General features: G+C 40.2%; 52 protein-coding genes (1 of these 52 running past the window's edge). 46 read left to right on the forward strand and 6 right to left on the reverse strand.

Features of this window, described 5'->3' with window-relative positions:
- Positions 1 to 5,829 (forward strand): Ig-like domain-containing protein (locus tag H5089_RS16035; RefSeq protein ID WP_182712642.1); only part of this gene is annotated, 5,829 nt, incomplete at its 5' end.
- 147 nt (positions 5,830 to 5,976) lie between these two features.
- Here H5089_RS16035 and flgN read toward each other — a convergent pair.
- The 3 genes from flgN to flgA all read right to left on the reverse strand — a co-directional run bounded on the left by flgN (position 5,977) and on the right by flgA (position 7,505).
- On the reverse strand, positions 5,977 to 6,408 hold the full coding sequence (flgN, locus tag H5089_RS16040) for a flagellar protein FlgN (RefSeq protein ID WP_182672290.1): 432 nt from the start codon (positions 6,406 to 6,408) through the stop codon (positions 5,977 to 5,979).
- The gene (flgM, locus tag H5089_RS16045) at positions 6,401 to 6,721 is read right to left on the reverse strand and encodes a flagellar biosynthesis anti-sigma factor FlgM (protein WP_002959436.1); all 321 of its coding nucleotides are present in this window, start codon (positions 6,719 to 6,721) and stop codon (positions 6,401 to 6,403) included. The genes flgN and flgM overlap by 8 nt, the downstream gene beginning before the upstream one ends.
- Before the next feature lie 76 nt (positions 6,722 to 6,797).
- Entirely contained in the window at positions 6,798 to 7,505 is a 708-nt protein-coding gene (gene flgA / locus H5089_RS16050; protein WP_007581857.1) for a flagellar basal body P-ring formation chaperone FlgA, read from the reverse strand.
- Positions 7,506 to 7,645: 140 nt separating this feature from the next.
- On the opposite strand from flgA, the gene H5089_RS16055 reads away from it, so the two are divergent.
- From H5089_RS16055 to fliD, 18 genes are all read left to right on the forward strand, one after another.
- Positions 7,646 to 8,578, forward strand: a complete 933-nt coding sequence (locus tag H5089_RS16055; protein ID WP_002959434.1) for a chemotaxis protein CheV — start codon at positions 7,646 to 7,648, stop codon at positions 8,576 to 8,578.
- 20 nt (positions 8,579 to 8,598) lie between these two features.
- Positions 8,599 to 9,429 (forward strand): protein-glutamate O-methyltransferase CheR, encoded by an 831-nt coding sequence (locus tag H5089_RS16060; RefSeq protein ID WP_138488696.1) that lies wholly within the window; start codon positions 8,599 to 8,601, stop codon positions 9,427 to 9,429.
- A gap of 145 nt (positions 9,430 to 9,574) precedes the next feature.
- Positions 9,575 to 9,982 carry a flagellar basal body rod protein FlgB gene (gene flgB / locus H5089_RS16065; RefSeq protein ID WP_002959431.1) on the forward strand — a complete coding sequence of 136 codons (408 nt, stop codon included), beginning with the start codon at positions 9,575 to 9,577 and terminating at the stop codon, positions 9,980 to 9,982.
- A gap of 5 nt (positions 9,983 to 9,987) precedes the next feature.
- Entirely contained in the window at positions 9,988 to 10,419 is a 432-nt protein-coding gene (gene flgC / locus H5089_RS16070; RefSeq protein WP_002959429.1) for a flagellar basal body rod protein FlgC, read from the forward strand.
- A gap of 13 nt (positions 10,420 to 10,432) precedes the next feature.
- Positions 10,433 to 11,113 carry a flagellar hook assembly protein FlgD gene (locus H5089_RS16075; RefSeq protein ID WP_002959427.1) on the forward strand — a complete coding sequence of 227 codons (681 nt, stop codon included), beginning with the start codon at positions 10,433 to 10,435 and terminating at the stop codon, positions 11,111 to 11,113.
- A gap of 60 nt (positions 11,114 to 11,173) precedes the next feature.
- On the forward strand, positions 11,174 to 12,544 hold the full coding sequence (gene flgE, locus H5089_RS16080) for a flagellar hook protein FlgE (protein WP_182695488.1): 1,371 nt from the start codon (positions 11,174 to 11,176) through the stop codon (positions 12,542 to 12,544).
- A gap of 157 nt (positions 12,545 to 12,701) precedes the next feature.
- The gene (locus H5089_RS16085) at positions 12,702 to 13,445 is read left to right on the forward strand and encodes a flagellar basal body rod protein FlgF (RefSeq protein WP_024589964.1); all 744 of its coding nucleotides are present in this window, start codon (positions 12,702 to 12,704) and stop codon (positions 13,443 to 13,445) included.
- Positions 13,446 to 13,466: 21 nt separating this feature from the next.
- Positions 13,467 to 14,255 (forward strand): flagellar basal-body rod protein FlgG, encoded by a 789-nt coding sequence (gene flgG / locus H5089_RS16090; RefSeq protein ID WP_002959420.1) that lies wholly within the window; start codon positions 13,467 to 13,469, stop codon positions 14,253 to 14,255.
- A gap of 16 nt (positions 14,256 to 14,271) precedes the next feature.
- Positions 14,272 to 14,955 (forward strand): flagellar basal body L-ring protein FlgH, encoded by a 684-nt coding sequence (gene flgH, locus H5089_RS16095; protein WP_002959418.1) that lies wholly within the window; start codon positions 14,272 to 14,274, stop codon positions 14,953 to 14,955.
- Between the two features lie 11 nt (positions 14,956 to 14,966).
- Positions 14,967 to 16,061, forward strand: coding sequence for a flagellar basal body P-ring protein FlgI (locus H5089_RS16100; RefSeq protein WP_182712643.1), 1,095 nt, complete (start codon positions 14,967 to 14,969; stop codon positions 16,059 to 16,061).
- Positions 16,062 to 16,227: 166 nt separating this feature from the next.
- Positions 16,228 to 17,244: a flagellar assembly peptidoglycan hydrolase FlgJ gene (gene flgJ, locus H5089_RS16105; RefSeq protein WP_182712644.1), complete on the forward strand. Its 1,017-nt coding sequence runs from the start codon at positions 16,228 to 16,230 to the stop codon at positions 17,242 to 17,244.
- Between the two features lies 1 nt (position 17,245).
- Entirely contained in the window at positions 17,246 to 19,249 is a 2,004-nt protein-coding gene (gene flgK, locus H5089_RS16110; RefSeq protein WP_182712645.1) for a flagellar hook-associated protein FlgK, read from the forward strand.
- Positions 19,250 to 19,251: 2 nt separating this feature from the next.
- Complete coding sequence (flgL, locus tag H5089_RS16115; protein ID WP_182712646.1) at positions 19,252 to 20,505, forward strand: flagellar hook-associated protein FlgL; 1,254 nt, start codon at positions 19,252 to 19,254, stop codon at positions 20,503 to 20,505.
- A 276-nt stretch (positions 20,506 to 20,781) separates the two neighbouring features.
- The gene (locus H5089_RS16120) at positions 20,782 to 22,269 is read left to right on the forward strand and encodes a flagellin (RefSeq protein WP_182712647.1); all 1,488 of its coding nucleotides are present in this window, start codon (positions 20,782 to 20,784) and stop codon (positions 22,267 to 22,269) included.
- A 67-nt stretch (positions 22,270 to 22,336) separates the two neighbouring features.
- Complete coding sequence (locus H5089_RS16125) at positions 22,337 to 23,773, forward strand: tetratricopeptide repeat protein (protein ID WP_182712648.1); 1,437 nt, start codon at positions 22,337 to 22,339, stop codon at positions 23,771 to 23,773.
- A gap of 133 nt (positions 23,774 to 23,906) precedes the next feature.
- Positions 23,907 to 25,391: a flagellin gene (locus H5089_RS20440; protein ID WP_182712670.1), complete on the forward strand. Its 1,485-nt coding sequence runs from the start codon at positions 23,907 to 23,909 to the stop codon at positions 25,389 to 25,391.
- Positions 25,392 to 25,546: 155 nt separating this feature from the next.
- Positions 25,547 to 25,972 (forward strand): flagellar protein FlaG, encoded by a 426-nt coding sequence (locus H5089_RS16135; RefSeq protein WP_182712649.1) that lies wholly within the window; start codon positions 25,547 to 25,549, stop codon positions 25,970 to 25,972.
- Positions 25,973 to 26,033: 61 nt separating this feature from the next.
- Complete coding sequence (gene fliD, locus H5089_RS16140; protein ID WP_182712650.1) at positions 26,034 to 27,434, forward strand: flagellar filament capping protein FliD; 1,401 nt, start codon at positions 26,034 to 26,036, stop codon at positions 27,432 to 27,434.
- Between the two features lie 95 nt (positions 27,435 to 27,529).
- Here the strand turns inward: fliD and H5089_RS16145 are convergent, their stop codons facing one another.
- The gene (locus H5089_RS16145; protein ID WP_182712651.1) at positions 27,530 to 27,844 is read right to left on the reverse strand and encodes a hypothetical protein; all 315 of its coding nucleotides are present in this window, start codon (positions 27,842 to 27,844) and stop codon (positions 27,530 to 27,532) included.
- 8 nt (positions 27,845 to 27,852) lie between these two features.
- Positions 27,853 to 28,254 (reverse strand): flagellar export chaperone FliS, encoded by a 402-nt coding sequence (gene fliS / locus H5089_RS16150; RefSeq protein WP_182712652.1) that lies wholly within the window; start codon positions 28,252 to 28,254, stop codon positions 27,853 to 27,855.
- Positions 28,255 to 28,686: 432 nt separating this feature from the next.
- Between fliS and H5089_RS16155 the strand changes: the two genes are divergently transcribed.
- Complete coding sequence (locus H5089_RS16155; RefSeq protein WP_182712653.1) at positions 28,687 to 30,123, forward strand: sigma-54-dependent Fis family transcriptional regulator; 1,437 nt, start codon at positions 28,687 to 28,689, stop codon at positions 30,121 to 30,123.
- A gap of 287 nt (positions 30,124 to 30,410) precedes the next feature.
- On the opposite strand, the gene H5089_RS16160 is transcribed toward H5089_RS16155, so the two are convergent.
- The gene (locus tag H5089_RS16160; RefSeq protein WP_182712654.1) at positions 30,411 to 31,004 is read right to left on the reverse strand and encodes a DNA-3-methyladenine glycosylase I; all 594 of its coding nucleotides are present in this window, start codon (positions 31,002 to 31,004) and stop codon (positions 30,411 to 30,413) included.
- A gap of 132 nt (positions 31,005 to 31,136) precedes the next feature.
- Here H5089_RS16160 and H5089_RS16165 point away from each other — a divergent pair, with 132 nt between their 5' ends.
- From H5089_RS16165 to H5089_RS16290, 26 genes are all read left to right on the forward strand, one after another.
- Complete coding sequence (locus tag H5089_RS16165) at positions 31,137 to 32,249, forward strand: PAS domain-containing sensor histidine kinase (RefSeq protein ID WP_008168789.1); 1,113 nt, start codon at positions 31,137 to 31,139, stop codon at positions 32,247 to 32,249.
- The gene (locus tag H5089_RS16170; protein ID WP_182695477.1) at positions 32,246 to 33,712 is read left to right on the forward strand and encodes a sigma-54 dependent transcriptional regulator; all 1,467 of its coding nucleotides are present in this window, start codon (positions 32,246 to 32,248) and stop codon (positions 33,710 to 33,712) included. Before H5089_RS16165 ends, H5089_RS16170 begins: the two co-directional genes overlap by 4 nt.
- 156 nt (positions 33,713 to 33,868) lie before the next feature.
- On the forward strand, positions 33,869 to 34,201 hold the full coding sequence (gene fliE, locus H5089_RS16175) for a flagellar hook-basal body complex protein FliE (protein WP_039484631.1): 333 nt from the start codon (positions 33,869 to 33,871) through the stop codon (positions 34,199 to 34,201).
- Between the two features lie 20 nt (positions 34,202 to 34,221).
- The gene (gene fliF, locus H5089_RS16180; protein WP_039484629.1) at positions 34,222 to 35,937 is read left to right on the forward strand and encodes a flagellar basal-body MS-ring/collar protein FliF; all 1,716 of its coding nucleotides are present in this window, start codon (positions 34,222 to 34,224) and stop codon (positions 35,935 to 35,937) included.
- Entirely contained in the window at positions 35,930 to 36,970 is a 1,041-nt protein-coding gene (fliG, locus tag H5089_RS16185) for a flagellar motor switch protein FliG (RefSeq protein WP_007581881.1), read from the forward strand. The genes fliF and fliG overlap by 8 nt, the downstream gene beginning before the upstream one ends.
- A gap of 3 nt (positions 36,971 to 36,973) precedes the next feature.
- Positions 36,974 to 37,780 carry a flagellar assembly protein FliH gene (fliH, locus tag H5089_RS16190; protein WP_002959339.1) on the forward strand — a complete coding sequence of 269 codons (807 nt, stop codon included), beginning with the start codon at positions 36,974 to 36,976 and terminating at the stop codon, positions 37,778 to 37,780.
- An 18-nt stretch (positions 37,781 to 37,798) separates the two neighbouring features.
- Positions 37,799 to 39,133 carry a flagellar protein export ATPase FliI gene (fliI, locus tag H5089_RS16195; RefSeq protein WP_002959338.1) on the forward strand — a complete coding sequence of 445 codons (1,335 nt, stop codon included), beginning with the start codon at positions 37,799 to 37,801 and terminating at the stop codon, positions 39,131 to 39,133.
- On the forward strand, positions 39,133 to 39,579 hold the full coding sequence (fliJ, locus tag H5089_RS16200) for a flagellar export protein FliJ (protein ID WP_002959337.1): 447 nt from the start codon (positions 39,133 to 39,135) through the stop codon (positions 39,577 to 39,579). The genes fliI and fliJ overlap by 1 nt, the downstream gene beginning before the upstream one ends.
- A gap of 89 nt (positions 39,580 to 39,668) precedes the next feature.
- On the forward strand, positions 39,669 to 41,690 hold the full coding sequence (locus H5089_RS16205) for a flagellar hook-length control protein FliK (protein WP_182712655.1): 2,022 nt from the start codon (positions 39,669 to 39,671) through the stop codon (positions 41,688 to 41,690).
- 57 nt (positions 41,691 to 41,747) lie between these two features.
- Positions 41,748 to 42,278 carry a flagellar basal body-associated protein FliL gene (fliL, locus tag H5089_RS16210; protein ID WP_002959335.1) on the forward strand — a complete coding sequence of 177 codons (531 nt, stop codon included), beginning with the start codon at positions 41,748 to 41,750 and terminating at the stop codon, positions 42,276 to 42,278.
- Between the two features lie 9 nt (positions 42,279 to 42,287).
- Entirely contained in the window at positions 42,288 to 43,379 is a 1,092-nt protein-coding gene (fliM, locus tag H5089_RS16215; RefSeq protein WP_002959334.1) for a flagellar motor switch protein FliM, read from the forward strand.
- 20 nt (positions 43,380 to 43,399) lie between these two features.
- Positions 43,400 to 43,798 carry a flagellar motor switch protein FliN gene (fliN, locus tag H5089_RS16220; protein WP_002959332.1) on the forward strand — a complete coding sequence of 133 codons (399 nt, stop codon included), beginning with the start codon at positions 43,400 to 43,402 and terminating at the stop codon, positions 43,796 to 43,798.
- The gene (gene fliO / locus H5089_RS16225) at positions 43,795 to 44,178 is read left to right on the forward strand and encodes a flagellar biosynthetic protein FliO (protein WP_002959331.1); all 384 of its coding nucleotides are present in this window, start codon (positions 43,795 to 43,797) and stop codon (positions 44,176 to 44,178) included. Before fliN ends, fliO begins: the two co-directional genes overlap by 4 nt.
- Positions 44,179 to 44,182: 4 nt before the next feature.
- Positions 44,183 to 44,923: a flagellar type III secretion system pore protein FliP gene (gene fliP, locus H5089_RS16230; protein WP_002959327.1), complete on the forward strand. Its 741-nt coding sequence runs from the start codon at positions 44,183 to 44,185 to the stop codon at positions 44,921 to 44,923.
- A 40-nt stretch (positions 44,924 to 44,963) separates the two neighbouring features.
- A complete protein-coding gene (gene fliQ / locus H5089_RS16235; RefSeq protein WP_002959325.1) occupies positions 44,964 to 45,233 on the forward strand; it encodes a flagellar biosynthesis protein FliQ in 270 nt (89 codons plus the stop codon).
- A 2-nt stretch (positions 45,234 to 45,235) separates the two neighbouring features.
- Positions 45,236 to 46,015 carry a flagellar biosynthetic protein FliR gene (gene fliR / locus H5089_RS16240; protein WP_024596364.1) on the forward strand — a complete coding sequence of 260 codons (780 nt, stop codon included), beginning with the start codon at positions 45,236 to 45,238 and terminating at the stop codon, positions 46,013 to 46,015.
- Between the two features lie 9 nt (positions 46,016 to 46,024).
- On the forward strand, positions 46,025 to 47,155 hold the full coding sequence (gene flhB, locus H5089_RS16245; protein ID WP_024596365.1) for a flagellar biosynthesis protein FlhB: 1,131 nt from the start codon (positions 46,025 to 46,027) through the stop codon (positions 47,153 to 47,155).
- Positions 47,156 to 47,227: 72 nt separating this feature from the next.
- Complete coding sequence (gene flhA, locus H5089_RS16250) at positions 47,228 to 49,339, forward strand: flagellar biosynthesis protein FlhA (protein WP_182712656.1); 2,112 nt, start codon at positions 47,228 to 47,230, stop codon at positions 49,337 to 49,339.
- Positions 49,340 to 49,360: 21 nt separating this feature from the next.
- On the forward strand, positions 49,361 to 50,842 hold the full coding sequence (gene flhF, locus H5089_RS16255; protein ID WP_182712657.1) for a flagellar biosynthesis protein FlhF: 1,482 nt from the start codon (positions 49,361 to 49,363) through the stop codon (positions 50,840 to 50,842).
- Positions 50,835 to 51,695, forward strand: a complete 861-nt coding sequence (locus H5089_RS16260; RefSeq protein WP_002959312.1) for a MinD/ParA family protein — start codon at positions 50,835 to 50,837, stop codon at positions 51,693 to 51,695. Before flhF ends, H5089_RS16260 begins: the two co-directional genes overlap by 8 nt.
- A gap of 26 nt (positions 51,696 to 51,721) precedes the next feature.
- Complete coding sequence (locus H5089_RS16265; RefSeq protein WP_002959310.1) at positions 51,722 to 52,432, forward strand: RNA polymerase sigma factor FliA; 711 nt, start codon at positions 51,722 to 51,724, stop codon at positions 52,430 to 52,432.
- 40 nt (positions 52,433 to 52,472) lie between these two features.
- On the forward strand, positions 52,473 to 52,856 hold the full coding sequence (gene cheY, locus H5089_RS16270) for a chemotaxis response regulator CheY (RefSeq protein WP_004588308.1): 384 nt from the start codon (positions 52,473 to 52,475) through the stop codon (positions 52,854 to 52,856).
- Positions 52,857 to 52,873: 17 nt separating this feature from the next.
- Positions 52,874 to 53,647 carry a protein phosphatase CheZ gene (locus tag H5089_RS16275; RefSeq protein ID WP_165742705.1) on the forward strand — a complete coding sequence of 258 codons (774 nt, stop codon included), beginning with the start codon at positions 52,874 to 52,876 and terminating at the stop codon, positions 53,645 to 53,647.
- Between the two features lie 15 nt (positions 53,648 to 53,662).
- Positions 53,663 to 55,882, forward strand: coding sequence for a chemotaxis protein CheA (locus H5089_RS16280; protein ID WP_182712658.1), 2,220 nt, complete (start codon positions 53,663 to 53,665; stop codon positions 55,880 to 55,882).
- A 58-nt stretch (positions 55,883 to 55,940) separates the two neighbouring features.
- Complete coding sequence (locus H5089_RS16285; protein ID WP_182712659.1) at positions 55,941 to 57,104, forward strand: chemotaxis response regulator protein-glutamate methylesterase; 1,164 nt, start codon at positions 55,941 to 55,943, stop codon at positions 57,102 to 57,104.
- Positions 57,097 to 57,671, forward strand: partial view of a flagellar motor protein gene (locus tag H5089_RS16290; RefSeq protein WP_182712660.1) — the 5' portion only. Its footprint extends 190 nt past the window's final position; the window shows 575 of its 765 coding nt (coding positions 1-575); its start codon is at positions 57,097 to 57,099; its stop codon lies off the right edge, out of view. Before H5089_RS16285 ends, H5089_RS16290 begins: the two co-directional genes overlap by 8 nt.

Genomic DNA, 57,671 nt, shown 5'->3' on the forward strand with positions numbered 1-57,671 from the left:
ACCGATGCCAATGGTAACTGGAGTGCGACACCAACAGGCACATTAGCTGAAGGGAATTATAGCGTTAGCGCCAGCATCACTGATGCAGCGGGCAACACAGGTACAGGTACAGACAGTGGCGAAGTAGACGTAACTGCTCCTGAACTTGAAATTATTCCATCGTTTTTATTAGGTAATTTAGTTTCTCTTTCGGGGGATTCTGATTTACCAGGAGGCTCTGTAATCACTATTACAGAGTACCTAGTTGGTGGGTTAGTTGGCGCAACTTATACAGCAACGACAAATCCTGATGGTACCTGGGGGCTTGCAAACATAACAGTACCTTTACTAAACCTTGCCTATGTGACTGCCAGTGCAACGGATGCCGCTGGTAATGTCAGAACAATCAATACACTTGATTTTGATAACGTAGCACCAGAACTAACCGTTAGTGTTGATGCTTTATCTAATGACAGTACGCCAGTAATTAGCGGCACCACCGATATGGGGCAAGGCACGGTAATTAATATAACCGTGACTGATAGTGAAGGAGAAAGCCAAGCGTTTACTGCGACAGTTCAAGCCGATGGCGACTGGTCTGTTGCTGTACCAGCAGAGCTAGCGCAAGGTCAATACACTGTTGTTGCAGAGGTTAGAGACAGTGTTGGTAATTTAACAACGCAGCAGGCTCAAGGTGAAATAGATAGCGTTGCTCCTACATTAATTGTGAACGAAGTTAACGCGACAATAGATACAACCCCTACAATTTCAGGCACGAGTAATGAGATTGGTGCTGATGTAACCATTCTTATCGGCGGTCAAACACTAACAGCAACAGTGGGTACTGATGGCAATTGGCAAGTAGATGTCCCCGTAGCACTTGTTGATGGTGATTATACGGCTCAAGTAAGTGTTACCGATGACGCTAATAATATCAGCAACACGACAATTGATTTAACAATTGATACCCAAGTACCTGTTATTGTACTTAATGATATAACTGTATTTAACACTGAGACACCAGTTATAAATGGTACTTCAACTGAACCACAGGATACGGTGGTCGATATTGTTATTACAGATAGCAACGGTGATATACATACTTTAACCGCAATAGTTGATGATAACGGCGATTGGCAAGTTACGGCGCCAAGCTTGCCTGATGGTAATTATGATGTAGAGGTAAGTATTACCGATGATGCTGGCAATCAAGGTGTGGATACAGGCTCGAGCTTTATTGATACTCAAGCACCAAGTATTACTATAAACGCATTAGGTACAATTAATGACAGCACGCCAACTATTTCAGGCACATCCAATGAACCTGAAAACACGAGTATTACAGTAACTATGACCGATGCAGATAGTACCGAGACTTACACAACTGTTGTTGGTGCAGGTGGTGCTTGGACTGTAGATATTACAGATGCACTGACTGATGGTGAAGTTACAGTTTCTGCAAGTGTTACTGATGCCGCAGGGAATGAATCAGTTGCAAATAGTACCGCAACGTTAAATACCAATGCGCCTACAATTAATATTAATACAATTGTTGATACAAACGATCAAACACCAGCAATATCAGGCACAAGTAGTGCGGCAGATAACACAGAAATCACGGTTGTCATAACTGACGTTAATAACGTTTCACATACTGTAACTACAACTGTGGTAGGTGGGATCTGGAGTGTTGATGCGACAGATATTCTACCTGAAGGTGAATTTACTGTTTCGGCAAGTGTAACTGAAGGAGGCTTAACGAGTAATACAACAGGTAGCGGTGTTATCGATTTAACTCCACCAGCACTTAATATTACACCGCTTACAATTTCAAATGATACAACGCCAACAATTTCAGGCACAACTACAGCTCCACAAGGCGCCATAGTCGCTATTTTAATTACAGATAGCTTAGGTGCAGAGCAAACGGTTAATGCTACTGTTGGTGCAAATGGCACATGGTCAGTCGCTGCAAGTACAGAGTTGAGCGAGGGCACTTACACGGTTTTAGCTTCAACAACAGATACTGCCGGTAATCCTGTAAACACAAGTATTACAGGGGAAGTTGACATAACAGCGCCAGTTGTGACCATTAACGATATTGCTGGAAGTACCGATCTAACTCCAGGTATTTCAGGAAGTGTGACAGGTGCTAATGTGGGTGATGCTGTTGCAGTGGTATTCACTGATGCACAAGGTAATGAGCACACTGTAAATACAACGGTTCAAACTGGAGGTGTATGGTCTGTAGAGGCAAGTAGCTCTCTTTCACAAGGAGATTATTCAGTTGAAGCATTTGTTACTGACAGCGCTGGTAATACCGGGGACGCAACAAATACAGCAACCATTGATACAATTGCTCCTGAAATTAGTATTAATCAAAGTTCATTAATACTAACTCAAGATAGCACTCCATTAATTAGTGGCACGTCTAACGAGGCAAATACAAACGTTATTGTTACCTTTACTGATTCTGCTGGAGTTTCTCATCAAATGACCGTTCAAACCGATGGCAATGGAGACTGGCAAGCGGCTGCTAATAATATTTTAGCTGACGGTGTTTACAGTGTTAGTGCAACTATTAGCGATGCTGCGGGCAATACTTCGGTCGACAATAAAACCGGTGGTGAGGTTGATACTGTGGGACCAGAGCTAACAATTGTGCCTTCCTTCCTATTAGGTCAGTTGGTTTCTTTATCTGGTACATCTGATTTGGGCGAAGGTAAAACCGTTACGGTTACTCTAGAGCTTGCAGGTGATTTACTCGATTTAACATACGATGTAACCACAGATGCCAATGGTGATTGGGAGCTATTAGGCCTAGCAGTTAATGTTATTGGCTTATCGGTTGTTGAAGCTTCTGCAACTGATGATGCTGGTAATACAACCACTATAACTACGGCTGATGTAGACGCTTCAACCCCAGTACTGAATGCGGTGGTTGACTTTGTAACTGGAGAAGGCGATTTACCAATAATTAGTGGTACGACCGACCAAGCACCAGGCACTGAAGTGCTAGTTAGAGTGGTGGATAGCGAAAATGTAGTACAAGAGCTTACTGCAATAGTACAAGATGACAATACGTGGGTAGTACAGGTACCTCAATCATTGGCTGAAGGTACATTTAGCATAACAGTTGACGTATTAAGTGAGGTCGGCATTACTACCACGCAACTACTTGACGGAGTTGTAGATACAATATCGCCAACACTTGGCTTACAGGTTATTGGTACAACATCGGATTCAACGCCAATTATCCAAGGTACCAGTGATTTAATTAATGGTGTTGTTGAAATACAACTTGATGGTGGTTCAGTTTTAACCACTACGGTTAATGCAGCTGGATTATTTTCACTCGAGGTAGATGTACTAACTGAAGGGCAACATGTGGCTAATGTAAGCATTACAGATGAAGCAGAAAACGTAGTTACTGATACGCTTGAATTCGTCGTTGATACGCTAGTGCCAGTGGTTGGAATTTTACCACTGAGCATTAGCAACACTGATATATTAACAATTTCAGGTACATCGGAAGAAACACCCGGTACAGACATTGACGTAACAGTTATTGGTAGCAATGGTGATGAAACAGTATTTGATGCTGTAGTTGGTAGCGATGGCACGTGGTCATTAGTAACCACCAGCTTATCAGATGGTGTTTATGATGTGTATGCGAGTATTACTGATGCCGCAGGTAATATTGGGCAGTCAGCCATTGAACAAGTAACTATAGACACCATTCCACCAGCGTTAGAGATAGATGCGTTTGGAGTACTTAATACTCTAACACCAACAATTACAGGCTCCAGCGATGAGGAAGTAGGAAGTTCAATTACAGTAAATATCACTGACTCAACAGCCGCAGTACAAACAGTTACTGCTACTGTTTTAGGCGATGGTACTTGGTCTGTCATTGCTCCTTTATTACCTGAAGGAGAAATTACAGTTGAGGCCATAAGTACCGATAGCGCTGGTAATACAACCACTGTAAATCAAATAGGTACTGTCAGTACAACCCTGCCAAGTTTGTTGATAAACCCAATAATTGATACAAGCGATACAACCCCTACTATTAGTGGTACTACCGATGTAATAAACGGCAATGTAGAAGTCGTTATTACTGACAGTGACGGTACCGCTACCACTTATAATACAACGGCTATAGCAGGTATGTGGACTCTAATACCTACAACACCATTAGCTGAAGGCGCCTTTACTGTAAGTGCTACAGTTGAAGACTTAGGGCTTTCAAGCTCTACAAGTCTTGGTGGAATAATTGATTTAACACCACCAACAGTTGAAGTTGATCAATTATCTGTAACCAATAACCCGCTACCGACTATAACAGGTATAAGTGATGCACCAGCAGGTACAAATGTGAGTGTTGTTATTACTGATGCTAATAACGATTCACAAACTATTACCGCTCAAGTTGCAGGCAATGGCACATGGTCAGTCACAGCTACCACCGCGCTTAGTGAAGGTAGTTTTAGCGCTACTGCGACAGTGAGTGATGCTGCGGGTAACTCATCAAGCGATACAATGGTGTCAAGTACAGACTTCACTGCACCAATTATAGTGATAGACCCAATTACAGTAGGGCAAGATACAACGCCTACTGTTACGGGGTCAGTAACCGGAAGTTTTACAGGTGCAGCGGTTATAGTTATGTTTACAGATTCTGCAGGCGCCACTCACAATGTTGAAACAACCGTTGGCACTGATGGAACTTGGAGCGTGACATCAGCAGAAGTAATTCCTGAGGGTAACTACAGCGTAGATGTAAGCATTGCTGATGGTGCAGGTAATACCGGTACGCAATCATCAAGTAGCGCAATTGACTCAGGTATTACAATTGACTCAGGGTTAGTACTAACAGCAGAGCAAACACCTCTTGTTACGGGGACTGCCGCTCCAGGTGAGTCTGTAACTGTTACTTTTAGTGGTCCAACTGAAAGTATTGTATTAATAGAAACTGTTAATGCATCGGGTGTATGGAGTGCTACAGCTAATACTGACTTAGCTGATGGTGAGTACACAGTAACAGCTGTAGCAACTGATACATCAGGTAATACAACTTCAAGCGGTAGTATATCTGGATTGGTTATTGATACTACACCGATCAACTTTACAGTAGAACCTGAGTACTTACTTAATTTATTGGGTATAGGGATATTGGTTGGCTACGAAGGGACATCTGATGGCGGTGAGGGAAGTAAGGTCTATATTCTCGACTCATTAGTTTTAGGCATTGATTTAGCATTAACTTCAGCGCCATATGCAGTTGTAGATGCTCAAGGTAATTGGGACTCTACCAACTTAGATCTGAATGCTTTAGGTTTACTGGGTACAGGTCTTGAAAACACGTATTTCTATACTGTGGACGAAGCTGGTAATTACCAAGTTAAAAATGGTAATGATGTGTTTATCGAGTCCGGCAATATTTACACCTCTGAATCAGGCTCAGCCTCTGGCGACACAATCCCTACATCATTTAGCGAAGAGTCGGCTCTAGGCGATACAACCCCTAATGAAGTTTCAAGCAATAACGTATTAAGCACTGAAACGATTGATTTAGGTAACTTGAGTGGTCTATCAGCACCTGAGCAAACTGTGCAAGTGAGTTCGGCTGAACCGCTTAATATTAATGACGTAATCATTGATGAAGATGCAGAGCAGCTTATAGCGCTAAATACACTGGTTGAGGATGAAGGCTCTGCAATTGCTTATACTCCAGCTCAAAGTGGAGGAAGCATTGATGCAGCAGCACCTGCGGTTGATGTACAAAATCAATCGGAAGAGATGATTAAACACTTAATTGAAAGTAGTAATAATCAAACGGATATTTAATATCAATAAAGCCCTCTTAATTATTTTTTAAGGGGGCTTACATTATTAAGCAAATTAATATTATTTATAACGAAATTTAAGAACAAAGGACATTAAAAAAGCCTTATTGATAAATCAATAAGGCTTTTTTAATGTAAAATTTTGGGCTTACGCTTTTAAATTACGAACCAGTTTACTCTCGGTATTTACAGATTTACCGGCTTGGTCGTAGGTCATTGACGTTGGTGCGCCAATTAATATCTCTTTTAATTGTTTAACACTAAGCTGCGCTTGACGGGCAGCATGAGCATTAACATTATTTTGTTTTTGGCATTGCGCAAGTTGAGTTTTAACTTGGCTTATTAGCTCAGATATTTCAGGATTTTGTGTATCGTTACTGGCAATTAGCTTACTTAGCTCTTTATCTAGAGTGCTTAGCTTAGTTAAAAAAGACATTTTTTGTTGGGCAATTTCTTTTAAACCAGCACCACGTCGTGAGGCAATAGCAGTAAGCTCATCGTTTAATAGCGTGTGTAAAGAGTCTAAACAACTTACTTGTTGGTTTAGCTTTACGCTAATTAAACTATTATGATCAGCCATACACGTTAAACTCAAAATCAGCTAAGTTTTTAGCAAGCTTTTCACTGTCCACTTGGTATTTACCTTCAGTTATTGCTTTTTTTAGCTCAGCAACTTTATCGCTGTCAAAGCCAGGCGATTGCTGTGCTTTATCTTGAAGCGTTTTTAATTGCTGCGCTTGCGGCGTTAAACTTACAGAATCACTTGCAGCTTTAGGCGAAGGGGCCTGAGCAGCTTGTGTATTTGCGTTATCTTTTTTTAAATCAACTTGTTGCTGCTTTGCATTTGTTAACGCATTAGCTTGTTGATTACTGCCATTAACTTGATTAACCATAATAATAAACCCGTATATTACCCAACTTATGCCATGTTATCGGCATATACGTAGGATACTTTAGTATAAATCTAAATTAAATATTCACCTGAACAGACTCTACACCATCTACTCGCGCATTTAAAACTTTACCTGATTTTTTGTTTTTTATTTGTATCTGTTCGCCCAAAGTACCGTCTTCTAAAGCAATACCTGTGGTTTTAATTCTAAGGCCCCTCAGGTTTGCGTAAATATTAACAGAGTCACCTTTACACACCATGCAAATTTGGTTTAGTAATACTGGCATACCACTTCTAATATTTCGTTTACTTCTACTACCTATTAGCATTGTGGGATCATCTAAGTACTGTATTCGTACAAAGTGAGTTGGTTTCATTTCAATACTTAAATGCGATTTAGTTATTACTTCACCGCGGGTTAAATTAGCAGTGGCAACAACAACTGGGGCCATTTCAACAACTCTTACATGAACGTATTGAGCCCACGTTTGAGCATCATTACACTTGGCTTGTAAGGTTACTTGGCGGTTAAATGGTGGCTCATCGGATGTTGATAATTCAAGCTCTGTATTACAGACACGATCAGGAATGCGACTGTCTAAAGGCAGAGCACTTAATTGAGTATTAGTATTTTGTAATGTACCAATTTGCTTAGCTATGTAAGCAACGGCCATGTCTTGTAATAAATCTTTACTAAACACTTTAGCTTGCAAAGGGAATACAAAGCACAAGCTAGTAACAAAATAAAAAACACTGTATCTTCTGATTTTTTTTAACAAACTCATAATGTTTCGACTATGCTTATGGTTTCAAACAGGGTATAAATATTTTGCGTCAAAAAGTAGACGCACCCGCGATGTTATGTAGCTTTATAAATAGAAAGCAATTATCGTTCCGTATTATTTGTTTTCTTTAGGAGATTTGAATGGCAGGCATTTTAGACTCAGTAAACCAACGCACACAGTTGGTTGGGCAGAACCGCCTAGAATTACTTTTATTTAAGCTCAGAGGGCGTCAGCGTTTTGGTATTAATGTATTTAAAGTGAGAGAAGTGCTGCAATGCCCTCCACTAACAAGCATGCCAAAATCTAATCCGTATATTCGTGGTGTTGCACATATTCGTGGTCAAACCATTTCGGTTATTGATTTATCAATGGCTGTAGGTGGGCGCCCAATCGACAACATTAAAGACAGCTTTATAATCATTGCTGAATACAATCGCTCTGTGCAAGGGTTTTTAGTGGGCGGAGTTGAACGTATTGTAAATATGAATTGGGAAAAAATAATGCCACCGCCATCAGGCGCCGGACGTTATTCATATTTAACAGCAGTGACCGAAATCGAAAATGAATTAGTCGAGATTCTCGATGTAGAAAAAATTCTCAACGAAATTTGTCCAGTAAACACAGAAGTAAGTGCTGAAGTTGCACAAAGTGGCGATATTCAAAGAGATTTAGGCGAACGTATCGTATTTATTGCAGATGACTCTGCTGTTGCCCGTAATCAAGTTAAACGAGCCTTAGAGCCGCTAGGTGTTCAAACAGAGCTTGCTAAAAATGGTAAGGAAGCTTTAATTAGGCTTAAAGAAATAGCAGAGCTTGATTGTAAAAATGATATTACAGAGCGAGTAGCATTACTTATCTCAGACGTTGAAATGCCAGAAATGGACGGCTATACCTTAACAGCTGAAATAAAAGCAGATCCCAAACTTGCACCTTTGCATGTTATTTTGCATACCTCTTTGAGTGGTGTTTTTAACCAAGCGATGATTGAAAAAGTAGGGGCAGATGACTTTATTGCTAAATTTAACCCAGATGAATTAGCAACAGCGGTTAAAAAGTGGGTTCATTGTGATTAACAAAAATAGGTGCTACTAACTTGAATAATAAAGATTTGCAGCAAAGTGAATACGACCAGTTTCGTTCGTTTTTAGAGCAGCAATGCGGCATTGTTTTAGGTGAAAATAAACAGTATTTAGTTAAAAGCCGACTTGCTCCGTTAATGACTCGATTTAATGTGGGATCTTTATCGGAATTGGTTAGTAAAACTCTCGGGCCTCATGAGCGGCAATTAAGAGCCGCTGTGGTTGATGCAATGACCACCAACGAAACTTTGTGGTTTAGAGATCAATACCCATTTGAGTTACTCCAAAACAAGCTTTTCCCTGAATTTAAAGATTTAAGAAGACCTTTAAAAATTTGGTCTGCTGCCAGTTCGTCAGGCCAAGAACCTTATTCAATAGCTATGTCGGTTGCTGAATTTAATGCTAAGCAACCAGGTGTGCTTCGTATGGGGGCACAAATTATTGGTACCGACATATCTAATACCATGCTTGATATGTGTAAAAATGCAGAGTACGACGCGCTGGCACTCGCCAGAGGGTTATCTGCAGAGCGTCGTAAAAAGTTTTTTAAAGACAGCGGCAACGGTATGGCACAAGTAAACGATACAATAAAAAAACAAGTTAGTTTTAGGCATTTAAATCTGCTTGATTCTTACGCGTTAATGGGCAAGTTTGATATTATTTTTTGCCGAAATGTACTAATTTATTTTGCGCCTGAAATAAAAGCTAAAATTATTAACCAGTTTGCACAAGCGTTAAATCCAAACGGTTACCTATTTTTAGGCGCGTCAGAGTCCCTAACTGGCCTAAGTACTGAATTTGATATGGTTAGGTGCAACCCTGGTATTATTTACCAAAAGAAGTAATTAAGCTAACTCCCTTCCCTAAAACGACGCACCTAGCGTCGTTTTTCTATTTAGATACATAGCCTTATAAAAATATAGCAAGCCCTAATATTAATGGCTTATTTTTTGCTTTATTAATGGGTAAGTCAATTTTTTGGAGAAGGTTATGGCTATCAGTTTTGATAAAGCATTAGGTGTGCATCCGCAAGCCATGTTGATCCGTTCACAGCGAGCTGAATTAATTGCAACTAATATAGCTAACGCTGATACGCCTGGCTATAAAGCAAAAGATATTGATTTTGCCTCTGCATTAAAAGCGGCAAGGTCAACCCAGCAAAGCGGCAATACTATGGTAAGAACTAATGATAAACACATTGGTGGAGGTACTCATAGTATGGGCAGTTCAGAATCATTTCGTTTGCCAAATCAATCAGATACAGGTGATGGTAACTCGGTTGATATACAAGTGGAACGAAACTTGTATACACAGAATGCTATGGAGTATCAGGCCAGCTTGCAATTTTTAAGCGGCAAATTTAAAGGCCTGAATAAAGCTCTCGGTAGTCAAGGATAAAAATTATGAGTTTATATAATGTTTTCGATATTGCAGGTTCGGGTATGAGCGCACAAAACGTTCGCTTAAATACTACAGCTAGTAATATTTCTAATGCTAACACCATTAGTTCATCTCAAGACAAAACGTACCGAGCGCGCCAACCTGTATTTGCGGCTGAGCTAACAAAGGCTTCAGCATCAGTAAGTAACCAGCAGGGCTCCGCAGTTGGTGTTAAAGTTTTGGGCATTGTTGAAAGCGATGCACCATTACAAATTGAATATAACCCAAACCATCCAAGTGCGGATGAAAATGGCTATATCTATAAACCCAACGTTAATGTTGTAGAGGAGATGGCAAATATGATTTCTGCCTCTCGTTCTTACCAAACAAACGTGCAAGTTGCTGATGCAGCTAAGCAAATGCTAAGTAAAACACTGTTGCTAGGGCAGCGGTAACCGAGGGTAGGTTATGAGTAACGATATTAGTACATCTTCATCCTATTTAGACTCTATACGCTGGCAAGAGCAACAAGTTGCTACCAGTGATAATGAGAGTGATGCGTTAACACAAGAAGACTTTTTCTCTTTGTTAACTCAGCAATTATCGTATCAGGATCCCAGTAACCCTGCGGATAATGACCAAATGATTGCTCAAATGACGAGCTTTACGATGGCGCAAGGGATTACAGATTTAAATACTAACTTTGAATCTTTAGCCTCTTCAATGACATCTAATTCAGCACTGCAAGCATCTACACTTGTAGGCAAACAAGCTTTACTAGAGTCAAACACCCTGGATTTAAATGAAACAGGTGATGCCAGAGGCTCTGCAGTGGCAGAAGAAGCCGTTGATAACTTAAAAATTAAAGTTACTGATGCATCAGGTCAGCTAGTAAGAACTATTGATATGGGTTCTCAGCCAGCAGGTGCGGTACGTTTTGCGTGGGATGGCAAAAATGAAGCTGGTGAGCGTTTACCTGAAGGTGAATACTCAGTAACCGCAGAAGGAAGTACTGACGGTGAATTTTCAAGCTTACCCATTGCTACATTTAAGAACATTGAAAGCGTTAATATTAATGGCTCAAGTGGCATTATTATTAACACTAAAGAAGGTGCGGTTAGGTTGACAGACGTCGCAGAAATCGCGTAATAAATTTTAATTATACTTCGCCTGTCAGCAGGCTAAATATTAACAGGTTAGAGGTGAATTATGAGCTTCAATATTGCATTAACTGGCTTAGCTGCCGCACAAAAAGATTTAGACGTAACTGCAAATAATATTGCAAACGTTAATACCACAGGTTTTAAAGAGTCACGCGCTGAGTTTGCCGATGTTTACGCATCGTCAGTATTTAGCTCTGGTAAGACTAAAAATGGTGACGGTGTGCAAACAACCATGGTTGCGCAGCAGTTTCATCAAGGCTCACTACAATTTACAAATAACTCACTTGATTTAGCAATCACTGGTGAAGGTTATTTTGCGATGACTGACGATTTATCTTCGCAAGATTTAACATATACACGTGCAGGTGCATTTAAGCTTAACCAAGATAACTTTATGGTTGACGCAAAAGGTAACTTTTTACAAGCATTCCCTGTTGACTCATCTACAGGTGATACAACGTCGGTAAGTTTGAGCACAACTGATCCAATTCAAATCCCTGATTCGTCTGGTTCTCCTCGCGCAACCGAAAATGTATTTTTGTCGTTTAACTTAGATGCAACGGCGGATCCAACAGGTCTAGATTTTGACCCTACATCCAGTGGTACTTATAACTCATCTACGTCAACAACAGTATATGATTCACTAGGTGAACCTCACATTTTACAATACTTTTTTGCCAAAGAAGATGATGCCGCAGCAGGTGGTATAGATAACAGTTGGAAAGTATATGCAACTCTCGATGGCAAAGTAGTTGATGGCACAACTGGTGGAGAACAAACAACGACACCTTATACACCACTGACCACCCTAGGTTTTGACTCAAGTGGTTTACCATCAACAACAGGTGGTGTGGCAAATACAAATACAACTACTTTTGATGAAATATTACTACCAGCGGGTTCTGGTGCTGGTTTATCAACATTACTAGACAATGGTGCAACTTTCCCAGGTACTGGTATTGAGCTTAACTGGCGCGATGAAAATAACACGGCTGGACGTATCCCAACTCAGTATTCAAGTGGTTTTGAAGTAAAAGCACTCGATCAAGATGGCTCAACAGTAGGTCGTTTAGCCGGAATTGATATAGGAACAGACGGTAAAATTGTCGCTTCTTACAGTAACGGTGACTCAACATTCCTAGGGCAAGTGGCTATGGTGCGTTTTCCGAACTCACAAGGGTTATCACAAGTGGGTGATACAAGCTGGAAGCAAAGTATTGATTCAGGTGAACCTGTAGCGGGCGAAGCCGGTTCGGGTACGTTTGGTGGAATTAACTCATCAGCGCTTGAGCAATCAAATACTAATCTTACAAACGAGCTTGTAGACTTAATTACTGCACAGCGTAATTACCAAGCAAACTCACGTGCGCTTGAAGTTAACTCAACTATTCAGCAAAGTATTTTGCAGATTCGATAAGCTAAACCCCATTAAATATATTAGGCTGCATTTTTGCAGCCTTTTTTATAAGTCCTCTTTGTAAGCCCTTCTAAATACCTCTCAATGTTGCGTCAAATTTAATCTGGCACCTATTTTGCATTTGTAAGTTCAGAGATTTTTTATGTGAGTCGATACTATGGACAAAATGGTCTACATTGCGGCCTCTGGCGCTAAGCAAAGCCTACAAGGGCTTGCTTTAAAAGCCAATAATTTGGCGAATGCAAATACAACAGGATTTAAAGCTGACTTTGCCCAGGCGCGTTCTATGCAAGCGTTTGGCGAAGGTTTGCCTACACGTGTATTTTCAATGCAAGAGCGTCCGGGTTCAAACATGGTATCGGGTGGCATTGTTCAAACCGGGCGAGACTTAGATATCGCAATGAGCGATAACGCATGGCTTGCTGTGCAAGATGCCTCCGGTAATGAAGCTTACACAAAAGTGGGTACGTTAAACATTACTGCTCAAGGTATGCTCGTAACCAGCCATGGTCGTCAAGTTATTGGCGAAGGGGGACCTGTTATTTTACCCGTCCCAGTCGAAAAAATAGGGTTTAGCCAAGATGGCGCTATTCAAGTTCGACCACAAGGCGCTCCCGCTAACTTTTTAGAAGAAATCGACACGCTTAGAGTTGTTGAAGCAAATAGCTCACAGCTCGAAAAAGGTAACGACGGTTTATTTAGACCAAAAGCAAATGTAACAGTAGATACCTCTGCCAATGTAAAAGTTTTAAGTGGTTCGCTTGAAATGTCGAATGTGAATCCGGTTCACGAAATGGTCGACATGATAAGCCACCAGCGCCAATTTGAATTACAAGTGAAATTAATGAAAACAGCTGAAGAAATTGACGAGCGTCAAGATCAGTTATTACGCATAGTTTAACTTTAAAGTGAGGACACGATTATGAATCCAGCATTGTGGATCAGTAAAACGGGGCTAGACGCTCAACAAACCGATATATCGGTTATCTCAAATAATTTAGCGAATGCCAGTACCGTAGGTTACAAAAAAAGCCGCGCTATATTTGAAGATTTACTTTATCAAAATATTAATCAACCAGGTGGTCGTTCATCGCAAGATACCGAAATGCCGTCGGGCTTAATGTTAGGTGCGGGTGCTAAAGTTGTAGCTAACCAAAAAGAGTTTACGCAAGGCAACATGTTGACCACCGAAAACTCACTAGATTGGATGATTTCTGGCGAAGGTTTTTTTGAAGTACTGCAACCTGATGGCAATATTGCTTACTCGCGCAATGGTCAGTTTACTACCGATGGCGATGGACGAATTGTGACATCGGGCGCAGGTTACGTTATTCAGCCAGAAATGAATGTACCAGATGACGCGCAATCAATTACGGTTTCGCAAGACGGCGAAGTATCTGTACGTGTTGCAGGCCAAGCCGATAACGTTGTGATTGGTCAGCTGACTATTAGTGACTTTATTAATCCATCGGGTCTTGAGCCAATTGGTCAAAACCTTTATACCGAAACGGCTGTAAGTGGTGCGCCTGTACAAGGTAATCCTGGTGTTGAAGGGTTAGGTAGTATTATTCAAGGCTCACTCGAAACTTCAAACGTAAATGTGACTGAAGAGCTGGTAAATCTAATAGAAACTCAGCGTATTTACGAAATGAACTCAAAAGTAATTTCGGCCGTTGACGAAATGATGAGTTATATCAATCAACAGCTTTAATAGAATAGGGGGAATTATGCGTAATATTATTTTATTTGCAGCGGGCACATTATTTTTAAGTGGCTGTATGTCTACGCAAAATAGTGAGGTAGTGCAGGACGACCCTTACTACGCACCTATGTACCCCGAGCCTATTTTAGAGCCGCTGGTAGCCACAGGTTCACTGTTTAATACTCATACATCAAACGACTTATATTCTGATAAAAAAGCGCTACGTACTGGCGATATAATTACGGTTAAATTGCAAGAGTCTACTCAAGCAACAAAAGCCGCTAAAACAGAAACAGACAAAGAAACTGACGCAAGCTTAGACCCAGTGATTGGCTTAGGTGGTCTACCTGTAAATATAGGTGGCGATAGTATCCAGTTTGGTATTGGTAGTGATTCGTCGTTTACGGGTGATTCAAAATCAAACCAGTCAAACAGCTTAGTAGGCGATATTTCGGTTAATGTAATGCGCGTTTTACCTAATGGTAACTTAGTTATACGCGGCGAAAAATGGCTAACGCTTAATACCGGTGAAGAGTTTATTCGTTTAGAAGGGCTAGTACGCCCTCAAGACGTAAGCGCCGATAATACGGTTGAATCAAACCGCATTGCTAATGCACGTATTCAATACTCAGGTAAAGGGCAAACGCAAGAGGCGCAAAGTCCTGGTTGGCTTACACGTTTCTTTAGCAGTTCGCTGTTTCCATTTTAGAGGGTAACAACATGAATAGCCTTAAAGCTTTATGTTTAGTTGTGTTATTAGGTTGGCAGTTTAGCGCCAGTGCTGAGCGCATAAAAGATGTGTCTATGGTTGAAGGCGTACGCTCTAACCAATTAGTCGGTTATGGCTTAGTGGTTGGTTTACCGGGCACTGGCGAGCAAAACTCATACACACAACAAAGTTTTAGAGGCATGTTGAACAGCTTTGGTATTACGCTACCCTCAACTCAAAGCCCTAAAATTAAAAATGTTGCCGCTGTGGCGGTGCATGCAGAACTACCTGCATTTAGAAAGCCTGGGCAAGCAATCGATATTACGGTTTCTTCTATTGGTAGTGCAGGCAGCTTACGTGGCGGTACTTTACTACAAACTTTTTTAAAGGGTGTAGACGGTAACGTGTACGCAATTGCACAAGGTAGTTTAATTGTCGGTGGCTTAGGCGCACAAGGCCTTGATGGTAGTAGAGTTGTAATTAACACCCCTACAGTTGGTCGTATACCAAATGGCGCTACAGTTGAGCGCGCCGTGGAAAGCCCATTTATGCAAGGCGATTACATTACTTTTAATTTAAACCGCCCAGACTTTACAACGGCAAAACGCCTAGAAAAAACAATTAATGACTTAGTTGGCCCAAATAGCGCACAGGCAATTGATTCTGTTTCTATTCGTGTTATAGCTCCACGCGATGCATCCCAGCGTGTATCGTACTTATCAACACTCGAAAACTTAGAATTTAAGCCAGCTGATATGGCCGCTAAAATTATAGTTAACTCGCGCACAGGTACAATTGTAATTGGTAAAAACGTTAAGCTTCAGCCTGCCGCTATAACTCACGGTGGCTTAACAGTAACAATTGCAGAACAACAAAATGTGTCACAACCAAACCCGCTAGCAAACGGTGATACTGTTGTCACGCAGCAGAGCATTATTGATGTAAATCAAGATGACTCGCGCGCCTTTGTATTTAATCCAGGTGTAAGCCTTGACGATTTAGTTCGCGCAATTAACGAAGTAGGCGCAGCGCCTGGCGACTTAATGGCTATTTTAGAAGCACTAAAAGAAGCCGGCGCAATTAACGGACAGCTCGTTGTTATATAAATAACTCAAGCCAATAAATAACGTATTACTTAAGCCCTATATTTTTGAAATTAGGGCTTTTTATTTACAGCAACTTAAGTTTATTATTTTTATCTTCCTTGTTTTATCTGTAGTGGCTCAATTTTTGCATTTTTAACTGTATTATTCATTTTGTGTCAAAAAGCCGATGGAAACTAATCACCTCGATAAACAAAACTTTTTTGATTTAGGCAACTTAGATTCACTTCGTAAAGAAGCCTTAACGAGTGGCGATGCATCAACTGATGCCTCTAAAGCTGCGCTCAAAAAAGCGGCCGCACAATTTGAAGCTATTTTTACGCAAATGTTGCTCAAAGGAATGCGTAAAGCTAACGAAGCATTTGAAGACAAAGACAGCCCATTTAATTCAAGTGGCGTAAAGTTTTTTGAAGAAATGCACGATCAGCAACTTTCAACAGAGCTTTCATCAAATGGCTCGTTAGGCCTTGCCGATCTAATAGTTCAGCAGTTATCGCCTGAGTCTAAAAACTTTATGCCAGGCTCGGTGCTTAGAACAACCAACGATATTTTTAGTGATACGCAAGTCGGTTCCGCTCTTCCTCATGAGCAAAAAAATAAGCAACCCGATCTTATCGTTAAGAGTACTAAAGCCGATATTGCTGAGCCTAAAGTCGATACTGCAGAGTCTAAAACCGATAGCCCAACATTTAAAAATGCAGAAGAGTTTGTAAGTTCAGTGTGGGAACACGCTAAAACGGCAGCGCAAAAAATTGGTTTAAATCCTGCGGTAATGGTTGCACAAGCGGCACTTGAAACCGGTTGGGGTAAACACATTATTAATAAAAGTGACGGTGGCAGCTCAAATAACTTGTTTAATATTAAGTCAGATAAAAGCTGGGAAGGTGATAAAGCAAGCAAAATAACGCTTGAGTTTGAGCAAGGTACACCCGTTAAAAAACAAGCCAGCTTTAGAGCCTACGATTCAATTAAAGACAGCGTGAACGACTTCGTTGATTTTTTAACGCAAAACCCACGCTACAAAGAAGCATTACAAAATACAGCTAAACCAAACGACTTTTTAGATTCATTACAAAAAGCAGGTTATGCAACCGATCCAAATTATGCCAGCAAAATAAAAAAAGTGCTCAATAGCAGTCAGCTAAAAGACATTGCGGCAAACGTGATCCGCCAAGGAGTAGAGTAACATGTCGTTTAATTTATTGAACATTGCCAGTTCTGGGGTTAGAGCAAGCTCGGAGCTACTGCAAACGACAAGTAAAAATATCGCCAATGTAAATACCGAAGGCTATGTGCGTGAGCGTACAGAGTTTACCACTATGGTTGATAACCAAGTGGGGCGAGGCGAAACATACCGATTATTAAACGAGTTTGCTCAGTCACAGCTAAATCGTGACACCTCTAATAAATCGTTTTTCGATCAGTTTATTACTGAGGCTAATCGGGTTGATACTATTTTCTCTGAAGAGTCGAACAACCTTTCGACTGGTATTAACTCTTTATTTAATAACATGCAAGAGGCGTTAAATCAGCCTTCGTCTACTGTTGCTCGCTCATTAGTAATGACAGATGCGCAAAGTTTAATTGATCAAATGGATAGGCTTTCGGGCATCGTGCTTGATCAAAAAAGTATAGTAAACGAGCAGCTCGAAATATTTTCAGATGAAGCAAACTCACTCATTCAAAGTATTAGTACGCTAAATCAAAATATTGCAGCAGTTAATGGCACTAATAACGCCGCAGATGCCAGCTCTACCTATAACGAACGCGATAAAGCAATACGCGACTTGTCAGAGCTAATAGACATAGAAACGCTTGATGGTCCAAATGGCGAAAAACTCGTTTTTATGGGCACAGGCGAAGCGGTTGTTATGCAAAATGGCGCATTTAACTTATTTTCGATGACAGGGGATCCTGATCCTAACTTTAAAGAATTCACGCTTGACGTTAATGGTGGCAAAGCTGTGCCGCTTGAAGTTGATGTAAGCAAGCTTAAAGGCAAAATTGGCGGTTTACTTGCTTTTAGAGATGACATATTAGTCCCTGCGCAAAACCAAATTGGTCAAATGGGCTTAGCTATTGCTGATGCATTTAACGAACAAAACAAATTGGGTATGGATGCAACAGGTCAGCTAGGGGGTAATATTTTTAATATACCTACCGTTGGCGCATATGCGTATCAAGCTAACACGGGCACTGCTGGTATGACTGCAACGGTAGAGCCAGGTAAGGGCAGTGAACTTCCTGCCAGTGACTTTATTATTACCTATACAGGCAATGCCAACGAAGTAAGTATTCAGCCTATAGATAACAAAGGCGATCCGCTGGGGCAGCCTTCACTTGCTGATATATCGTCAGGTGTTATTGATTCATCGACTATAACCTCAGGCGAATCATTTGGTCTTCAAGTAAATGTATCTGGGGCTGGTGTTGAGGGGGATCAATTTCAAATAAAGCTTAATTCAGATGCTGCTTCAAGTATTACACTTGCAACAGGGCGCGCAGAAGATTTAGCACTAGCATCGCCAATCCGTACTGCTAACGATTTAAATAATATAGGTACCGCTACTATTTCAGCGGGAGAAGTAACAAGTGTTACCTCCGGTGGATTTACTTCAACACCAAGCTTAACAAACGGTGAAATAACGCTTGTTAAAACAGGTAATGCTAACGAATATCAAATTACAGATAATAGCGGAACGAGCACTTTTACTATTACGCCTCCTGCAAAAGGAATGTTATCGCAAGCGGGTGCTCCATTTGATACCTACGGATTCGATTTTGATATAGAAGGTACACCAGCAACAGGCGATACCTTTACACTTGAGTTTAACGAAGGCGGCTTTGACGATAACCGTAATGGTTTAAAATTAGCTGATTTACAAAATGGTGAGTTAGTCCGTTTAAATGTAGAAACAACAGCAACGGCCGACAACCATAAAACGTTCAACCAAGCTTATTCAGGATTAGTGAGTGATATAGGTGTTATAACTGGCCAAGCAATCACAAGTGGGGCTGCATTTGATGCTCTAGCACAGCAATCTGAGGCATGGTACGAGTCGTTATCGGGTGTAAACCTTGATGAAGAGGCCGCAAATTTACTGCGTTTTCAACAATCATATTCAGCATCAGCACAAGTTTTAGCAGCAGCTCAAGAAATTTTTGACACCTTATTAAATGCGGCGAGGTAATTATGCGTTTATCAAATAATTTAATGTACCAAAACAACATAAATAAAATACTCGACAACCAACAAGGTGTTGCAAATGCTCAAGAGCGAGTAACAACAGGTGAAAAGTATTTAACCACTTCAGAAGCGCCAGCTGCTATTTCGCAAGCTATGCTGTATTCAAATAAAATACAAACGAATGAGCAATACACTAAAAATATCGATCAGCTAAATGGCCGCCTAGAAACAGAAGAAAGCGTATTACAAAGTATAAATAGTAATATTCAACAAGCGCAAGAGCTCACTATTCAGGCTGGTAATGGTGTTTATACTAAGGACGATTTAAAGACGTTTGCATCAGAACTTAGTGGCATTCAACAAACGTTAGCTAACTTAATGAACACCCGATCAGAAGACGGTAAATTTATATTTTCAGGATACCAAGACAGCACGCAGCCTTATCAGTTTGATTCTGCAGCGGGTATGTACACCTATAATGGCGACCAAGGCCAGCACCAAATAACTATAGCTGAAGGGGTATCAATTAAAGCGAGTGATAACGGCTTTGATACGTTTGAAAAAACTAACGCGCGATTAAATGTAGAATCTAACACGGCAAGTGTTTCAGGCTCTATTACAGCGGCAAGTGTATATGTTGACGGCCAAGCTGAGTTTGATAAGTTTCATCAAGCAAATTACAACGCAGACCCAACAGCTCTAGCAACTGCAAATACATATAGTGTATTAGTAAGCCCAGGTGCTACAGCAACAGATCCACAAACCTACGAAATATACCGAGACGGCGCAGCATTAACCCCCGCAGTAACAGGTGAAGTTACTGATGAGCCTATCGATTTTGCAGGTATGAAAATTGAATTTGAAGGCACTGCACCAGGCCAACTCGATTTTAGCCTTGAAAAACCAGGCAAAGAAAACGTACTCAATACACTACAAGCACTTATTACCGGCCTTAACGATGGCACACTTGAAGGTGATGACTTTCAGCAAGTACTTGCTGATGGCTTAGTGCAATTACAAAACGCCAGTGAGCAAGTCGTGTTTACCCAAGCAAGTTTAGGTGGGCGTATGAATGCACTTGAAAGAGTAAGTGATTCAAACTTAGCACTCGATATTCAAAATAAAAGTAATCGCTCTAACTTAGTTGAAGTTGATATGGCAGAAGCTATTAGCGAACTAACCAAACAAGAAACGGCACTGCAAGCATCGCAAGCTACTTTTGGCCGTTTAACTAACCTTTCATTATTCGATTACTTATAAGCAGAAATACCTTGCCGCTTTACCTACTTTAAAGCGGCAATACTTTGCGGCAAAAATTGGCTACAAAACCGCGGCAAAAAAATGTCACTCCCTTCTAAAACACTTCACTATTTATTTACAATTTAATAAGCGTCATATTTATCAATAAAAACAGCATCTTAAAAATAAATTAAAGTTGGCACAGTAAATGCTTTTCTTATTGTAAGAAATTATCGAACAGTGGTTCCTGTTAAATCGTGTTGAACCACACTCTGTTTAAACCTAGGAGATGGTAAAATGGCATTAACAGTAAATACTAATGTGTCGTCACTAAACGCACAACGTAACTTAACTAAATCTGGCGAAGGCTTAGCAACTTCGATGGAGCGTTTGTCATCAGGTATGCGTATTAATAGCGCAAAAGATGATGCCGCCGGCCTACAAATTTCAAACCGGTTGACTACTCAGATTAACGGTCTAGCGGTTGCGCAGCGTAATGCTAACGATGGTATTTCAATGGCACAAACTGCTGAAGGTGCTATGAATGAATCTACTAATATTCTCCAACGTATGCGAGAGTTAGCTCTTCAATCAGCGAATGGTTCAAACTCCGCTTCTGATCGAGAGGCATTACAAAAAGAGGTTTCGGCATTACAGACCGAATTAACTCGAATATCAGATACTACCTCTTTTGGTGGGCAACAGCTGCTTAATGGTGACTTTGGCACTAAGCAGTTTCAAGTAGGGGCTAATGCAAATGAAACTATTTCTTTGTCATTAAATAGTGTTGCGGCAAGTGATATTGGTATTCAGTCATTTGATTTAGCTGGGACTGCTGCTGGCTTAGGTGAAGCTGGAGTTGCGGCAGCTGATGCAAGCTCAGTAACGGCTAATGGTGTTACAGCCGGTGGTCTAACTTTAGTTGGTAAGGATGGTGCAAACACACCTGTTACAAATGCAGCCGGTGCAAGTGCAAATACTATTGCCGATTCTATAAATGCTAATCAAGAATCTACTGGTATTACCGCAGATGCGAGAACTCAAGTTGAACTTTCAGGGTTGAGCAATGCAGGAGCCTTATCGTTTAAAATAAATGGTAATGTTATTTCAGCAAACCCAACATCAACAACAGATATGACTGCTATAGCTAATGCAGTAAACGCTCGAGCCGGTGAAACAGGTGTTTCTGCAGCCGTTGCTGAGACAGGGAATTTAATTCTAACGGATGAATCTGGTGAGAATATAAAGATTGAAGACTTTTTAGATTCCACAGGAACAGGAACTATTGTAGCTAAAGGTGTCGAATATGATGGAACAATTGGTGCAACAGCAATAACTTTAACTGGTGGTGGTAATGACTCTACTTCAGTTGCCGGTACCATTAGACTATCCTCTACTCAGGCTTTTTCTGTTACTGCTGGGGATGTAACATTAGGTGCAGATACCGCCGCTAATGTATCTGAATTAGATACTGTTGGATCTATAGATATTCAAACCCAATCAGGTTCACAAAATGCGCTATCTATAATTGATGGTGCAATTGCTCAGATTGATAGTCAAAGAGCTGATTTGGGTGCTGTGCAAAATCGTTTTGGCCATACAATTAGTAACCTAGCAAATATATCTGAAAATGTTTCTGCATCACGAAGTCGTATTCAAGATACAGACTTTGCGACAGAGACAGCGCATATGACTAAAAACCAAATATTGCAACAAGCAGGGACTTCAATTCTTTCTCAAGCTAATCAAATACCTCAGGCGGCTATTAGCCTTCTTGGCGGTTAAGTTTAATCTTGTTTTTTAAATATTTAAAAAAGGCTAATATCATAGCCTTTTTTTATGGGGATAAATTATGGGAATTAAGGAAAAAATTAGCAGAGCTAGTGAGCTATACAAACAAAGGGAATTTGACCTACTATCCGTATTATTAGAGCAGATATTAAAAAAAAATTCGAATCTTTTTGACGCGCTTCATTTAAAAGCTCTCATGCAGCATCAGCTCGGCGAGTTAGATGAGTCTATAAATATTTTTAATCGGTTAATAAAAAAAACTCCCTACAGAGCTTCGCTTTTTAATAACCTAGGTAATGTTTTTGTTGATAAAAAAGAATTCAAATCAGCAGAAAATAGCTACCATAAAGCACTGCAGATTAAAAAAAATTACTGTGAAGCTTTAATTAACCTAGCAAATACTCAAAAAAGGTTGAGTAAACACATTGATGCCGAGAAAAACTTCCAAAAAGCTATTCAAAGTAATCCAATTGAAGCTAAGTATTTACTAGACTTTAGTATTTTCCTTACAGAGCAAGGACGTTTCCATGACGCACTTAACCTGCAATTAAAAATTTTAGAAATGGATTCAAAGCAATCAGAAGTTTACTTTCAGATATTCAGTAACTTTATGTTTCTACATCAATATGAAGATGCTCTTGAGTTTGCTGATATTGGCTTAATGAGCCACCGGCTTGATGACTTTCAATTATGTGAGTTATTAATAGGTAAAGCTATTTTATTTTGGCTTTTCGATAATGATATTGAAGGAATGCAGGCTATATTGTTAAGTGAAAAAATACATACTATTGAGTCTAAAAATTTAAACTTAAAAAATCATCGTATTTTCCACCACTACCTCAAGCAACTATTTATATATCGTCAATCGAATCAGTTTAGCTATACAGCAGAAATACAACCCAGCATTTACTTTATATCTGAAAGTAATGGTTTTGCACCTAATGGAATGACAGTAAAATATCAAAATAAGAAAAATACAGTAAAGTCTCTTTTTATTACTGGTACAAAAATATTTCACCTGATAGGTGATTACAACCAGTACAAATCCAGCCTAAAAGTTGTTTTTAGCGGTCTGCCTAAAAGTAGTACTATTATTCTAGGTTTTGGTGAAATTGATTGCAGGGTTAACGAAGGCATATTTAATTACAGTTTAAAGCATGGTAAAGATCCTTTGTTAGTGGTTGATTTCATGCTAGAAAAATATTTTAATATGCTAAAAGAAGAAAATAAAAATAGGCATACTTTTATTATATATGGTGTTCCTTCCCCGCACCCCCAAGCTATATTGAGTCTTGATGTTAACAAAAAAAATGAATTTAAGCTTTTAATTGCCTACTTTAACTCTAAACTTAAAAAACTTTGTAAAACTAATTCCATGCCTTTTTTAGATGTGTACAAATTAACTGACGACAATGGCGTAAGTAATCTTAAGTATCATATAGATGTTCATCATGTTAAACCGAATACTGTTTCTGAACTTTTCGAATTACAAAAATAAATAAAAATACAAAAAAGATTAAAGTTATTTTTTTTGCTGCCGTTAACCTAATCAGTAAGGAGCTTGAACATATAATTGTGATAGCTCTTGGTTAAACTTAAACAGCAACATTACGAAAGTAATCAGGAGTTTTATTATGATTTCAGTAAATACAAACGTATCTTCACTAAACGCTCAACGTAACCTTTCAGCTTCAGGTTCTGACCTTGCAACGTCAATGGAGCGTTTATCATCGGGTATGCGTATAAATAGCGCAAAAGATGATGCGGCAGGTCTGCAAATTTCAAACCGTTTAACTTCACAGGTAAATGGTTTAGCGGTTGCACAACGTAACGCTAACGACGGTATCTCAATGGCGCAAACGGCTGAAGGTGCAATGAATGAGTCTACCAACATACTACAACGTATGCGTGAACTTGCATTACAATCATCTAATGGTTCAAACTCAGCTACTGACCGTGAAGCATTACAAAAAGAAGTTTCAGCGTTACAAACAGAACTAACACGCATTTCAGATACGACTTCGTTTGGTGGGCAGCAATTGCTAGATGGTAGCTTTGGTACAAAACAATTCCAAGTTGGTGCTAATGCTAACGAAACAATTTCTGTATCTTTAAAGAATATTAGTGCGAGTAACATTGGTGTACAGTCATTCGATTTGGCTGGTACCGCTGCCGGCTTAGGTGAAGCAGGTACTGCTGGTGCAACTGCAGCAACAAACGGTAATGGTGTTACTAATGGTGGTCTTACGTTAGTAGGTAAAGATGGTGCTAATACTCCTATTACAAATGCTGCGGGAGCTAGCGCTTCTACCATTGCCGATTCTATAAATGCTAATCAAGCAGATACCGGTATAACAGCTGATGCTCGTACGCAAGTTGAACTTTCTGCGTTAAGTAACTCAGGAGCGTTATCTTTCAGCTTAAACGGAAGCGTTATTTCTGCTAATCCAACATCAACAACAGATATGGCTGCAATTGCCGATGCTGTTAACGAAAGAGCTGGCGAAACAGGGGTTTCGGCTCAGGTTGCAGAAACTGGTAACCTAATATTAACTGATGAGTCTGGTGATGATATTAATATTGAGGATTTCGTTGATTCTACAGGAGCAGGCACAATAGTAGCTAAAGGTGTAGAATATGATGGAACAGTTGGTGCAACAGCAATAACCTTAACTGCTGGCGGTACTGCGGACTCTACATCAGTTGCTGGGAGTATTCGATTATCATCTACTCAAGCGTTTTCTGTAACATCAGGTGATGTAACTTTAGGTGCAGATACTGCAGCGAATGTTTCTGCATTGGATACTATTGGTGATGTTGATTTATCTACAGCTTCAGGCTCTCAAAATGCGTTGGCTGTTATTGATGGTGCGATTGCTCAAATCGATAGTCAGCGAGCAGATTTAGGTGCGGTACAAAATCGATTGGATTTTACTATCAGTAACCTCTCTAATATCTCAGAAAACGTATCTGCATCACGCAGTCGTATTCAAGATACTGACTTTGCAACTGAAACTGCAGAGATGACGAAAAACCAAATCTTGCAACAAGCGGGTACATCAATCTTGTCGCAAGCGAATCAGTTGCCACAAACAGCACTTAGCTTATTAGGTTAATAAGTCAAAAGTAATAGCTTAATGGTTAGCTAACTAATACATAAAGTCAGTATTAGTATTCTAAAAAAGGAGGTGGCTTTAGCCACCTCCTTTTGTGGTTTAAGAATATAAACTAAGCTATTGTTGGTTTAATTAAGTACACATAGGAATCTGTTATGAATACAATTACTTCAAACGCAGAAATTACAACATTACCGACTCCCATTGCTGGTGATGATAAGCAAATAGGACAAGCTGCTCACTCTTTAACTGAGCGAGCAATTGATGATGTAAAGCAGACGGATGCACAAAATCAACAAAAATTACAGCAAAATCAATACAACAATAATAATCAAGATGAAAAAGCTCAGCCGTTAGAACGCGAACAGCTAGAACAAATGGCGCAACAATTGCAGGATTTTATGGGTGAAATGAACCGCAGCTTACAATTTAAAGTTGATGAAGATTCAGGCCGCGATGTGATTAAAGTGCTCGATAAAAACAGTGGCGAAGTTATTAAGCAATACCCTTCTGAGGAAGTATTAAGTTTAGTGTCTAAACTGTCTGAATCTGCAGGAATTTTAATTGACCAAACAGTTTAGTTGGTAGTTGTAATTACCAATATTAAGTTAATATATTTTTAAGTATTCAAAGAGGTGAAGTATGGCTATTTCGTTTACTGGTTTAGGTTCAGGGCTAGCGGTATCAGATATTGTTGATGCACTTGTTAATGCTGAACAAGCACCGGCTGAGTCTCGCTTAAATACTACAGAAGGTAAATTAACGACAGATATTTCAGCCGTTGGTGCACTTAAGTCAGCGCTTGAAAAAGTGCAAACCTCAATGGAAGCATTGGGTGATAGCGACAAATACCAACAACGTAGTACATCAGGTACTGATGACTTTATATCTATAAGTGCAGACGAAGATGCTCAACCAGGTGGTTATGATGTAAAAGTTAACAACTTAGCCACGGAGCATAAAATATTGTCGCAAGCATTCGGTGCTGATACGGCGGTAGGTGAGGGAACAATGACCCTAACCTCTGGTGATAATAGCTTTGAAATTGAAGTCTCAGATACTGCGACACTTAGTGAAATTCGTGATGCGATAAACGATAGCAACGATAACGACAGTATTAATGCGACTATCATTACTGATGATAGTGGCCAGCATTTGGTTATGTCCGCTAAAAATAGCGGTGCAGAAAATGAAATTAAAATAGAGATTGCTGATACCGATGGTAATAACACTGATGTAAATGGTCTTTCCCGTTTGGCATTTGACACTGCTGGTGTGCAAAATGCGAGTGAAGTAATTGCAGCAATTGATGCATCAATTACCATTGATGGCTCGCTAACTGTAAGTAGTTCATCTAATGAATTTGCCGGAGTGATTGACGGTATAACAATAACAGCTAAAAAACCGCACGATATCGATGACGACATAAGCGACATATCAATTACCGAAAATAATAATAATATTAGAGCAGGCTTAAATAGCTTTATTGAAAGTTATAATGAGCTGTTAGAGCTGAGCAATAACCTAGGTGCCTCAAGTGAAGCGGGTGCAGGAGTCATGGCTGGAGATTCACTACTTCGAGGCGTTATGTCAAAGCTTCGTAGTGAAATAACTGAATCAGTTGATTTAGGTGATGGTAATTCGTTATCACTTTCGCAATTAGGTGTCGAAACAGATCGCTACGGTGTTTTAACGCTAAATACAGAAACACTCGATGAGCAAATAGATGCAGATGTAAATTTAGTGCAGCAGTTTTTTGTAGGTGATGACGATGATGGTTTTGCGCAGTCTTTTGATGAGCTAATGAGCTTTTATACAGATTCTGACGGCATTATCCAAAACCGAATTGATAGTAAAACAAATCAGCTAGACGATTTAGATGATCAGCGCTTGGACCTTGCCAGTAAAATGGAGTCGCTATCGTCTCGCTTATATGCTCAATATAATGCGATGGATTTATTAGTGGCGAGCCTTAATAACACCAGCAGTTATGTTCAAGCTCAATTAGAGAATATGCCAGGCGTAGTACGAGATAACTCTTAGTAGATAAGTATGATATTAAATTAATAACTAAATTAAGAAAACACAAAAAAACCGTTATTTAAAACGGTTTTTTGTGTTTTCTATTTGAGTAGATTTTAGCGACTTTCTTTATAAGCCTTTATAGCCTTGCCTGACTTTTTATGTTTAATAATAGCTTTTGATGATTCGTTTTTTGCACTATTCGCTTTTACTAAAATAGTATTTATACGAAGCTGAACTAATTCTAATTGCTCTGCGCTTGGGCCGTCGCTGCTCTCGCACCATTGCTTTAGTTCAACATTTAAAGTGTCTAAAAGAGGCTGAGCTTCGTCTGCATTATCATCATTTACTAACACTTCAATTTTACTAAGCAAGTTTTGTATGAGCTCAGAGTAGTTAGTTAATGGCTCTGAAAATGTTGGCGAGTCCATAATTGAAATTAAACCGCAGGGCTTCGTTGATCTAGCGGAATATTATCCCAGCCTTCTTTAATTTCTTTAACAATACTTGATACTTCCACAATTGCTTCAATATCGTTGTTTATGTTCGCTTGCGTTAAACGGCGCTGGCAGTAATCGTAAAGTGCCAATAAATTGTTAGAAATACTAGGGTCTTGTTCTACTTCTAAATTAAGTGCGTCTTGCAGTGCACCAAATAATAAAACACAGGCTGAAATGTTTTCACCTTTTTTTTGTATTTCTTTGCGCTCAATAAACCCTTTTGTTGCTGCTAAGCGACCGATAATATTACTGAATATAAGGTTTATTTGTTCGTAAGGAGCCATTTCGGCAATACTACTGGCACGAACTTGACTGTATTTTTTTACTGAGACATGAGCCATGGGAAAATCCTAAAATTTAAAACGATAAAATTATGTGAAAGCTAATACAAAAAATTAATTAAGCTTTTATACTTTTATAAGAACAAAGCAATATTAATGCCAAGCATTTTCACTTATTTATGTATCGGCATTTGTAACTTCAACTTAAATTTATAATTGAGTTTATTTACTAACAATAGCATTTTTATTGCAGAGTAAATTAATTTTTAGGGCTAAGTTATAGTTAGGTAATAGTTAGGTAATAGTTAAGTAATGGCTAAGTTAAAACTATAACCCATACTTAATGATTAACTATTAAGTATGATTGACTTAACTAGCCCGCCTGTTTTTTGGCGTTTATGTCAAAAAACTGCCGCTATCACTTGCATCCATGCTGAACTGGCTTACAATTTAACTAATTATACAAATTAGTGAAAGTACGGCTCGCTAAATATGATCTTGATTTTAGATAATAATAACAACCGCGCAATAGGATTAAATGCTTCACTTGGCTTTATTGGTGAGGCTGCTCAACTATTAAGCGAAGACTGCTTTGAACAAGAATGCAAAAAATATCAGCAGCAAGAATGCATGATTATTTTAGGAGCGTTGCAATCACTTGACCACGAAAGCTTAATTAAACGCTATCCAACATTACCGTTTTTATTAATTGGCGAAACGCTAAAACCACTATTAAGTATCGCTAATGTGGTGGGGCTTATTTGCGAGCCATTTAATCACGAAGTGACAACTCAGTTACTTCACGATTGCCAACAGTATCAGCGCATGCTGCCTAATGAGCATAAGCATAGTAAACCACATAAAATTTTTGATGGACTTGTTGGTGAAACAGAGGCCGTAAAAGATGTTCGCTTTTTAATTGAACAAGTGGCAAAAACCGACGCTAATGTTTTAATTTTAGGCGAATCAGGCACAGGTAAAGAAGTGGTTGCCCGTAATGTACACTTGCTTTCAAAGCGTATTAATGGACCGTTTGTACCTGTTAACTGTGGTGCTATTCCGGCTGAGCTGCTCGAAAGTGAACTATTTGGCCACGAAAAAGGCGCGTTTACTGGTGCTATATCGGCTCGTAAAGGGCGGTTTGAACTAGCTCAAGGTGGAACGCTATTTTTAGATGAAATAGGCGATATGCCACTGCAAATGCAAGTTAAGTTGCTGCGAGTATTGCAAGAACGCAGCTACGAACGTGTTGGTGGTACAAAGGCAATCCAAGCTGATGTACGCGTTATTGCGGCCACGCATCGTAATCTTGAAACAATGATTGAAGAGGGTAGTTTTAGGGAAGATTTATATTACCGTTTAAATGTATTCCCTATCGAAAACCCATCGCTGAGTGAACGAGCTGATGATATTCCGCTGCTTTTAAAAGAGTTAATGCGCCGTGTTAACGACCAGACTGGTTCTACCGCTAAGTTTACAGAGCGCGCAGTTGAGAGCTTAAAAGAACATGCTTGGCCTGGTAATATTCGTGAGCTTGCTAATTTGGTGGAGCGTATGGTTATTATGTTCCCTGACAAAGTGGTCGATATTCCTGATTTACCTAACAAATATCGTTACATTGAAGTTGAAGCCTACGAGCCAGAATACCCTGAAGAGTTAATGGAAAAAGACGCCTTTAACGACATATTTAGTACAGGCTTTAGTGATTACGAAAGTGAGCCTGACGCTGAGTTTAGCCAAACGGGTAGTGGGCTATTACCTGATGATGGTATTGAACTTAAAGATTATTTAGCCGAACTTGAAATAAGCTTAATTACCCAAGCGTTAGAGCGCTATGATTACGTTGTAGCTCGCGCTGCAGAGATATTAGGGGTTCGCAGAACAACACTCGTTGAGAAAATGAAAAAGTATAATCTTTCACGAGATTAGAAGTACGAAAATGGTGAAATGCTTTTCGTTATTTATTATTCATTTGTGGTCAATCACTTTAGGGGCTTTGCCCGTCACGCAAGCAAGCTTGGCGTCTACAAGATAACCCAAACTTAAACCTTGGCGGTAGACGCTGAGCTTGCTCGCGTGAAAAGCGTAGCTTTTAATCATTTAAATAAAACGTTATTTCACAAAGAGAAAAACGAAGCTAAATGAGAAACCATAGTCAACTTACGCTTTACTTCTCTAAAGCGCAGCGTCTCTTAACCTCTTTGTGAACTAATCACTTACTCACTAAAGGTCTTAATAATTTCTTCTTTTCTAAAACAATCATTACTGTGATCGTTAACCATACCGCAGGCCTGCATATGCGCATATACCGTTGTAGGGCCTAAAAACTTAAAACCCCGTTTTTTTAAATCTTTAGCAAATGCAGTTGATGCCTCTGTAATTGCTGGGTAGTCCTCAGCGTTATTTAAATTACTTATAATCGGTTTATTATCGACAAACTGCCATTGGTAGTTACTAAAACTTCCAAATTCTTTTTGTATTTCTATAAAGCACTTTGCGTTGTTAACAGTTGCCGCAATTTTTAATCGGTTGCGCACAATCCCTTCATCAAACATTAGTCTCTCAACGTCATCTTGTGTGAATTGTGCCACTTTATCTACATCAAAATTAGCAAATGCTTTTTTGTAACCGCTACGCTTTTTTAAAATTGTGTACCAGCTTAAGCCGGCTTGCGCTGATTCAAGAGTGATAAATTCAAACAGCTTTGTATCATCATAAAGAGGCACACCCCATTCTTCATCATGGTAAATAACGTAGTCGGGTTTAGTGGTGTCGAGCCACGGGCAACGGCACTTTATTTGCTCACTCATTATTATTCCTTTTTGTGTGCGTCATTTTTATGTCGCTCAAATTATTGATGTAACTTAATGATAAGTATGTAAATAAATTTTGGTATAAATCGTGCATTTAGACATGTATCTACATCAATTCGAGATTTGATTATGGCCCTTGCTAGCGTGCTAAAACCACAGTTTTTTTCTGCAAATCAGTATAACCCATGTTTACTTCAAGAGGAGTACATTGGTGAATTAAGCGATCTGCGCAAGCAAGCAAGTTGGCTTTCGCATTTGGTTGATACCATGCCTGCAGGCGTGGTTGTACTTGATGGCAAAGGGTTGATTGCAAAAGCGAATCAAATAGCGATTGATATGCTTGGCGAGCCACTTGAAGGCGAACGCTGGTTTAATGTTATTCAGCGCTCTTTTAGGCCACATCAAGATGATGGCCATGAAGTGTCTTTAAAAGATGGGCGTTTAATAAAGCTTGATATTACTGCTTTAGCACCAGAGCCTGGGCAACTTATTTTAATGACGGATTTAACCGAAACTCGCCGCTTACAAAAACGTGTTGCACATATGCAGCGATTAAGCGCGCTGGGTAAAATGGTTGCATCATTAGCGCATCAAGTACGTACGCCGCTTTCAGCCGCTATGCTTTACGCAGCTAATTTAGGGTCTAAGCGCTTACCCGAAGCATCTCGCGATAACTTTCAAACAAAGTTAATGTCGCGTTTAAAAGATTTAGAAACTCAAGTAAACGACATGCTGTTATTTGCTAAAAGTGGCGATCAGCAAGTTGTTGAGCAAGTTTCAATGCAGCAGCTTTTAACCGAAGTTAAAGCAGGTGCTGATGCGATGGTCGCACTTAATGAAAGTGAACTGGATGTAAGCTTACCTGAACCCGATATACAAATAGTTGGTAATAAAACGGCATTGGCCAGTGCTATTCAAAATCTAGTGCACAATAGTATTCAAGTTATTGGCGGCGGCGCAAAAGTAAAAATTAGCGCACAAAGAGATTTAAAAGATTTAGATATGGTTCGTATTAGTGTGAGCGACAATGGCCCAGGTGTTGATTTAAGCCAAAGCGATAAAATTTTTGAACCATTTTTTACTACAAAAAGTCAGGGCACAGGTTTAGGGCTTGCTGTAGTGAGTTCGGTGGCTAGTGCGCACCAAGGCCGTGTTGATGTGACTAATAATACGCATGGTGGTGCCTGCTTTAGCTTGTTACTGCCTATTAAGGCAACATCTAAATTAGAGGGGTCATTATGAGTAACACTATTTTAGTTGTCGAAGATGACGCAGGGCTTCGTGAAGCCTTAATAGATACCCTTGAAATGTCGGGTATTGAATGTGTTGCAGCGAGCAGTGCTGAGCAAGCAATGTTACTGCTTAAAAAAGATCAATTTTCGCTTGTTGTAAGCGACGTGCAAATGGGCGCAATGAGTGGACTTGATTTACTACGCAGTATTAAATTAAACCACCCTGATTTACCTGTATTGATGATGACGGCGTATGCCACAATTGACGATGCGGTAGAGGCCATGCGCCTAGGTGCAATTGACTACATGGCAAAACCATTTGCACCTGAAGTGCTGTTAAATATGGTGAGCCGTTATTTGCCTGAAAAAGCAAAAGAAACCGACGGCCCCGTTGTTGCTGATCCAACTAGTATTCAATTATTGGAGCTTGCAAGTAAAGTAGCACGCTCTGATGCAAGTGTAATGGTACTTGGCCCAAGTGGTTCGGGTAAGGAAGTACTTGCGCGTTATATTCATGATAAGTCGAGCCGATGTAATGAGCCATTTGTAGCGATTAACTGCGCGGCTATTCCTGAAAATATGCTCGAAGCCACGTTATTTGGTTACGAAAAAGGGGCTTTTACGGGGGCGATTCAAGCATGTCCGGGTAAGTTTGAGCAAGCACAAGGCGGTACTATTTTACTTGATGAAATTACTGAAATGGACTTAGGACTACAAGCTAAACTTTTACGCGTACTGCAAGAACGTGAAGTAGAGCGTTTAGGGGGGCGTAAAACAATTCAGCTCGATGTACGTATTTTGGCAACCAGTAATCGTGATTTAAAAGAAGCCGTGTCTGAAAATCAGTTTAGAGAAGATTTATATTACAGGCTTAATGTTTTTCCACTAATGTGGCGACCATTGTGCCAACGCCCTGGCGATATTATTGTATTGGCTAAGCATTTAATTGAGCGCCATATAAGTAAAAGCAAGGAGCCTATGGCGTATTTAGATAAAGCTGCCGAGCAAAAGTTACTGGCTCACGCGTGGCCTGGTAATGTGCGCGAACTTGATAACGTTATACAGCGTGCACTTATACTGCGAAGTGGCGATACAATAAACGAGCATGCTATTTTTATCGAAAACTTAGTATCTAATAACTTTGTTATGGAGCCTTCATTGGCACCGGCGCAAACCGTATCGCCAACAGAATTAGCTCATGCAGATAAAGGTGTTGATAAAAGCACGTTAAGCTCTGCATATTATGATGAAAAATTGCATGCTGAGGATGAGCCTAATCAAGGTTTGCTAGCGGCAGATACCGGTAGCTATAAAGATGAGCTTAAAGACAAAGAGCATCGTATTATTTTAGAAACCCTTGCGCGTTGCCAAGGCAAGCGTAAAGACGTTGCCGAAACGTTGGGCATAAGCCCACGAACTTTACGTTATAAACTAGCGCAAATGCGCGATTTAGGTATTTCACTTCCTGCATAACCTCCTATAAACCCTAAGTTTGCGCTGCGAGCTTAGGGTTGTCAAAACTCTGACTCACACAAATTAAAGTTAACTTATTGTATTTTAATGATTAATTATTTGGCATGCTTTGTGCTTTATTACTTGTAAGAGTTCACTGCGTGTCAGAGATAAATTATGAAAATTCAAAACAGTGCTGTATTTCAAGAAATGCAATCAATGGCTTTAGAAGCCGGTCGTAATAATCAAACTAATAAACTGCCAACTCAGGTGCAGTCTACTTCTACAGCACAATTTGGCGACATGCTAAGTGATGCAATAAATTCAGTGCACGGGTTACAACAAGATGCCGCGCAAAAAGTAACAGCAGTTGAGATGGGGGATCGAAGTGTATCTCTTGCTGAGGCGATGATTGCTTCTCAAAAATCGTCAGTTGCTTTTGAGGCTACAGTACAGGTTCGTAATAAACTTGTTGAAGCTTATAAAGAAATCATGAACATGCCTGTTTAATTAGGTAGTGGAGAATTATTGTGGCGCAATCTAACCAATCTACAGACCTAGCACTTGCTGGTGGCGGTATTGACCAAAGTGGTGGTGATGATCAACAAGAACAAAAGTCAGGCTACTTAAGTGCTTTAAATGGTGTTGATGTATTGCGCCAAGTAACATTGGTTATAGCATTGGCTATTTGTTTAGCTATCGCGATTTTTATTATTATTTGGGCTCGTCAGCCAGATATGCGCCCGTTAGGCAAAATGCAAACAGAAGAGCTTATTCAAACATTAGACTTTTTAGATGCGCAAAAAATTGAATACCAACTAGATGGCAATGTTGTATCGGTTGATGAAAGCGAATACCAAAACATTAAATTGCTAATGACCCGCGAAGGGTTAGAGCAAGGCCCTGCATCTGGCTCTGACATAATTATGCAAGATATGGGCTTTGGTGTAAGCCAACGCTTGGAGCGTGAACGCTTAAAACATGGTCGTGAACAGCAATTAGCACGCACCATTGAAGAGCTAAATAACATTACTCGCGCCAAAGTATTGTTAGCCATCCCTAAAGAAAACGTATTTGCCCGCAGAGAGAAAAAACCATCCGCTACTGTTGTATTAACACTTAAACGTGGCCGCTCACTTGACCGTGAAGAAGTAGACTCTGTTGTTGATATGATTGCTTCAGCAGTACAAGGCTTAGAGCCTGCACGTGTTACGGTTACTGACCAAAATGGTCGATTATTAAATTCAGGTTCGCAAAGCTCATTAGCAGCACGCTCTCGTAAAGAATACGATTTAGAACGTAAGCGCGAACAAGAGTATCTTGAAAAAATAGACAGTATTTTAATACCGGTTGTTGGGCTTGCAAACTATACAGCTCAAGTTGATTTGAGCATGGACTTTAGCTCAGTTGAGGAAACTCAAAAGCGTTATAACCCAGACCTACCAGCGGTTAGAAGCGAAACCACATTTGAAGAAAATAACATTGGTGGTTTAGCTGTTGGTATTCCTGGTGCGCTTACAAATCAACCACCGCTAAACTCAAACATCCCTGAAGTTGCAGGACAAGGCGGCGCAGGCACAGCTACGTCACCAACACGTAGCCACAAAGAAGCAACACGTAATTATGAACTCGATACAACTATTTCTCACAAGCGCCAGCAAAGTGGTGTAATACGCAGAATAAGTGTGTCAGTTGCTGTTGACTATGTCCCTAAAGTGGGAGAAAACGGCGAAACAACTATGGCCCCGCGCTCGGTAGAGGCATTGTCAAATATTCGTCGCTTATTACAAGGTGGTGTAGGTTTTGATATGCAACGTGGTGATGCACTTGAAGTAGTAACAGTGCCGTTTGTACGTGAAGCAACAAATTTAGCAATAGAAGTGCCACTGTGGGAACAAGACTGGTTTATGAAAATAGCCCGCCTTGTACTAGGAGCCTTAGTTATCATTGTATTGATAATGGCAGTAGTAAAACCAATGCTTAAGCGCTTAATTTACCCAGACGATACACTAGAAGAATACGACGAAGATGCATTAAGTTCAGGCGTAGATATTGGCGACAATACACTTGATATGCTAAATAAAGACTTTGATTCTGCTTCGGTTGGTTTCTCAAGTGATGGTACACTGCAGTTACCGGATTTACATGGCGACGAAGATTTACTCAAAGCAATTCGTGCCCTTGTAGCTAACGAACCAGAACTATCATCACAAGTAGTGAAAGCGTGGTTAACAGAAGATGACTGATCAAGAACAAAAACAACTCCCGCCAGCCTTTGATGTTGATAAGCTAGATGGGGTAGATAAAGCTGCTATATTACTTTTGAGTTTATCAGAAGAAGATGCCGCGCAAATCCTTAAACACTTAGAACCTAAACAGGTACAAAAAGTGGGTATGGCGATGGCTGGGCTACAGGATTTATCGCAAGCTAAAATTAGCGCTGTACACAACTTGTTTATAGAACAAATTCAAAGCTTTAGTACCATTGGTTTTCAGTCAGAAGACTTTATTAAAAAAGCGCTTACAGCAGCACTTGGTGAAGACAAAGCCGCTAGCCTTATTGACCAAATTGTTATGGGCTCAGGTGCTAAAGGCTTGGATTCATTAAAATGGATGGACTCTAAGCAGGTAGCAAATATTATTCGTAATGAGCATCCGCAAATTCAAACCATTGTATTATCGTATTTAGAGCCAGAACAGTCAGCTGAGATTATTGCTCAGTTCCCTGAAAAAGTGCGTTTAGATTTAACAATGCGTATTGCAAACCTTGAAGAAGTTCAGCCAGCAGCACTGCAAGAGCTAAACGAAATTATGGAAAAACAATTTGCCGGCCAAGCAGGTGCACAAGCCGCTAAAATGGGTGGCTTAAAAGCAGCTGCAGATATAATGAACTACCTAGATACCAATGTAGAAGGGCAGTTAATGGACTCTATTCGTGAGCATGACGAAGAGATGTCGCAGCAAATTCAAGACTTAATGTTTGTGTTTGAAAACTTAATGGATGTTGAAGACCGTGGTATTCAAGCAATCCTTCGAGAAGTACAACAAGACGTATTAATGAAAGCAATTAAAGGCACCGACGATGCCCTTAAAGATAAAATACTGGGCAATATGTCTAAGCGTGCAGCCGAAATGCTTGCTGATGATTTAGAAGCTATGGCACCTGTTCGTATAAGTGAAGTAGAAGCGGCGCAAAAAGAGATTTTATCAACAGCGCGTCGTTTATCTGACTCAGGTGAAATTCAGCTGGGCGGCGGCGGTGGCGAGGAGTTCTTGTAAGCCATGAGCAAACTCAAAGGGCGCACACTTCGGGCTGATGAAGCAGATGAATTATTAAAAAACTGGGCTATTCCAGATGTAGCACCAGATGAGAGCAGCTTTGGCAATCGCTCTACGGCTTACGGCACACCGCTTAGTGATCTGTATAAAAAAGAATTAGCTGAAGAAATGCCAATTGATGAGCCACAAGAACCAGAATTGCCTGCGCTTACTATGGTTGAGCTTGAACGCATTAGGCAAGACGCCTACGAAGAAGGCCTCAAGCAAGGTCATGAGCAAGGCTACATAGACGGTTTTGAAAAAGGCGTTGGCGAAGGCAAAGAGGCAGGCTACAAAGAAGGCTTAGAGCAAGGTAAAACAAAAGGCCTTGATGACGTAAAACCATTAATTGAAGAGCAGTTAACAAGTTTAAAAACTATTTTAGAGGGACTTACTGCACCGCTAGATAAAGTAGATGAACAAGCTGAAAAGCAATTAGTACAACTTGCTAGTATGTTAGCGGAAGCTGTTATTTATCAAGAAGTAAAAACATCGCCTGATGTGATTTTACATACGTTAAAGCAAAGTATAGATTCTCTTAATGCCGAGCAAGAAAAAGTACGAATTCATTTAAACCCCGAAGATTTAGAGCTCATAAAAGAGAGTTACGGTGAACAAACCATTATTGATAATAACTGGCAATTAATGGCAGAGCCCACTCTTGAGCGCGGTGGCTGTGAAGTTAAAACAGCGCAATCATCACTCGATATGACCCTTAAAACACGTGTCAAAGAAACGTTGGATAGTTTTTTGCATAATAGTGGTATCTAACTATTTTATTGGCGTGTTATGTCAACTCAACGTGCACCTTTAAGCGAACGCTTATCTCAATATCAACAACATATTAAAACCCCAGCGCCTGCTGTGGCAGGTATTTTAACGCGTGTTGTTGGCCTTACCCTTGAGGCTAGAGGTTTACGTGCTCCCGTTGGTAGCCAATGTAAAATAGAAACTATGAACGGCTTTGTAGACGCCGAAATAGTCGGTTTTAACGATCAAACTTTGTACTTAATGCCTAATGATCATATCTCTGGTGTACTTCCTGGTGCGCGTGTAATTCCTCAAGTTAATAACTTAGGTTTACCTGTAGGGATGAGTTTACTAGGGCGCGTGGTTGATGGCTTAGGGCGACCGCTAGATGGCCTTGGTAAAATTAATGCTGAGCATCATTTAAAGTTTGCACAAAATACTATAAACCCGCTTTCAAGAAGACCAATCACTAAGCCTATGGATGTAGGTGTGCGTGCTATTAACTCGGTTATTACAGTAGGGCAAGGCCAGCGCATGGGCTTGTTTGCAGGCTCTGGTGTGGGTAAATCAGTACTTCTCGGTATGATGACCCGAGGTAGCGAAGCCGATGTAATTGTTGTTGGCTTAGTGGGGGAGCGTGGTCGCGAAGTAAAAGAATTTATTGAAGAAATACTCGGTGTAGAGGGGCGCAAACGTTCAGTTGTTGTCGCAGCGCCCGCTGATTCATCACCGCTTATGCGTTTAAAAGGCTGTGAGAGCGCTGTAACTATTGCAGAGTATTTTAGAGATCAGGGTTTAAACGTATTATTGTTACTCGATTCGGTAACGCGTTATGCAATGGCGCAACGTGAAATTGCACTTGCTGTAGGCGAGCCGCCTGCGACAAAGGGTTATCCGCCTTCGGTGTTTGCTAAATTACCTGCGCTGGTGGAACGTGCTGGTAATGGCGGTGAAGGGCAAGGTTCAATTACCGCCTTTTTTACTGTGTTGAGTGAAGGCGATGATATGCAAGACCCTATTGCTGATGCAGCGCGAGCTATTTTAGATGGCCACATTGTATTATCGCGTGATTTAGCCGACAGCGGGCACTATCCCGCTATAGATATAGAAAAATCGATTTCGCGTGTTATGCCTCAAGTCGTTTCTGAACCACACATGCAACAAGCCCGTGTACTTAAGCAAGTTTATTCAATGTATCAACAAAACAAAGATATGATTACTTTAGGTGCTTATCAAAAAGGGACCGATCAAATGCTCGACCAAGCCATAAATATGATGCCAAGAGTAAATGCATTTTTACAACAAGGTATGCGAGATGTCATTAGTTACGATGATGGTCTGCAAGGTCTTGCTCAGTTACTAGGACAAGCATAATGGCTAAAAATAAACTCGATTTATTGCTCAAAATTGAAAATGATAAAGAAGAAAATTTGCGCATGAGTTACTTACAAGCCAATCAAAATTTGCAAGCAAATCAACAAAAGCTGCAAGGCTTAAATAACTTTAGACTTGAATATTCTCAACAGTTACACCTAAAAGGTAAGTCGGGTTTATCTAGTGCAGGGTTTGGTCAGTACCATGCTTTTATAGCTAAAATTGAAGAGGCAATTCGCCAACAAGCAAGTACAGTAAATACCGCTAAGCAGGTTGTTACTCAACGTAAAACGCTATGGCTTAAGCAGCAAATTAAAGCTAAAGCAGTTGCCAAATTAATCGAGAATCAAAAACTCAAAGCAAATGCATTAATGGCTAAAAACGAGCAAAAAATGTTAGATGAGTTTTCAGCTAATCAGTTTTTTCAACGTCGGAAAGCTTTGTAATTCAGGCACGTTAATTGCTTTGTTACTTAGTGGTATTCAACTTTTGGCGGTATGCGGTGGCATATTGCCGTAATGGTATTAGGTGATTTATGGCGATGAATAACATTTCGTTTTTAGTTTCTTCTGAAAAAGATTCACTGTTAGCTTTTAAAGACAATAGCTTAGCTAATGGCGAAGGAAATTTAGGCGAGGAATTTTTAAGCCAGCTAAACGAAGCGCATAACTCTATGGGGCCTTTGCTTAAGGGCAATAAAAATCCCGATGCCGAAAACTCGATTGCCATACCTAAGCATAAACAGCCAGAAGAAAATGAAAATCTGAGCGTAAAGCTAGATGAAATAACAACAGACGAAGTTACTTTTTTATCTGTTGAGATGCTTGATCAAATTAATTCAGCACAAGCAATGAGCACCTCGATTAATAAGCCGTTCGATGCAACTAAAAGTATAGAATCAGAAGACGCAGACTTAGAAACCACCTCAGTAATTTTATCTGCTAATACAAGTGATGAAGTAACGACTGAAGAAGCGAATACAGCGAGTGTAGTGCAAAATCCAATTGCCACTAATGTAGACTCTAAAACGGCTAAATTAATTGATTCAAAAAGCGATAACTTAAGCTCACTACCTTTGAACTCTTTACCATTAAATGAAGGCAAGCATCGGAAAAGTGGTGTTGCTGAAGCTATTGAAGGGCCATTAAATTCTATAAATAAAAAGCCAGATGACAGCCCTGGCTCTACAGTAGAAAAACCTGAATTTGCATTAATGAGTTCTAAAGAGCAGCTAGGACAAAATAAGTCTGCTGATAAAAATAATACAGTTTTGCCAACTCCCGCCGACAAAGCGAGCGTTACTCAGTCTCCTTTAGCCACAACTGAAGGTGATAATAATGCAGCAATAGATACGTTAATGACTAAAGATGCGAGCTTAATTAAAGCTAATAGCGTTATTGCTAGTTTAACGTCTGAGCAGCACTCACAACTTAACGCGCAAGTTAAGGTATTAGAGAACGCTGATTCAACAAATAGCGCAACTAGTAACACTTCAAATCTTAAGCAAATGCTTGCACAATTTATTACTGATAACGAAAAAGCGCAAAGCGCGGTAACAAAACACTCTTTTAGCGCAGAAATAAATTCACTTAATACAACTGAAAAACAAAGTTTATTAACGCAATTAAACGCATATATTAAAACAGAGCAGCCTAAAGGCGAGCAGTTGTCAGTGCTTAAGCAAACAGTTAATGAGTTAAAAGCTTCTATTGAAATTGGGCTTGCTGATACCGCTAAATCAGACTCAAAAACGTTTGTGGCCTCAGAGACTCCTAATACAGTATATGATCCACAAAAGTTAAGCTTAAAGGCATCTACAAACGAAGGCGCGGATATTAATAAAGCCGTAGCAACCTCAGCTAAGCGTGATGATTTATTAAAATCATTTGAAGAGTTACAAAAAGATGGGCTTAGAAAAATAACGGCAGAACAAACTCCTGGACGCGTAGCACAAGTATTTACGCAAATTACAGCCGCTTTAAATACTCAGCAAACGAGCACATTAAGCCAATACGACTCATTAAGTTACGAGCAGAGCTTACTTGATACCCAAATAATTCAAACTCAACAATTACAAAGTACATCACAAGTTAAGCAAGTAAGTATTGATCCAGGTGTAATGCAGGCAATTAATATTGTTAAAAGTGATGCAGCTAAATTACTGCAAGAGCGCGTTAGCTCAATGTTGAGCATTAATAATAAAGAAGCAGAAATTCGCCTCGATCCTCCAGAAATGGGCAGCATGCAAATACGTATTCGTAGCGATGCAGAACAAGCACATATAAACTTTGTTGTACAAAACCAGCAAGCCAAAGAAGCGCTTGAACAATCAATGCCGCGCTTACGTGAAATGTTAGCGCAACAAGGGCTAGAGCTTGGTGAAAGCACTATTTCTTATGGGCAATCAGGTGGTGAAACAGCTGAGCAAAGTGAGAGTGGAGCCCAAGGTAATTTGGCTAATAATAAGTCAGTTAATGATGAAAATGACGAGCAAGCAAATAACACTGCACAAAGTTCTCGACAACAAACTTCATCATCAATAGATTACTATGCCTAAGTACTGCTATTATAATAGTTAAAACAAGCAAGTACCTTTGCGATTAAAGGAATCATGATGGCTGAAGAAGCAAGTTTAGAAATCGAAGAAACCGGTAAAAGTAAAAAGAAACTAATAATAATCATAGTAGCTGTACTACTTATTGCAGGTGGTGCTGCGGGTTACTTTTTTATGTCAGGTTCGGATGCGCCAGTTGAAACCTTAGATGAAGAGACTGCGATGTCGACTGATGCTGCTCCTGCAGCTTCTGGTTCATCAGCAGAAGTTGGTAGTGCTTTATATGTTGCTATGCCACGCCCATTTGTATTTAACGTGCCTGGCTCAAGTCGCGATAGAATTGTACAAATTAAAGTACAATTATTAGTACGTGGCGAAGTAAATGAAGAAACAGCCAAAAAACATATTCCACTAATAGAAGGGACGCTATTAAGCGTGTTTTCTACTACAACAGCTGATGAATTAAGTACGAGCTCTGGTAAAGAAACACTTCGTTTTTCTGCACTTGAAAAGGTACAAAAAGCCTTAATGGATGTTGAAGGCAGTAAAGTAATTGAGCGGGTATTGTTTACCGGCTTTGTGATGCAATAAGGGGTTAGCGTGAGCGATTTATTATCCCAAGACGAAATTGATGCGCTATTACATGGCGTTGATGACGTTGAAGAGGAAGATATACACGAAGGTGAAGATGGCGGGGGAAGTACGCTTCAGTACGATTTTTCTTCGCAAGATCGGATCGTACGTGGTCGTATGCCGACGCTGGAAATTGTTAACGAACGCTTTGCTCGTCATATGCGAATTAGCCTATTTAATATGATGCGTCGCACCGCAGAGGTGTCTATTAACGGCGTGCAAATGATTAAGTTTGGCGAGTATATTCATACTTTATTTGTTCCAACCAGTTTAAATATGGTCCGTTTTAGGCCTTTAAAAGGCACTGGCCTGATTACCATGGAAGCACGACTTGTGTTTATTTTGGTAGATAACTTTTTTGGTGGTGACGGGCGTTATCATGCGAAAATAGAGGGCCGAGAATTTACCCCAACAGAGCGCCGGATTGTACAAATGCTCCTTAAAATAATCTTTGAAGATTATAAAGAAGCATGGGCACCGGTTATGGATGTATCGTTTGAATATCTCGATTCAGAAGTAAACCCAGCTATGGCGAATATTGTAAGTCCAACAGAGGTTGTGGTTATTAGCTCTTTTCATATTGAGCTTGATGGCGGTGGCGGCGATTTTCATATTGCACTTCCGTATTCGATGCTTGAGCCAATCCGAGAGCTTTTAGATGCGGGTGTTCAATCTGATACAGAGGATACCGACTTACGTTGGAGCAAAGCACTTCGCGATGAAATAATGGATGTTGAGGTTGATATGTCGACTCAGTTACTTGAAGTTGATTTGACCTTAAAGCAAATTATGGAATTAAAAGCAGGTGATATTATTCCGGTTGAAATGCCTGAGCATATAACCGTATTTGTTGAGGAACTCCCTACATTTAGAGCCAAGATGGGTCGCTCTCGCGATAATGTTGCGCTTCAAATTAGTGAAAAAATTAAACGACCTGATTCAGTTAAATCTGAGCTGCATGTATTTACCAAAGGCGGCAAGAAAATTGACTCAGATGCAGAATTAGCAGAACTAGAAGATGATTTACACCTCTCTGACGGTGTAGACTTAGACTGGTAATTGATTAAAAGGTTAAAAGTATGAGCGATGATCAAGACACAATGGATGAATGGGCAGCAGCATTAGCAGAAGCCGAAGGCCCAGATGATAGTGGCGAAGCACATGTTGCAGAGCTTGATGAGTTAAGTGATTCAAAACACGAAATGAGTGGTGATGAAAAACGAAAACTCGACACTATTTTAGATATTCCCGTTACTATCTCAATGGAAGTAGGGCGCTCTAAAATCAATATTCGTAACCTACTGCAACTTAATCAAGGCTCTGTTGTTGAGCTTGACCGTGTTGCGGGTGAGCCGCTAGACGTACTAGTTAATGGTACTTTAATCGCTCATGGTGAAGTAGTTGTAGTAAACGACAAATTTGGTATTCGCTTAACTGACGTGATAAGCCAAGTAGAGCGGATCAAAAAATTACGATGAGCTTATTAGTTGCTTTAACGACTACCGTTTTTTCAAAAGCAGATGTGGCAACACCCACTGGGGATATACTCTCTATGGTGCTGTCGCTTGTAATGGTGCTAGTACTGATTATTGTACTGGCATTTTTTGTTAAAAAGCTTAACCCTAATTTAGCAAATAGTGATGAGTTTAAAGTAGTTAGAAGTCTACCTTTAGGTTCTCGCGAGCGTTTAATGGTTGTTGAGATAGATAATGCTCAGCATTTACTTGGTGTAACTCCCCACAGTATTAATTATTTACACAAGTTAGAAACCCCATTAAGTGAAAAAGAACTGCCTGAACTCGCTAAACGATTTGGTAAACTTTTAAACCCGCAATCAAACCAAAATAAAAAGAATTAAACCTATGACAAAGTGGCTGCTTATTATTTTTGCCATGGTGTTTGTACCAAATGTAAGTGCAGAAGGAATTGATGCCCTTACCATTACAACAAACGCTGATGGCACACAAGATTACTCAGTAACGTTACAAGTTTTAGCAATTATGACGGCGCTGAGTTTTATACCGGCCGCCATAATTATGATGACCTCTTTTACACGAATTATTGTTGTACTCGCCATTTTGCGCCAAGCAATTGGCTTACAGCAAACACCGTCAAACCAAGTGTTATTGGGTATGTCACTTTTTTTAAGTATTTTTATAATGGCGCCTATTTATCAGCAGGTAAACGAGCGAGCTATAGAGCCTTACTTAAATGAGCAGGTTACATCAGTAGAGGCTTTAGAGCTTGCTAAAGAGCCAATGAAAGCATTTATGCTTTCACAGGTGCGTTTAAAAGATTTAGAAACGTTCGCTAAAATTGCTGGTTACGATCAGCTAAATTCGCCACAAGATACGCCATTAATAGTGTTAATACCGGCCTTTGTAACCAGCGAACTGCAAACGGCATTTATAATTGGGTTTATGTTTTTTATCCCATTTTTAATTGTTGATTTAGTGGTCGCTTCGGTATTAATGGCGATGGGTATGATGATGCTTTCCCCCATGATAGTGTCCTTACCGTTTAAAATTATGCTGTTTGTACTTGTTGATGGTTGGAGCTTAGTGATGGGGACTCTAGCTAAAAGCTTTGGTTTAGGGACTTAGTATGCAAAGCATTAACATGACCCAACAATAGGAGTACAACATGGAACCGGAAATTTTTGTTGATATTCTAAGTGACGCGCTGTTTTTAGTTATTAAATTGGTGTCTGCAATTGTAGTCCCAGGCCTAATTATTGGTTTAGTGGTTGCTGTATTTCAGGCGGCAACATCAATCAATGAACAAACGTTGAGCTTTTTACCTCGTTTATTAATTACCATTAGTGCGCTAATTGTAGGTGGGCACTGGCTTACTCAAGAACTGATGGATTTTTTTACTCGCCTAGTATTACTTATTCCTGAAATTGCAGGTTAAACGTGGAATACCCCTTTGCTGTCGTTATTCAATGGTTGAGCGATTTTTTGCTGCCCCTGGTACGCATTAGCTCAATGATTATGATTATGGCTGGTTTAGGTGCTAAAAATGTCCCTACGCGTATAAAAATGGGGTTATCAGTTGTTGTAACTTTTCTTGTCGTTCCTGTTCTGCCGCCCGCTACATTCACTAATTTATTTTCGTTTGAGATGATTTTAGTCGTTATTCAACAAATGCTGATTGGTGTTGCTATTGGTTTTGCATCTATACTTTTATTAAATACCTTTGTTTTAGCAGGGCAAATACTTGCGATGCAAACCGGTTTAGGTTTTGCTTCGGTTATTGACCCCTCTAATGGCGCAAGCGTCCCAGCGGTTGGCCAGTTTTTCCTTATTTTGGCCACCTTGTTATTTTTTGCTTTTAACGGTCATTTAATGATGATTCAAATGGTGGTGCATAGCTTTCAAGTGCTACCTATTGATGGCACATGGTGGTCTGTAGATCATTACTGGGACATAGTGACTTGGGGCGGCTGGATGTTTACTACAGCACTGGTACTCTCACTTGCACCGCTTACCGCAATGCTCGTTATTAATATGTCGTTTGGGATTATGACGCGTGCAGCGCCGCAATTAAATATTTTCTCTATTGGTTTTCCGTTTACCTTGGTAGCGGGACTTATTATTATTTGGGCGACACTAGGTAACTTTGTTACTCAGTTTGAGTTTCAATGGTTAAAAATGGTTGAGCTAATGTGTACTTTAGTTGGTTGCTCACCTTAGGAGAAAGTCATGTCTGAAGACTCAGGACAAGAAAAAACAGAAGAACCCACATCCAAAAAGCTTGAAGAATCTAAAAAGAAAGGCCAAATAGCACGCTCAAAAGAGTTAGGTACCATGTTTGTACTTATTTTTTCGGCTATATCGCTTTTGATGTATGGTCCTGAAATTGGTAAAGGTTTATACAATGTAATGGGCCGAACCCTTAGCTTAAACCGCAACGAAGCCTTTGATACCACTAAAATGTTTGCCGTGTGGGGAGAGGTTGCAGACGCGTTGATGTTTCCTATGGCTATGTTTGTGTTAATTATCGTTTTGGCTGCATTTATTGGTAATACGTTACTCGGTGGTTTTAACTTTAGCTGGGAAGCTGCTGCACCTAAAGCAAGTAAAATGTCGCCAATGAAGGGCTTTAAGCGGATGTTTGGCCCACAAGCGGCTATTGAGCTTGTAAAGTCACTTTTAAAATTTGGTTTGGTTGCAAGTTTTGCTGTGTTTTTAATTAATACTTATTTTGATGAAATACTGCATTTAAGTTTAGAAAGTGCGCCGGGTAATATTATTCATGCCTTAGAGATTTTAGGGTGGATGTTTTTAGGCCTTTCGTGCACTTTAATTGTTATTGCCGCCATTGATGCACCATTTCAAAGTTACAACCATAACAAACAACTTAAAATGACAATGCAAGAAATTAAAGATGAGTATAAAAACTCTGAAGGTGACCCACAAATAAAAGCGCGCATTAGGCAAACACAAAGGCAAATGTCGCAAAACCGCATGATGCAAGATGTTCCTGACGCTGATGTTATTGTTACGAACCCAACTCACTACTCTGTAGCATTAAAATACGACACGGAGCGCGCAGGTGCGCCTATAGTGCTTGCTAAAGGCATTGATGAAATGGCGATGCAAATTCGAAAAGTAGCAATAGGGAATGAAGTACCTATATTAGAATCCCCCATGTTGACCCGAGCGCTTTATCATACGGCTGAAGTAGGAGAGCAAATACCCGATCAGCTATTTACCGCAGTAGCGCAAGTTTTAGCGTATGTATTTCAGCTTAAGCGCTTTAATAAAGGGCGCGGTAAACGTCCAACTAAGCTCAATAAAAAGCTGCCAATCCCCGATGCCTACAAGTATTAAACCGTTAACTGAGTAACTTGGAATAGTTATTGCAAATTCTACTTAGTGTCAATTTTTTGAAATTGTAGAATTATGAGTTTTAAAGCGGTATTACAACAACTTAACAGAGACAAAAAAGACTATGCCAAAGGGGTAGGTACACCTTTGCTTGTGCTTGCTGCCTTGGGAATGGTGATTTTACCACTACCGCCATTTTTACTCGATATCCTTTTCTCGTTTAATATTGCTCTCGCGTTAGTGGTTTTACTTGTAACTGTTTACACGATGAAGCCAGTTGAATTTGGTATTTTCCCCTCTGTATTACTAATCGCTACAATTATGCGCTTAGCACTTAACGTTGCCAGTACTCGAGTTGTGTTACTTGAAGGCCATAATGGTGGTGACTCTGCCGGTAAAGTAATTGAAGCGTTTGGCTCAGTTGTTATTGGTGGTAACTACGCTGTTGGTTTGGTTGTGTTTTTAATCCTGATCATTATTAACTTTGTAGTAATTACTAAAGGTGCTGGTCGTATTTCTGAGGTATCTGCGCGTTTCACCCTTGATGCAATGCCGGGTAAACAAATGGCAATTGACGCCGATTTGAACGCAGGCTTTATCAGCGCAGAACAAGCGCGTGACCGCCGCGAGGAAGTAACTCGCGAAGCTGATTTTTACGGCTCAATGGATGGTGCGAGTAAATTTGTAAAAGGTGATGCGATTGCAGGTATTGTTATACTAATCATCAATATTGTTGGTGGTTTATTTGTCGGTATGATCCAGCACAATTTGAGTTTTGGCAATGCAATGGAAGTATATACATTACTTACCATTGGCGATGGCTTAGTTGCTCAACTCCCTTCTTTACTGCTTTCAATTGGTACCGCGATTGTTGTAACACGCCAAAATGAGTCGCTCAATATGGGGGACCAATTTAAGAAACAACTAGGCAACGAAAAGTCACTCTTTATTGCATCTGGTATTTTGATCATCATGGGCTTAGTGCCTGGTATGCCGCATATTGCTTTTTTAAGTTTAGGTGCGTTACTGGGTTACTTAGCTTACTACACACAGCAAAGTAAATTAAAAGCTGCTGCGGCAGAAGCTGAAGAGGCCGCTAATGGCGGAAGCGTTGCAACGGGTGTTGCTAATAAACAAGAACAAAAAGAACTAGGCTGGGATGACGTTCAGCAGGTTGATGTAATTGGCTTAGAAGTCGGTTATAGATTAATTCCGTTAGTGGACCAATCACAAGGTGGTGAGCTACTTAATCGTATTAAGGGGGTGCGTAAAAAGCTTTCTCAAGAGCTTGGTTTTTTAGTGCCGCCGGTACATATACGCGACAACTTAGAGCTTGACCCTAACGCTTACAGAATAAAACTAATGGGGGTTTCAACCGGTGAAAGCGAGCTTAAGCATGGCGACGAGCTAGCGATTAACCCAGGACAAGTATTTGGTCCAATTAAAGGGGTTGAAACAAAAGATCCTGCGTTTGGCCTTGATGCCGTATGGATCAAGCCTGATCAAAAAGATGAAGCACAATCACTAGGTTATACCGTTGTAGATTCAGCCACGGTAGTTGCCACTCATATTAGCCAGTTATTAACTAACAGTGCAGCGTTATTACTAGGGCATGAAGAAGTTCAAAACCTACTTGATATGCTTGCTAAAAGCCATCCTCGCTTAGTGGAAGGACTAGTACCTGATGTATTGCCATTAACTGCTATTGTAAAAGTACTACAAAATTTATTAAATGAAGGCGTGGCTATTCGCGATATGCGCTCAATTGTTCAAACCCTTGTTGAGTATGGCCCACGTAGTCAAGACCCTGATGTATTAACGGCTGCAGTGCGTATTTCACTGCGTAGATTAATTGTTCAAGATGCGGTGGGAATGTCATCAGAAATCCCTGTCATAACCTTGGCGCCTGAGTTGGAACAGATGTTGCATCAGTCATTACAAAATGCAGGCGATGAAGGTGCCGGTATTGAGCCAGGACTTGCAGAGCGACTTCAAGTGTCATTGACACAAGCGCATCAAAATCAAGAAATGGCCGGCGAACCTTCTATATTGCTAACGTCAGGAATGTTACGCACTGTGTTATCTCGTTTTGTTAAGTACACCATTCCAGGATTGAGAGTGATGTCTTATCAAGAGGTACCAGACGAAAGACAGATCAAAATTGTAAGCTCGGTAGGCCAACAATAAGATTTTAACAGGGGTTGAATCATGAAAATTAAACGTTTTTTTGCTAAAGATATGCGCACAGCACTTAAAGAAGTTAAAGATGAGTTAGGTGTTGATGCGGTTATTATGTCAAATAAAAAACTGGCTAACGGTGTAGAAATTGTAGCGGCAGTTGATTATGACAAAGCAGCCCCTAAAGTAGCAGCGCAACCACAACGCCCTGCAGAGCCGCGTACTCAGGCGCCACAACAAAGCATGCATAACTTTGTAAAACCAGAGCCACAGCGTGCCAAGCCTGAGCCTCAAGCAAAAGTTGCTGACAGCCTACAAGCATTATTAGAGCGTCAATCACCGCGTCCTCGTTCTCCTGAGCTTGCATCGATGTTTTCACAATCGGGTATTGATACTACTGTTAACTATCAAGAATCTGATATGGGGCAGCGTACTAAAAATATGTTTGCTCCTGAAGCTGCTGCGCCAGTTCGTCCACAAACTCAAGCGGATAGCTTAGGTTTTGATGATTTAGACCGCGACTTTGATGATTTAGATAGCCCAGTAACCACTCGCCAACAAGCACCTAATAATGAAAGCGAAGAAATGACAACAATGCGTGAAGAAATGAACGCAATCCGTCAATTATTAGAACACCAAGTATCAGGCTTGATGCAGCAAGATATGGCGCGTCGCGATCCAACACGCGCTTGTATGGTTGACCGTTTAGTCGGTATGGGTATCGATAAAGAAGTAGCACAGCAAATGGCATGTTTTGTACCTGATGATGTGTCTCGTAAGCAAGGTTGGAAAGCATTGTTAACTATGGTCGAAGATCAAATGCAAACAACCAATAATGAAATACTTCGCCAAGGTGGTGTATATGCGTTAGTGGGTCCAACAGGTGTGGGTAAAACAACGACTGTTGCTAAGCTTGCAGCTCTAGGCGCACAAAAATATGGTGCCGATAAAGTGGCGTTAATAACCACTGATACATACAGAATTGGTGCTTATGAACAACTTGCAACATATGGTCGTATTATTGGTTGTGGTGTTAAGCAAGTTAAAGATGCTAATGAATTAGCTGAAGTTTTATATCATTTACGAAATAAACGTCTAGTATTAATTGACACAGCAGGTATGAGCCAGCGAGATTTACGTTTAACTGAGCAATTAAACACGTTAATGCGTAACCAACGTGTAGATATTCGCAGCTACTTAGTACTTAGCGCGACAGCACAAATTAATGTATTGCAAGAAACTGTACGTCACTTTAAAAAAGTAAAGTTAAGTGGCTGTATTTTCACTAAGTTAGACGAATCATTAAGTTTGGGTGAGATTATTAGTATTGCGATTCAAAATCGCCTTCCAATAGGGTATCTTACTAATGGTCAACGAGTACCAGAGGATATTCGTGTTGCAAATGCTGAGAAACTAGTTAAAAAGGCTGAGCAATTATATTTAAAAAGAACAAAAGAACAACATTCAAGGCACCAAGCAGTGGCGCCAAGCACAGTAGGGATGTATGATTAACACAGTATTAGATCAAGCAAGCGGCCTGCGCAAAATGAGTCAAAACAATAACAACGGCGTAAAAGTTATCGCTGTAACCGGTGGTAAAGGTGGAGTAGGGAAAACAAATGTTTCTCTAAATACAGCTATTGCACTTGGGCAGCAAGGTAATCGAGTATTAGTGCTGGATGCTGACTTGGGTTTAGCAAACTGTGATGTGATGCTTGGTTTACGTGTAGAGCGTAACTTGTCACATGTCTTGTCTGGTGAATGTGAGCTTGATGAAATTTTAGTTGAAGGCCCTGCAGGAATTAAAATTGTACCCGCTACATCGGGTTCGCAAAGTATGGTTGAATTATCACCATCTGAGCATGCTGGGCTAATTCGTGCGTTTAGCGAATTGAATACCGAATTTGATATTTTAATTGTAGATACAGCTGCTGGTATTTCAGACATGGTACTGAGCTTCTCGCGTGCAGCGCAAGATGTAATGGTTGTTGTATGCGATGAGCCGACATCAATCACCGACGCTTACGCACTTATTAAAGTATTAAGTCGTGAGCACGGCGTTTATAAATTTAAAATTGTTGCCAATATGGTGCGCAGTATGCGTGAAGGCACTGAATTGTTTGCAAAGCTATCTAAAGTTACCGACCGCTTTTTAGATGTATCAATGGAGCTAGTAGCAACGGTTCCTTATGATGAAAATATGCGCAAAGCAACACGTCGTCAAAAAGTAATAGTAGAGCTCTTTCCAAATTCGCCAGCCGCTCTTGCGTTTAAAACGCTGGCAACAAAAGCAGTTAAATGGCCAATACCCAACCAACCATCTGGGCATTTAGAGTTTTTCATTGAGAAACTAGTAAACGGTTAATTATGACAACACTGGTGAATAGAGCTATGGGATATCAATCAACACAAAATTTAAATGTGATTGTTGAGAAGCATGCATCACTTGTTAAAAAAGTGGCATGTCATCTAATTGCTCGATTACCACCTAGCGTTCAACTTGATGATTTAATTCAATCAGGAATGATAGGTTTAATAGAAGCTTCGAAAAACTTTGATGCAACAAAAGGCGCAAGCTTTGAAACTTTTGCAGGTATTCGTATTCGCGGTGCTATGCTTGACGAAATGCGCCGTGGTGATTGGGCTCCTCGTTCAGTTCACCGTAAAAACAGGCAAGTTGCAGAAGCAATTACTGAGCTCGAAAGTAGTCTGAACCGCGAACCAACGGACATAGAAGTTGCTGAAAAACTTGAAATTTCGCTCAATGAGTACCATCATATTTTAAATGATGCGAATACGAGTAAAATATTAGGCATTGAAGACCTTGGTGTAGATGAGGATGTTATTACTCCTGTAGGCCAAGATTTAGCACAAGATAAACCTTTTAATAATGTTAAAAATGATAGGTTTAATGAGTCTTTGCTAAGTGCAATTAAGTCATTACCAGAGCGTGATGCAATGGTGCTTTCTTTGTACTACAACGATGAAATGAATTTAAAAGAAATAGGACATATACTCGATGTAAGTGAATCGCGTGTAAGTCAGATACATGGTCAGGCGATGATTAAGCTTAAAGCTAAAATCAATGACTGGATAAATTAGTAGTAAGTAAACAAAGGTTAATACCTCACTGGGGGATGTTTTGGATAAAAACATGAAAATTCTTGTAGTTGATGATTTTTCAACGATGAGACGCATTATAAAAAACCTGTTACGTGACTTAGGTTTCACTAACGTTCAAGAAGCTGATGATGGGTCTACAGCTTTGCCTATGTTGCAAAATCAAGTGTTTGATTTTGTAGTTACGGATTGGAATATGCCTGGAATGCAGGGTATTGATCTTTTAAGAGCAATACGTGCAGACGAGAAGTTAAAACATATCCCTGTATTAATGGTAACGGCAGAAGCTAAAAAAGAACAAATAATAGCTGCGGCGCAAGCTGGCGTGAATGGTTATATTGTTAAGCCATTTACGGCTGGAACATTAAAAACTAAATTAGAAAAAGTATTTGAACGCTTAGGCTAATGATGGGGGAGAGGCTTATGCCAGCACCAGCTGCGCCTCAAATAACGTTAGAACAAGCTCGTCAGCTCGTTGTTTTTTTAGAAAATGATGAGCAAGACAAAGCAAATCAGTTGATTTTAGAGGCTGCATCTAAAGAGCAGTCTGAATTATTTGCTGAAGTTGGAAAGTTGACTCGTCAACTGCACGAAGCCCTTAAAAGTTTTGAGCTTGATACTCGCTTAACTGATATAACGACAGATGCGATTCCAGATGCTAAAAAGCGGCTTAATTATGTTATAGAAATGACAGAAAATGCGGCTAATAAAACAATGGATGCAGTGGAGGCCAGTTTACCTATAGCCCAACAGTTAGCGGACGAAATATCTCATATCAAACCGACATGGGATCGTTTAATGAGCCGCGAGATTGAGCTTGGTGAGTTTAAGCAACTTTGCCATAGCATCGATAAGTTTATGAACAACTCTCATCATAAGACTGATGAGCTTCAAAACTTAATGACAAATGTATTAATGGCTCAAGACTATCAAGACTTAACAGGTCAAGTTATTCGCCGTGTTATTGAACTTGTTAGGGAAGTAGAAGAAAGTTTACTGCATCTTTTAACTGCGTTTGCTGAACAAGACGACAGTAACAGCACCGCGAATAAAGTAGAACAACAAAAAATAAAAGAACCAGTTGCCACACAAACTTTAGCAGGTCCTGAAGGCCCTATTATTGATAAAGAATCGCGTAATGATGTTGTATCTGATCAAGATGAAGTTGATGATCTTTTATCAAGTTTGGGCTTCTAAGAGGAGAGTAACTGCATGTTTGAAGTTGATGAAGATATTTTACAAGACTTTCTTGTAGAGGCTGGAGAAATCCTAGAGCTTTTATCTGAACAGTTAGTTGAGCTGGAAAATAATCCAGAAGATACCGAGTTACTAAACGCTATATTTAGAGGTTTTCACACTGTAAAAGGTGGTGCAGGCTTTTTAGCTATGACAGAGCTTGTTGATGCTTGTCACGGTGCTGAAAACGTATTTGATTTACTACGTCAAGGCGTGCGAACAGTCAACTCAGAGTTAATGGATGTTATTTTACAAGCACTAGACACCATTAATGAGATGTTTGCGACTATCCAAAACAGAGACAAGCCTGAACCTGCAGATCCTGAATTACTTCATACTCTTCATATCTTAGGTCTACCTCCAACAGAAGCCGAAGCCACTGAAGCCTCTTCACAAACAGAGGTTGAACAACCTCATAATGAAGTGGTGGATACACCGGTAGCTGATGATGAAGATCCGTTTGCATTTGATGAACTATTTAGCGGAGCGCCTTCGGTTAGCGATGCTGAAATAGATGAAATCACTGAAGACGAATTTGAAAGCTTACTTGATGAGCTGCACGGTAAAGGACAAGGTCCTGCAGTTGAAAAACCAGTAGCAAGTAGTAGTGATTTTAGTGGTGATATTACTGATGATGAATTTGACAGCTTATTAGACGAGTTACATGGTGTTGGCAGTTTTGGTGAAGTTACGAGCAAACCTGAACAAAATGATGCCAATAAAACACCTGTAGAATCTGCTATACCAGCTGTAAATACAGTTAATTCATCAGATGATGAAATTAGTGATGACGAATTTGAAGCGCTTCTTGATGAACTTCATGGTAAAGGCACTGCTCCTAAATCGATAGAAAGTGCGCCAGCTGCAAAACAACCTGAACCTGTTTCACCGCCAGCTAAACAAGTGAGTGAACCAGTAAAAAAAGCTGAGCCAGCTAAAGCTCCTACTCCAAAACCAGTAGAAAAAGCGCCAGAGAAGCCAGTAGCTAAAGTACCACCAGCAGCAGCTCCAAAAAAATCAGCGCCACCAGCAGCAGAGACCACTGTTCGCGTAGATACAAAACGACTCGATCAAATTATGAATATGGTTGGTGAGTTAGTTCTTGTACGAAATCGTTTGGTTAGTTTAGCGACTAACTCAGACAGTGAAGCGATGGGTAAAGCAATCTCTAACTTAGATGTGGTGACTGCGGATATTCAAGGTGCGGTTATGCAAACGCGAATGCAACCAATTAAGAAAGTATTTGGTCGCTTCCCTCGCGTTGTACGCGACTTAGCACGTAGCTTAAATAAAGATATTGATTTAAAGCTTATTGGTGAAGAAACCGATCTAGATAAAAACTTAGTTGAAGCACTTGCCGATCCGCTTGTGCATTTAGTTAGAAACTCAGTTGACCATGGTATCGAAATGCCCGCTGTCCGTGAAGCTGCAGGTAAGTCTAGAACAGGTAATGTTACTTTATCAGCATCTCAAGAGGGCGACCATATTTTGCTAACCATCAAAGATGATGGTGCAGGTATGGATGCTGAAAAACTGAAAAAAATTGCAATTAGTAAAGGCGTACTCGATCATGACCAAGCGAGTCGACTTTCTGACACCGAAGCATATAACCTGATTTTTGCACCTGGCTTTTCTACAAAAGAAGAAATATCTGATATTTCAGGCCGTGGTGTAGGAATGGACGTAGTTAAAACTAAGATCACGCAACTTAATGGCTCAGTAAGCATTCAGTCTGAACTTGGTGTCGGTACTATTTTAGAAATAAAAGTACCACTTACCTTGGCTATATTACCGACATTAATGGTCGTTGTTGGCGCACAAACATTTGCGTTACCACTGGCTGGTGTTAGTGAGATATTCAATTTAGATTTAACGAAGACGAATGTAGTTGATGGGCAATTAACAATTATTGTGCGTAAAAAGGCGATACCGTTATTTTACCTTGAGCATTGGTTAGTAAAAGACTCAGATCGTTCTCAGCGAAAATCTAAAGGTCACGTCGTTATTGTACAAATTGGTACGCAACAAATTGGTTTTGTTGTTGACTCATTAATTGGCCAAGAAGAAGTAGTGATTAAGCCGCTTGATGCGTTACTTCAAGGAACGCCAGGTATGGCAGGCGCTACAATAACTTCAGATGGCGGCATTGCACTGATTTTAGACGTTCCAAACATGTTAAAACATTACGCAGGCTAATAATAAAGTAGGTATATATTTAATATATACCTACGCATAAATTTAATAAGAGAGCTAAATGGCCGTTAAAGTTTTAGTTGTTGATGATTCAAGCTTTTTTCGCCGTAGAGTAAGCGAAATCCTTGAGCAAGATAGCGATATACAAGTTATAGGCTTTGCTGTTAATGGCAGAGAGGCTGTTGAGAAAGCAGCTCAATTGCGTCCTGACATGATCACCATGGATGTCGAAATGCCTGTGCTTGATGGTATTAGCGCAGTTAAAGAGATAATGGCGAGTAACCCAACTCCTATCTTAATGTTTTCATCACTTACACGTGATGGTGCAACGGCAACGTTTGATGCGTTAGATGCTGGCGCAATGGATTTTTTACCGAAAAAATTTGAAGATATTGCACGCAATAATGAAGATGCAATTAAGCTTTTGCAAAGTAAAGTAAAAGATATAGGACGAAGACGTTTACCGCGAACATTTAGAGCGGCAACACCAGCTACACCAGTCATTTCAACGAAACCAACAAGTTCACTTTCGCAAAGAACAAGCACATCAACAACTCAAATCAAGCAGCCTGATAGAAGCTTTCAAAGAGCTGCGCCTGTTGCATCGACAAGTTCAAATGTTGCCTCAATGCGAGCAAGTGGAAAACAATATCAACTTTTAGCTATTGGTACTTCTACAGGTGGTCCTGTTGCTCTGCAAACTATATTGACTCAATTGCCTGCTAATTTTCCTCACCCTATTTTACTTATTCAGCACATGCCCGCTGCATTTACACCTGCGTTTGCAGCGCGCTTAAACGGTTTGTGCCAAATAAAAGTGAAAGAAGCACAACAAGGCGATCGCTTACAACCAGGAACTGCTTATTTAGCGCCTGGCGGGCAGCAGATGATGGTAGAGGGGCGTGGAGCAAATAGAACGCTGCGCGTATTTGAAGATCATAGCGAGAGAATAAGTTATAAACCAAGCGTAGATGTAACCTTTGCTAGTGCAGCTAAAACGTATCAAGGCGATGTACTTGCTATTGTTTTAACAGGTATGGGCGCTGATGGTCGTGATGGTGCAAGAATGTTAAAACAAACGGGGGCAACTATTTGGGCACAGGATGAGAAAAGCTGTGTCGTTTATGGAATGCCCCAAGCAATTGCTAATGCGGGGCTTTCAAGTGAAAGCTTAGCATTGAGCGATGTTGCAGCACGTATAATGAGAGAGGTAGGTTGTGGATAAACTCTCAATATTTGGACTATTGGTAGCACTTAGTGCAATAGGTTTAGGTTATTCTTTAGAAGGCGGTGTTATTTCAGCTTTATTTAATGGCCCTGCGCTTATTATTGTACTTGGTGGCACGCTTGGCGCTGTTATGTTGCAAACCTCTGCTAGCACATTCAAAAAAATGCTAAATATGAGCTCGTGGGTTTTTGTTGCACCACAATACGATATTGAAGACGCAATAGAGCAAGTTAAACGATGGTCTCATAAAGCACGTCAAGAAGGTTACTTAGCGCTTGAGAATGAAGCCTTAGCTCACCCAGATGCCTATGCAGCAAAAGGTTTAAGCTTACTTGTCGATGGCTGCTCAGAGCAAAAACTACGTGACACGCTTGAAATTGATTTACTGCTAGAGCGCGATCGTTTGCTTGAAGCCGCGCGTGTTTATGAAGCAATGGGGGGTTACAGCCCTACCATTGGTATTTTAGGTGCGGTGCTTGGCTTAATACAGGCAATGTCGTTTATTACCGATCCACAAATGCTTGGCGCCGGCGTTGCAACGGCATTTATTGCGACCATTTATGG

Origin of the sequence: Pseudoalteromonas sp. SR45-1, from assembly GCF_014163655.1 — a bacterium.
Lineage (GTDB): Bacteria > Pseudomonadota > Gammaproteobacteria > Enterobacterales > Alteromonadaceae > Pseudoalteromonas > Pseudoalteromonas distincta.

Excerpts from the sequence above, each read along its gene's own strand:
- fliL (WP_002959335.1), top strand. The coding sequence starts at position 41,748 with ATGGCTGAAGAAGCAAGTTTAGAAATCGAAGAAACCGGTAAAAGTAAA.
- H5089_RS16275 (WP_165742705.1), top strand. The coding sequence starts at position 52,874 with ATGCCAGCACCAGCTGCGCCTCAAATAACGTTAGAACAAGCTCGTCAG.
- flgG (WP_002959420.1), top strand. The coding sequence starts at position 13,467 with ATGAATCCAGCATTGTGGATCAGTAAAACGGGGCTAGACGCTCAACAA.
- H5089_RS16205 (WP_182712655.1), top strand. The coding sequence starts at position 39,669 with ATGGCGATGAATAACATTTCGTTTTTAGTTTCTTCTGAAAAAGATTCA.
- H5089_RS16165 (WP_008168789.1), top strand. The coding sequence starts at position 31,137 with ATGGCCCTTGCTAGCGTGCTAAAACCACAGTTTTTTTCTGCAAATCAG.
- fliI (WP_002959338.1), top strand. The coding sequence starts at position 37,799 with ATGTCAACTCAACGTGCACCTTTAAGCGAACGCTTATCTCAATATCAA.
- fliQ (WP_002959325.1), top strand. The coding sequence starts at position 44,964 with ATGGAACCGGAAATTTTTGTTGATATTCTAAGTGACGCGCTGTTTTTA.
- fliN (WP_002959332.1), top strand. The coding sequence starts at position 43,400 with ATGAGCGATGATCAAGACACAATGGATGAATGGGCAGCAGCATTAGCA.
- flgC (WP_002959429.1), top strand. The coding sequence starts at position 9,988 with ATGAGTTTATATAATGTTTTCGATATTGCAGGTTCGGGTATGAGCGCA.
- fliJ (WP_002959337.1), top strand. The coding sequence starts at position 39,133 with ATGGCTAAAAATAAACTCGATTTATTGCTCAAAATTGAAAATGATAAA.
- flgL (WP_182712646.1), top strand. The coding sequence starts at position 19,252 with ATGCGTTTATCAAATAATTTAATGTACCAAAACAACATAAATAAAATA.
- fliE (WP_039484631.1), top strand. The coding sequence starts at position 33,869 with ATGAAAATTCAAAACAGTGCTGTATTTCAAGAAATGCAATCAATGGCT.
- flhF (WP_182712657.1), top strand. The coding sequence starts at position 49,361 with ATGAAAATTAAACGTTTTTTTGCTAAAGATATGCGCACAGCACTTAAA.
- fliP (WP_002959327.1), top strand. The coding sequence starts at position 44,183 with ATGACAAAGTGGCTGCTTATTATTTTTGCCATGGTGTTTGTACCAAAT.
- H5089_RS16155 (WP_182712653.1), top strand. The coding sequence starts at position 28,687 with ATGATCTTGATTTTAGATAATAATAACAACCGCGCAATAGGATTAAAT.
- flhB (WP_024596365.1), top strand. The coding sequence starts at position 46,025 with ATGTCTGAAGACTCAGGACAAGAAAAAACAGAAGAACCCACATCCAAA.
- flhA (WP_182712656.1), top strand. The coding sequence starts at position 47,228 with ATGAGTTTTAAAGCGGTATTACAACAACTTAACAGAGACAAAAAAGAC.
- fliG (WP_007581881.1), top strand. The coding sequence starts at position 35,930 with ATGACTGATCAAGAACAAAAACAACTCCCGCCAGCCTTTGATGTTGAT.
- flgN (WP_182672290.1), bottom strand. The coding sequence starts at position 6,408 with ATGGCTGATCATAATAGTTTAATTAGCGTAAAGCTAAACCAACAAGTA.
- H5089_RS16085 (WP_024589964.1), top strand. The coding sequence starts at position 12,702 with ATGGACAAAATGGTCTACATTGCGGCCTCTGGCGCTAAGCAAAGCCTA.
- flgK (WP_182712645.1), top strand. The coding sequence starts at position 17,246 with ATGTCGTTTAATTTATTGAACATTGCCAGTTCTGGGGTTAGAGCAAGC.
- H5089_RS16100 (WP_182712643.1), top strand. The coding sequence starts at position 14,967 with ATGAATAGCCTTAAAGCTTTATGTTTAGTTGTGTTATTAGGTTGGCAG.
- fliH (WP_002959339.1), top strand. The coding sequence starts at position 36,974 with ATGAGCAAACTCAAAGGGCGCACACTTCGGGCTGATGAAGCAGATGAA.
- H5089_RS16125 (WP_182712648.1), top strand. The coding sequence starts at position 22,337 with ATGGGAATTAAGGAAAAAATTAGCAGAGCTAGTGAGCTATACAAACAA.
- H5089_RS16145 (WP_182712651.1), bottom strand. The coding sequence starts at position 27,844 with ATGGACTCGCCAACATTTTCAGAGCCATTAACTAACTACTCTGAGCTC.
- fliD (WP_182712650.1), top strand. The coding sequence starts at position 26,034 with ATGGCTATTTCGTTTACTGGTTTAGGTTCAGGGCTAGCGGTATCAGAT.
- fliS (WP_182712652.1), bottom strand. The coding sequence starts at position 28,254 with ATGGCTCATGTCTCAGTAAAAAAATACAGTCAAGTTCGTGCCAGTAGT.
- flgH (WP_002959418.1), top strand. The coding sequence starts at position 14,272 with ATGCGTAATATTATTTTATTTGCAGCGGGCACATTATTTTTAAGTGGC.
- H5089_RS16120 (WP_182712647.1), top strand. The coding sequence starts at position 20,782 with ATGGCATTAACAGTAAATACTAATGTGTCGTCACTAAACGCACAACGT.
- H5089_RS16265 (WP_002959310.1), top strand. The coding sequence starts at position 51,722 with ATGGGATATCAATCAACACAAAATTTAAATGTGATTGTTGAGAAGCAT.
- H5089_RS16160 (WP_182712654.1), bottom strand. The coding sequence starts at position 31,004 with ATGAGTGAGCAAATAAAGTGCCGTTGCCCGTGGCTCGACACCACTAAA.
- H5089_RS16260 (WP_002959312.1), top strand. The coding sequence starts at position 50,835 with ATGATTAACACAGTATTAGATCAAGCAAGCGGCCTGCGCAAAATGAGT.
- H5089_RS16055 (WP_002959434.1), top strand. The coding sequence starts at position 7,646 with ATGGCAGGCATTTTAGACTCAGTAAACCAACGCACACAGTTGGTTGGG.
- H5089_RS16280 (WP_182712658.1), top strand. The coding sequence starts at position 53,663 with ATGTTTGAAGTTGATGAAGATATTTTACAAGACTTTCTTGTAGAGGCT.
- H5089_RS16075 (WP_002959427.1), top strand. The coding sequence starts at position 10,433 with ATGAGTAACGATATTAGTACATCTTCATCCTATTTAGACTCTATACGC.
- flgE (WP_182695488.1), top strand. The coding sequence starts at position 11,174 with ATGAGCTTCAATATTGCATTAACTGGCTTAGCTGCCGCACAAAAAGAT.
- flgM (WP_002959436.1), bottom strand. The coding sequence starts at position 6,721 with ATGGTTAATCAAGTTAATGGCAGTAATCAACAAGCTAATGCGTTAACA.
- flgA (WP_007581857.1), bottom strand. The coding sequence starts at position 7,505 with ATGAGTTTGTTAAAAAAAATCAGAAGATACAGTGTTTTTTATTTTGTT.
- flgB (WP_002959431.1), top strand. The coding sequence starts at position 9,575 with ATGGCTATCAGTTTTGATAAAGCATTAGGTGTGCATCCGCAAGCCATG.
- flgJ (WP_182712644.1), top strand. The coding sequence starts at position 16,228 with ATGGAAACTAATCACCTCGATAAACAAAACTTTTTTGATTTAGGCAAC.
- H5089_RS16285 (WP_182712659.1), top strand. The coding sequence starts at position 55,941 with ATGGCCGTTAAAGTTTTAGTTGTTGATGATTCAAGCTTTTTTCGCCGT.
- H5089_RS16170 (WP_182695477.1), top strand. The coding sequence starts at position 32,246 with ATGAGTAACACTATTTTAGTTGTCGAAGATGACGCAGGGCTTCGTGAA.
- fliO (WP_002959331.1), top strand. The coding sequence starts at position 43,795 with ATGAGCTTATTAGTTGCTTTAACGACTACCGTTTTTTCAAAAGCAGAT.
- H5089_RS16135 (WP_182712649.1), top strand. The coding sequence starts at position 25,547 with ATGAATACAATTACTTCAAACGCAGAAATTACAACATTACCGACTCCC.